48 protein-coding genes, 3 tRNA genes and 2 pseudogenes are annotated in these 53,682 nt (G+C 36.5%); 23 read left to right on the top strand and 30 right to left on the bottom strand.

Annotated features, from left to right (window positions below):
- Nucleotides 1–432: 432 nt before the first annotated feature.
- The 8 genes from cbpD to HT671_RS01030 all read right to left on the bottom strand — a co-directional run bounded on the left by cbpD (nucleotide 433) and on the right by HT671_RS01030 (nucleotide 8,447).
- Nucleotides 433–1,551 (bottom strand): choline binding-anchored murein hydrolase CbpD, encoded by a 1,119-nt coding sequence (gene cbpD / locus HT671_RS01065; protein WP_000698583.1) that lies wholly within the window; start codon nucleotides 1,549–1,551, stop codon nucleotides 433–435.
- 88 nt (nucleotides 1,552–1,639) lie between these two features.
- Nucleotides 1,640–1,906: a Veg family protein gene (locus HT671_RS01060; protein ID WP_001278160.1), complete on the bottom strand. Its 267-nt coding sequence runs from the start codon at nucleotides 1,904–1,906 to the stop codon at nucleotides 1,640–1,642.
- 1 nt (nucleotide 1,907) lies between these two features.
- Nucleotides 1,908–3,260, bottom strand: a complete 1,353-nt coding sequence (dnaB, locus tag HT671_RS01055; RefSeq protein WP_000852490.1) for a replicative DNA helicase — start codon at nucleotides 3,258–3,260, stop codon at nucleotides 1,908–1,910.
- A gap of 43 nt (nucleotides 3,261–3,303) precedes the next feature.
- The gene (gene rplI, locus HT671_RS01050) at nucleotides 3,304–3,756 is read right to left on the bottom strand and encodes a 50S ribosomal protein L9 (RefSeq protein ID WP_000864214.1); all 453 of its coding nucleotides are present in this window, start codon (nucleotides 3,754–3,756) and stop codon (nucleotides 3,304–3,306) included.
- Nucleotides 3,753–5,726, bottom strand: a complete 1,974-nt coding sequence (locus tag HT671_RS01045) for a DHH family phosphoesterase (RefSeq protein ID WP_119941818.1) — start codon at nucleotides 5,724–5,726, stop codon at nucleotides 3,753–3,755. The genes rplI and HT671_RS01045 overlap by 4 nt, the downstream gene beginning before the upstream one ends.
- Nucleotides 5,727–5,861: 135 nt before the next feature.
- Nucleotides 5,862–6,410 carry a ribosome-associated translation inhibitor RaiA gene (gene raiA / locus HT671_RS01040; RefSeq protein ID WP_000599099.1) on the bottom strand — a complete coding sequence of 183 codons (549 nt, stop codon included), beginning with the start codon at nucleotides 6,408–6,410 and terminating at the stop codon, nucleotides 5,862–5,864.
- A 79-nt stretch (nucleotides 6,411–6,489) separates the two neighbouring features.
- Nucleotides 6,490–7,152 carry a ComF family protein gene (locus HT671_RS01035; RefSeq protein WP_023936284.1) on the bottom strand — a complete coding sequence of 221 codons (663 nt, stop codon included), beginning with the start codon at nucleotides 7,150–7,152 and terminating at the stop codon, nucleotides 6,490–6,492.
- Nucleotides 7,149–8,447 (bottom strand): DEAD/DEAH box helicase, encoded by a 1,299-nt coding sequence (locus HT671_RS01030; RefSeq protein ID WP_054392554.1) that lies wholly within the window; start codon nucleotides 8,445–8,447, stop codon nucleotides 7,149–7,151. The genes HT671_RS01035 and HT671_RS01030 overlap by 4 nt, the downstream gene beginning before the upstream one ends.
- 55 nt (nucleotides 8,448–8,502) lie before the next feature.
- Here HT671_RS01030 and HT671_RS01025 point away from each other — a divergent pair, with 55 nt between their 5' ends.
- The 3 genes and pseudogenes from HT671_RS01025 (at nucleotide 8,503) to cysK (ending at nucleotide 10,349) form a co-directional block, all read left to right on the top strand.
- Nucleotides 8,503–9,138: a YigZ family protein gene (locus tag HT671_RS01025; RefSeq protein ID WP_000395743.1), complete on the top strand. Its 636-nt coding sequence runs from the start codon at nucleotides 8,503–8,505 to the stop codon at nucleotides 9,136–9,138.
- A 104-nt stretch (nucleotides 9,139–9,242) separates the two neighbouring features.
- Nucleotides 9,243–9,326: pseudogene (locus HT671_RS11470) on the top strand (PH domain-containing protein); the annotation flags it as partial.
- 96 nt (nucleotides 9,327–9,422) lie between these two features.
- Nucleotides 9,423–10,349 carry a cysteine synthase A gene (cysK, locus tag HT671_RS01020; protein WP_023936280.1) on the top strand — a complete coding sequence of 309 codons (927 nt, stop codon included), beginning with the start codon at nucleotides 9,423–9,425 and terminating at the stop codon, nucleotides 10,347–10,349.
- A 121-nt stretch (nucleotides 10,350–10,470) separates the two neighbouring features.
- Here cysK and tsf read toward each other — a convergent pair whose 3' ends face one another.
- From tsf to HT671_RS00960, 12 genes are all read right to left on the bottom strand, one after another.
- Nucleotides 10,471–11,511 (bottom strand): translation elongation factor Ts, encoded by a 1,041-nt coding sequence (gene tsf / locus HT671_RS01015; RefSeq protein WP_023936278.1) that lies wholly within the window; start codon nucleotides 11,509–11,511, stop codon nucleotides 10,471–10,473.
- Between the two features lie 78 nt (nucleotides 11,512–11,589).
- Nucleotides 11,590–12,369 (bottom strand): 30S ribosomal protein S2, encoded by a 780-nt coding sequence (rpsB, locus tag HT671_RS01010; protein WP_000268466.1) that lies wholly within the window; start codon nucleotides 12,367–12,369, stop codon nucleotides 11,590–11,592.
- Between the two features lie 222 nt (nucleotides 12,370–12,591).
- Nucleotides 12,592–13,779, bottom strand: a complete 1,188-nt coding sequence (locus tag HT671_RS01005; protein WP_023936275.1) for a CHAP domain-containing protein — start codon at nucleotides 13,777–13,779, stop codon at nucleotides 12,592–12,594.
- Nucleotides 13,780–13,872: 93 nt separating this feature from the next.
- The gene (mreD, locus tag HT671_RS01000) at nucleotides 13,873–14,367 is read right to left on the bottom strand and encodes a rod shape-determining protein MreD (RefSeq protein WP_023933023.1); all 495 of its coding nucleotides are present in this window, start codon (nucleotides 14,365–14,367) and stop codon (nucleotides 13,873–13,875) included.
- Complete coding sequence (gene mreC / locus HT671_RS00995) at nucleotides 14,367–15,185, bottom strand: rod shape-determining protein MreC (protein ID WP_001078988.1); 819 nt, start codon at nucleotides 15,183–15,185, stop codon at nucleotides 14,367–14,369. Before mreC ends, mreD begins: the two co-directional genes overlap by 1 nt.
- Before the next feature lie 59 nt (nucleotides 15,186–15,244).
- The gene (locus HT671_RS00990; protein ID WP_050207771.1) at nucleotides 15,245–16,039 is read right to left on the bottom strand and encodes an energy-coupling factor transporter transmembrane protein EcfT; all 795 of its coding nucleotides are present in this window, start codon (nucleotides 16,037–16,039) and stop codon (nucleotides 15,245–15,247) included.
- Complete coding sequence (locus tag HT671_RS00985) at nucleotides 16,032–16,871, bottom strand: energy-coupling factor transporter ATPase (RefSeq protein ID WP_023936271.1); 840 nt, start codon at nucleotides 16,869–16,871, stop codon at nucleotides 16,032–16,034. The genes HT671_RS00990 and HT671_RS00985 overlap by 8 nt, the downstream gene beginning before the upstream one ends.
- Nucleotides 16,856–17,683: an energy-coupling factor ABC transporter ATP-binding protein gene (locus tag HT671_RS00980; RefSeq protein ID WP_138703037.1), complete on the bottom strand. Its 828-nt coding sequence runs from the start codon at nucleotides 17,681–17,683 to the stop codon at nucleotides 16,856–16,858. The genes HT671_RS00985 and HT671_RS00980 overlap by 16 nt, the downstream gene beginning before the upstream one ends.
- Nucleotides 17,680–18,225 carry a CDP-diacylglycerol--glycerol-3-phosphate 3-phosphatidyltransferase gene (gene pgsA / locus HT671_RS00975; protein WP_000712127.1) on the bottom strand — a complete coding sequence of 182 codons (546 nt, stop codon included), beginning with the start codon at nucleotides 18,223–18,225 and terminating at the stop codon, nucleotides 17,680–17,682. Before pgsA ends, HT671_RS00980 begins: the two co-directional genes overlap by 4 nt.
- A 10-nt stretch (nucleotides 18,226–18,235) precedes the next feature.
- Nucleotides 18,236–19,078 carry a cytoskeleton protein RodZ gene (gene rodZ / locus HT671_RS00970; RefSeq protein WP_023936269.1) on the bottom strand — a complete coding sequence of 281 codons (843 nt, stop codon included), beginning with the start codon at nucleotides 19,076–19,078 and terminating at the stop codon, nucleotides 18,236–18,238.
- A gap of 41 nt (nucleotides 19,079–19,119) precedes the next feature.
- Nucleotides 19,120–20,403: a pitrilysin family protein gene (locus HT671_RS00965; protein WP_000170199.1), complete on the bottom strand. Its 1,284-nt coding sequence runs from the start codon at nucleotides 20,401–20,403 to the stop codon at nucleotides 19,120–19,122.
- On the bottom strand, nucleotides 20,400–21,650 hold the full coding sequence (locus HT671_RS00960; RefSeq protein ID WP_000424266.1) for a pitrilysin family protein: 1,251 nt from the start codon (nucleotides 21,648–21,650) through the stop codon (nucleotides 20,400–20,402). The genes HT671_RS00965 and HT671_RS00960 overlap by 4 nt, the downstream gene beginning before the upstream one ends.
- A gap of 158 nt (nucleotides 21,651–21,808) precedes the next feature.
- On the opposite strand from HT671_RS00960, the gene yaaA reads away from it, so the two are divergent.
- Together yaaA and recF are read left to right on the top strand one after the other, a co-directional pair.
- Complete coding sequence (gene yaaA / locus HT671_RS00955) at nucleotides 21,809–22,177, top strand: S4 domain-containing protein YaaA (protein ID WP_172923006.1); 369 nt, start codon at nucleotides 21,809–21,811, stop codon at nucleotides 22,175–22,177.
- 2 nt (nucleotides 22,178–22,179) lie between these two features.
- Nucleotides 22,180–23,271, top strand: a complete 1,092-nt coding sequence (recF, locus tag HT671_RS00950; RefSeq protein ID WP_172923005.1) for a DNA replication/repair protein RecF — start codon at nucleotides 22,180–22,182, stop codon at nucleotides 23,269–23,271.
- A gap of 57 nt (nucleotides 23,272–23,328) precedes the next feature.
- On the opposite strand, the gene guaB is transcribed toward recF, so the two are convergent.
- Together guaB and trpS are read right to left on the bottom strand one after the other, a co-directional pair.
- Nucleotides 23,329–24,807: an IMP dehydrogenase gene (gene guaB / locus HT671_RS00945; protein ID WP_000073402.1), complete on the bottom strand. Its 1,479-nt coding sequence runs from the start codon at nucleotides 24,805–24,807 to the stop codon at nucleotides 23,329–23,331.
- A gap of 151 nt (nucleotides 24,808–24,958) precedes the next feature.
- Nucleotides 24,959–25,984, bottom strand: coding sequence for a tryptophan--tRNA ligase (trpS, locus tag HT671_RS00940; RefSeq protein ID WP_057488307.1), 1,026 nt, complete (start codon nucleotides 25,982–25,984; stop codon nucleotides 24,959–24,961).
- Nucleotides 25,985–26,189: 205 nt separating this feature from the next.
- Here trpS and HT671_RS00935 point away from each other — a divergent pair, with 205 nt between their 5' ends.
- Together HT671_RS00935 and HT671_RS00930 are read left to right on the top strand one after the other, a co-directional pair.
- On the top strand, nucleotides 26,190–27,812 hold the full coding sequence (locus HT671_RS00935; RefSeq protein ID WP_119919415.1) for an ATP-binding cassette domain-containing protein: 1,623 nt from the start codon (nucleotides 26,190–26,192) through the stop codon (nucleotides 27,810–27,812).
- 61 nt (nucleotides 27,813–27,873) lie between these two features.
- Complete coding sequence (locus HT671_RS00930; RefSeq protein WP_172923004.1) at nucleotides 27,874–30,417, top strand: YfhO family protein; 2,544 nt, start codon at nucleotides 27,874–27,876, stop codon at nucleotides 30,415–30,417.
- Between the two features lie 28 nt (nucleotides 30,418–30,445).
- Here the strand turns inward: HT671_RS00930 and HT671_RS00925 are convergent.
- Nucleotides 30,446–33,088, bottom strand: a pseudogene (locus HT671_RS00925) (YhgE/Pip domain-containing protein).
- Between the two features lie 127 nt (nucleotides 33,089–33,215).
- On the opposite strand from HT671_RS00925, the gene HT671_RS00920 reads away from it, so the two are divergent.
- Entirely contained in the window at nucleotides 33,216–33,758 is a 543-nt protein-coding gene (locus HT671_RS00920) for a TetR-like C-terminal domain-containing protein (protein ID WP_119919413.1), read from the top strand.
- Between the two features lie 40 nt (nucleotides 33,759–33,798).
- On the opposite strand, the gene HT671_RS00915 is transcribed toward HT671_RS00920, so the two are convergent.
- The 7 genes from HT671_RS00915 to rlmH all read right to left on the bottom strand — a co-directional run bounded on the left by HT671_RS00915 (nucleotide 33,799) and on the right by rlmH (nucleotide 36,979).
- Nucleotides 33,799–33,872, bottom strand: a tRNA-Asn gene (locus tag HT671_RS00915).
- A gap of 5 nt (nucleotides 33,873–33,877) precedes the next feature.
- Nucleotides 33,878–33,949, bottom strand: a tRNA-Glu gene (locus tag HT671_RS00910).
- A 51-nt stretch (nucleotides 33,950–34,000) separates the two neighbouring features.
- Nucleotides 34,001–34,753, bottom strand: a complete 753-nt coding sequence (comE, locus tag HT671_RS00905) for a competence system response regulator transcription factor ComE (protein WP_000866065.1) — start codon at nucleotides 34,751–34,753, stop codon at nucleotides 34,001–34,003.
- Complete coding sequence (gene comD / locus HT671_RS00900) at nucleotides 34,750–36,075, bottom strand: competence system sensor histidine kinase ComD (protein ID WP_001048117.1); 1,326 nt, start codon at nucleotides 36,073–36,075, stop codon at nucleotides 34,750–34,752. Before comD ends, comE begins: the two co-directional genes overlap by 4 nt.
- 20 nt (nucleotides 36,076–36,095) lie before the next feature.
- The gene (comC, locus tag HT671_RS00895; RefSeq protein WP_000799687.1) at nucleotides 36,096–36,221 is read right to left on the bottom strand and encodes a competence-stimulating peptide ComC; all 126 of its coding nucleotides are present in this window, start codon (nucleotides 36,219–36,221) and stop codon (nucleotides 36,096–36,098) included.
- Between the two features lie 164 nt (nucleotides 36,222–36,385).
- Nucleotides 36,386–36,459 (bottom strand) — tRNA-Arg (locus HT671_RS00890).
- 40 nt (nucleotides 36,460–36,499) lie between these two features.
- Nucleotides 36,500–36,979, bottom strand: coding sequence for a 23S rRNA (pseudouridine(1915)-N(3))-methyltransferase RlmH (rlmH, locus tag HT671_RS00885; protein ID WP_000695932.1), 480 nt, complete (start codon nucleotides 36,977–36,979; stop codon nucleotides 36,500–36,502).
- A gap of 182 nt (nucleotides 36,980–37,161) precedes the next feature.
- Here rlmH and HT671_RS00880 point away from each other — a divergent pair, with 182 nt between their 5' ends.
- The 15 genes from HT671_RS00880 (at nucleotide 37,162) to ftsH (ending at nucleotide 53,505) form a co-directional block, all read left to right on the top strand.
- The gene (locus HT671_RS00880) at nucleotides 37,162–38,343 is read left to right on the top strand and encodes a S1C family serine protease (protein ID WP_000681604.1); all 1,182 of its coding nucleotides are present in this window, start codon (nucleotides 37,162–37,164) and stop codon (nucleotides 38,341–38,343) included.
- Nucleotides 38,344–38,400: 57 nt separating this feature from the next.
- Nucleotides 38,401–39,159 (top strand): ParB/RepB/Spo0J family partition protein, encoded by a 759-nt coding sequence (locus tag HT671_RS00875; RefSeq protein ID WP_000410378.1) that lies wholly within the window; start codon nucleotides 38,401–38,403, stop codon nucleotides 39,157–39,159.
- Nucleotides 39,160–39,371: 212 nt separating this feature from the next.
- Nucleotides 39,372–40,733: a chromosomal replication initiator protein DnaA gene (gene dnaA, locus HT671_RS00870; RefSeq protein WP_023936251.1), complete on the top strand. Its 1,362-nt coding sequence runs from the start codon at nucleotides 39,372–39,374 to the stop codon at nucleotides 40,731–40,733.
- Between the two features lie 158 nt (nucleotides 40,734–40,891).
- Nucleotides 40,892–42,028, top strand: a complete 1,137-nt coding sequence (dnaN, locus tag HT671_RS00865) for a DNA polymerase III subunit beta (protein WP_023940601.1) — start codon at nucleotides 40,892–40,894, stop codon at nucleotides 42,026–42,028.
- A 64-nt stretch (nucleotides 42,029–42,092) separates the two neighbouring features.
- Nucleotides 42,093–42,287 (top strand): DUF951 family protein, encoded by a 195-nt coding sequence (locus HT671_RS00860; protein WP_000285186.1) that lies wholly within the window; start codon nucleotides 42,093–42,095, stop codon nucleotides 42,285–42,287.
- 83 nt (nucleotides 42,288–42,370) lie between these two features.
- Complete coding sequence (gene ychF / locus HT671_RS00855; protein WP_172923007.1) at nucleotides 42,371–43,486, top strand: redox-regulated ATPase YchF; 1,116 nt, start codon at nucleotides 42,371–42,373, stop codon at nucleotides 43,484–43,486.
- Between the two features lie 71 nt (nucleotides 43,487–43,557).
- The gene (gene pth / locus HT671_RS00850; protein ID WP_172923003.1) at nucleotides 43,558–44,127 is read left to right on the top strand and encodes an aminoacyl-tRNA hydrolase; all 570 of its coding nucleotides are present in this window, start codon (nucleotides 43,558–43,560) and stop codon (nucleotides 44,125–44,127) included.
- Entirely contained in the window at nucleotides 44,128–47,637 is a 3,510-nt protein-coding gene (gene mfd / locus HT671_RS00845; RefSeq protein ID WP_172923002.1) for a transcription-repair coupling factor, read from the top strand.
- 57 nt (nucleotides 47,638–47,694) lie between these two features.
- Nucleotides 47,695–47,961 (top strand): RNA-binding S4 domain-containing protein, encoded by a 267-nt coding sequence (locus HT671_RS00840; protein WP_001234978.1) that lies wholly within the window; start codon nucleotides 47,695–47,697, stop codon nucleotides 47,959–47,961.
- Complete coding sequence (locus HT671_RS00835) at nucleotides 47,954–48,322, top strand: septum formation initiator family protein (RefSeq protein ID WP_000041914.1); 369 nt, start codon at nucleotides 47,954–47,956, stop codon at nucleotides 48,320–48,322. The genes HT671_RS00840 and HT671_RS00835 overlap by 8 nt, the downstream gene beginning before the upstream one ends.
- 4 nt (nucleotides 48,323–48,326) lie before the next feature.
- Nucleotides 48,327–48,449, top strand: a complete 123-nt coding sequence (locus HT671_RS11855) for an SP_0009 family protein (RefSeq protein WP_000429334.1) — start codon at nucleotides 48,327–48,329, stop codon at nucleotides 48,447–48,449.
- On the top strand, nucleotides 48,442–49,710 hold the full coding sequence (locus tag HT671_RS00830; protein WP_138700408.1) for a serine hydrolase: 1,269 nt from the start codon (nucleotides 48,442–48,444) through the stop codon (nucleotides 49,708–49,710). Before HT671_RS11855 ends, HT671_RS00830 begins: the two co-directional genes overlap by 8 nt.
- Nucleotides 49,707–50,984 (top strand): tRNA lysidine(34) synthetase TilS, encoded by a 1,278-nt coding sequence (gene tilS / locus HT671_RS00825; RefSeq protein ID WP_172923001.1) that lies wholly within the window; start codon nucleotides 49,707–49,709, stop codon nucleotides 50,982–50,984. Before HT671_RS00830 ends, tilS begins: the two co-directional genes overlap by 4 nt.
- 4 nt (nucleotides 50,985–50,988) lie before the next feature.
- Nucleotides 50,989–51,531, top strand: coding sequence for a hypoxanthine phosphoribosyltransferase (gene hpt, locus HT671_RS00820; RefSeq protein WP_000892174.1), 543 nt, complete (start codon nucleotides 50,989–50,991; stop codon nucleotides 51,529–51,531).
- A gap of 15 nt (nucleotides 51,532–51,546) precedes the next feature.
- On the top strand, nucleotides 51,547–53,505 hold the full coding sequence (gene ftsH, locus HT671_RS00815; protein ID WP_000744568.1) for an ATP-dependent zinc metalloprotease FtsH: 1,959 nt from the start codon (nucleotides 51,547–51,549) through the stop codon (nucleotides 53,503–53,505).
- The last annotated feature ends 177 nt before the right edge of the window (nucleotides 53,506–53,682 follow it).

The raw sequence follows: 53,682 nt of genomic DNA, 5'->3' as shown, positions 1-53,682 counted from the left end.
TGAGGACGTTAAAAGGTTAGAGTGAAAATAGAAAATCTGACGCAGAGTCTTTAGACTCTAGAAAGATTTATCTTTTTCACACAAACCTTAGTCCGAATTCAATTACTCTCGTGATTTACGCATATGGGTTACGACTACCTTTTTGGACTTTAGAGTTTCTGGCCCCCTTATCCGCTATATACGCCTTACTATCACCTTCCTGTTCGTAGAGCCACGATTTCGCTATCCCTTCCTCTGACGATTCTTATTTCCAGTGTCAGACTTAAAACGGTCTATCCCCAGACCGTTTTAATCCGCTACCTCACGATAGTCAGGCTTGGGAATCGCTATTGGGTTCACCGGTAGCAGGTGCCCACCGAGGACTTACACCTCAGATGCACGACATGCCCGTCGTACCAGAAAAGAGCAGGAAAAATTTCCTACTCCAATTTTCTACACTCGTTCTCCATCACTGTTTACTCTGTAGCCATCCACCGTCGTATTAACAGCTAGGGCACCTGAAGAGTAAGAATAATACCACTTACCAGAAACTTGATACCAGCCTGTTTTCATTGCCCCTGAACTATCCAGATAATACCACGAGCCATTTTCCTTTAACCATCCTGTCTGCATTTCACCAGATAATTTCAAATAATACCAGCTAGAACCGTCTTTCAGCCAGCCTGTTGATTTAGAACCATTTGATTTGAAATGATACCAACTACCATTTATTTTCTTCCAACCGACAGTTGGACTACTATTGGATCTATAGCTAGAGCTATTTCCTGATTGATTCTGATAATTTTGTGAAGAAGTCACTCCCTCTAGCTGTATATAGCGACGACTTCCGTTATAAGCCGTATAACTCAACCACTTGTAGCCATCTTTTTCGAGAATTTGATCATAATGAACCTTCTCCCCAGGATAATAGTAATCAATCACAGTTGCGCTAGCTAGAGGTTGATTTTTGATAGCTGACTTAGTCTTAAAATAATGTGTGCCCCCTGTTGAAGCTAAGGATTGACTAGTCCCAACACTGCCACCAGCCAAATCTTTAAAATGAATAAATCCTGTCATCGTATTTGCTTTTATACTTCGTTTATTATAGGCTTCTGTATAACCATAGTTATATTCCTCGATCTCAATCTGATCTCCCATTACATTTGACACCCAGGCAACATGCCCATAAGTTCCTGCAGTAGACCAAGCAATGGAGCCAATCGTCGGTGTATTATCTACACGATAGCCTTCACGACGAGCACGATGCCCCCATTCATTCGCATTTCCATAAGCCCTTGGAATCTCAAAACCATTGACATTACTCAAACGAAAGGCTGCGAAAGAAGTACACTGACGAGAATACATGCGCCACTGATCAATCTCCTGGCTCCCATTTTTATAATAAGCAGGATAATCATCTCCACGCGCAATCGATCCATTCCCTCCAGAGTAGGCATAGACACTATCACCCGCTGCTAGCATCAATCCTACTACTAAAAAAGAAACAAGCTTTTTAACTGACATCTTCAAGTAATAACTTGTCCCTCTTGCTATAAACGGTAAAATTTTCATTCTTCCTCCTTGAAAAATAATATAAATCGAAGATTGCCTTCACTTAAACTATTCGGAGAAAAAAGAAAAAGTGAGAAAATCTCTCACTTTAGTCCAGATAATGAATCAAATTCTTTTCTGTAAGGATATCTGAGTAGGTAAAGGATTCAACGTAAACATTAGCTTGTTTATCTCCTTCAACGTTCCCAAATTCCACAATAAATAGGGATGGATAAACTTCAATTAACTTACCCAATCTATTTTTTTGGCGCTTGCGCCCATTTTCCAAAGTCATTTCAATTACATGACCCTCATGCGCCTTGATTTCCTCTTTGATTTTTTTCATCTTGGCTACATCTGTAAATGCATCTGACATCTTATGCCTCCCTCTTTGAGATACTTGAAAATTTATTGTATTCTTTTTGGAAAATCAATTCCACAGTTCCACGAGCTCCACTACGGTTTTTCTCGATAATAACTTCCACCTTATTATTTGGTATGCCTTCCTCTTCTTCACCACCACGCTCATAGTAATCGTCGCGATAAAGAAAGGCTACGATATCAGCGTCCTGCTCGATAGACCCAGATTCACGAATATCAGACAAGACTGGTCTTTTATCCTGACGTTGTTCTACACCACGAGACAACTGACTCAGAGCGATTACTGGAACCTTCAGTTCCTTGGCTAGGATTTTCAACTGACGTGAAATTTCTGAAACTTCTTGTTGGCGGTTTTCTCGCCCAGTTCCCGTGATAAGCTGCAAGTAATCTATCAAAATCAAACCTAGATTGCCCGTTTCTTGAGCCAGTTTACGAGAACGAGAACGAATCTCTGTAATTCGAATCCCTGGCGTATCATCGATATAGATACTTGCGTTTGCTAGGTTCCCTTGAGCAATGGTATATTTTTGCCACTCCTCATCGGTCAATTGACCTGTACGGATAGAATGCGACTCAACCAACCCTTCTGCCGCTAACATACGATCGACTAGACTTTCCGCACCCATTTCCAGCGAAAAGATAGCAACCGTTTTGTCCAACTTAGTCCCAATATTCTGAGCGATATTCAAGGCAAAAGCTGTCTTACCAACCGCCGGACGAGCTGCTAAGATAATCAACTCCTCTTCATGCAGACCAGTCGTCATATGATCTAAATCACGATAGCCTGTCGCAATACCTGTAATATCGGTCGTTTGTTGCGAGCGAGCTTCCAGATTTCCAAAGTTGACATTCAACACATCTCGAATGTTCTTAAACCCGCTTCGATTAGCATTTTCACTGACATCAATCAGGCCTTTTTCTGCCTGAGCAATGATTTCATCAGCTGGTTGCGACGCTTCGTAAGCTTGATTGACAGACTCTGTCAACTTGGCGATTAATCGCCGTAACATAGCCTTTTCTGCAACGATTTTAGCATAATACTCCGCATTAGCAGAAGTTGGCACAGAATTGACAATCTCAACCAAGTAAGACAAGCCACCAATATTCTGCAAATCGCCTTGATTATCAAGAATGGTACGAACCGTTGTTGCATCTATGGCATCGCCACGATCGGATAAATCGACCATAGCTTGGAAAATCAAACGATGGGCATACTTAAAAAAGTCCCGAGACTCAATATATTCTCGCACAAAAACAAGCTTACTCTCATCAATAAAGATAGCCCCCAAAACGGATTGTTCAGCTAAGATATCTTGAGGTTGTACTCGTAACTCTTCTACTTCTGCCATCAGATTTCCCTTCCTTTTACAATCTTGTCAAGAAGGTGTAAACTTATCCTTCTTTCACACGAAGATTGATTACACTTGTGATATCTTGATAGATTTTCACTGGCACATCAATCAAACCAACTGCTCGAATCGGAGCTTGTACTTGAATATGACGTTTATCAATCTTAATTCCAAATTGCTTTTGCAATTCTTCTGCAATCTTCTTATTGGTAATAGAACCAAAGGTACGACCATCTGGACCAACTTTTTCAACAAATTCTACAACTGTTTCTTCTGCTTCCAGCTGGGCTTTAATTGCTTTTGCTTCTGCAATCATCTCAGCGTGAGCTTTCTCTTCAGATTTTTGTTTACCACGAAGTTCACCTACAGCTTGAGCAGTCGCTTCTTTTGCTAGGTTCTTTTTGATAAGAAAGTTTTGCGCATACCCTGTTGGTACTTCCTTAATTTCGCCTTTTTTACCTTTTCCTTTAACATCTGCTAAAAAGATTACTTTCATTCTTCTTTCTCCTTTTCCTTTATTTCATTTAATACAATTTCTGTCAGTTTTTCACCTGCTTCTGACAAGGTTAAATCTTTAATTTGAGCTGCTGCCAAATTAAAGTGACCTCCACCGCCTAACTCTTCCATAATCCGTTGCACATTCAGTTTACTACGACTCCGAGCTGAGATGGATATAAAGCCTTGTGTATTTTTCGCAAGAACAAAACTCGCTTCAATACCTGACATAGCTAACATGGCATCTGCTGCCTTACTAATAACAACTGTATCATAGCATTTCGTGTCCTTAGCCTCTGCTATTAGTACATCTGAACCTAATTTACGCCCCTGTAAAATCAGTTCATTGACCTCACGATATTCTTCAAAATCTGTCGCAGCGATTTCTTGGATAGCAATACTATCACTTCCGCGCGTTCTGAGATAGCTAGCAACATCAAATGTCCGACTAGTCACTCGTGAGGTGAAATTTTTAGTATCCAACATCATACCAGCCATCAAGACACTTGCTTGCATACGACTCAAACGATTTTTCTTAGAATTTTGGAACTGAATCAACTCCGTTATCAACTCACTGGCACTACTTGCACCACTTTCGATATAAGTGATAACTGCATTATCTGGAAAATCCTGATCCCTTCTGTGGTGGTCAATAACAATAGTTTGGGTAAATAAATCATAAAATTCTTTTGATAATGTTAAGGCTGTCTTTGAATGGTCTACAAGAATCAACAAAGAACGATTGGTCACCATCCCCATTGCATCCTTAACAGACAACAACTTCGTAACTCCTTCTTTTTCTAAGAATGAAACAGCTCGTTCAATATCTGGAGACATTTGTTCTTCGTCATAAAGAGCATAGCTATTTTCAATCACATTGCTGGCGAACAACTGCATACCTACAGCAGAGCCCAAAGCATCCATATCTAAATTTCTATGCCCAACTACAAACACTTGATCCACACTACGAATCTTATCAGATATGGCTGTCATCATTGATCGAGTACGGGTACGAGTGCGCTTGATGGACGCAGCCGACCCACCGCCAAAGTAGACTGGATTTTTCGTTTCATCATTCTCCTTGACAACCACCTGGTCGCCACCACGTACTTCAGCCAAGTTCAAGTTGAGCAAAGCAACTTTCCCTATTTCATCATGATTTCCATCGCCATAAGAAAATCCCATACTTAAGGTCAAGGGCAACTGCCTCTGTTTCGACTCTGCTCTGAAAGCATCAATAACAGAAAATTTATCATTCATCAAGCCCTCAAGCACCGTATAGTCAGTAAATAGATAAAATCGATCCATACTTACCCGACGAGAAAACATCATGTATTTTTCTGAAAACTCTGATATAAAATTAGCTACAAAACTATTGATTTGACTAATATCTGACTCAGAAGTTGCATCCTCCAAATCATCATAATTATCCACAGACACAACTCCAATCACTGGTCGACTCGTTACTAATTCATCTGTTATGGCTTGCTCCCTGGATACATCTACAAAATACAAAACACCGGAAGAAGAATCCATATGAACAGCATAACGCTTCTCACCCAGCTTAGCATAAGTAGACGGATTTCCTACTGAAGCCTTGATAATCGTTTGAACAGCTTCTAAATCAAAATCGCCATCTTCCTTGGTCAAAATCAATTCAGCATAGGGATTAAACCACTCAACCTCTCCAGAAGATAAATTCAATTTCATAACACCTACAGGCATCTGTTCCAATAGAGATGTCAAACTTTCTTCCGCTTGGTGGTTTACATACTGTATCTGTTCTACATCACTCCTTGTATAATGCACTCTCAGTTTCTTAAATAAAAAAACATAGCCTCCTACAAAAAGAAACAAAATGAAAACCGTCAACAGATTATTATTAACAAAAATAATGAAAGTGGATAAGACTCCAAACGCAATCAATCCTACTAGAATAGGAAAAATTGGACTTACATAAAATTTTTTCATTCAAAACCTCTTGGCACCCATTATACCATAATACCCCTCAAAAAGCGACTTTTTAAAAGTGTAATCAGTAATTCTATCAATTATAAGAAAAAGGTAGTTTACAATTCAGTAAACCTACCTTTACACATATTGAAATTAAGATTCTTTAACCTCTAACAAACCAATTTCGCCATCCTCACGACGATAAATCACATTGGTTGTCTGATCTTCAACATCCACATAGATAAAGAAATCATGCCCCAATAAATCCATTTGTAGAATTGCTTCTTCCAAATCCATTGGTTTTAAATCAATTTGTTTTGAACGAACAACTTTAGACTGGACAACATTTGAATCTTCCACCAAAGCATCTGTAAATAATTGACCAGTTGCTACCTTATTTTTATTTTTACGCTCGATTTTTGTTTTATTTTTACGAATCTGACGTTCAATTTTATCAGTTACAAGGTCAATTGAACCATACATATCTTGAGATACATCTTCTGCACGAAGAGTAATAGAGCCAAGCGGAATCGTTACTTCCACTTTAGCAGTTTTTTCACGATACACCTTCAAGTTAACTCGAGCATCCAACTCTTGTTCAGCTTGAAAATACTTTTCGATCTTTTCGAGTTTAGAAACTACATAATCACGAATTGCTTCTGTTACTTCTAGGTTTTCACCACGTATACTATATTTAATCATATGAGTACCTTCTTTCTAAACATTTTTGTTTTTATGATTTTATTATAACGCTTTCATTCTATTTTTGCAAATTTTTTCCTCATCTTACAAGGGAAAATGTTTTTACATCCTTAGCACCAGCTTCTTCCAACAGTTTCTTGACACGATTTATAGTTGCTCCTGTAGTATAGATATCATCTATAAGTAGGATTTTTTTAGGAATAGTGACTCCACTTTTTATAAAGAAAGGAAGTTCTGTCCCCAAGCGTTCTGAACGATTTTTAGAAGAACTGGCTCTCTCTTCTCTTTTCCCTAGTAAATCCAGATACGAAAAACCTGCTGCCTCTACCAAGCCCTCAACCTGATTAAATCCTCTGTTAACATATCTATCAGGACTTAGGGGAATGACTACAAATTGATACTCTTTGTACTTTTTTAACTCCTCACTTAAAACTGAAGCAAACACTTTTCTTAAAAGGAAGTCTCCATCAAACTTATACCGACTGAAAAAATCCTTCATAGCTTGATTGTAAGTAAAAATCGCTCTATGACTGACTTCAACTCCTTCTTTACACCAAAATTGACAACCTTGACACTTTGTTGACAATCCTATTTTCATACAGTTTGGACAGTGCTCTTCTCCAATCCTCTCAAAAGTAGAATCACAATCTAAACAAAGACAGGAGGCATCATTCTTCAGAAGTAAGAGACTACTAAAAGTTAAAACAGTCTTCATAGTCTGCTCACATAACAAGCACTTCATAGACCAGCCTCCTTATTCATCATCTGAATTTCCTTAATCGCCTTCTTAATTGAAGCATTTAACCCATCATGGAAGAAAAGCAAATCTCCTGTCGGTCTATCCATACTTCGTCCAACTCGTCCACCAATTTGAATCAAACTAGACTTGGTAAACAAACGATGATTGGCCTCTACTACGAAAACATCCACACAAGGGAATGTAACTCCACGCTCCAAGATTGTCGTACTGATAAGTATTGTCAGCTCCCCATCTCGAAAAGCTTGTACTTGCTCTAATCGATCCTCTGTTACAGAAGATACAAAGCCAATTTTCTCATTTGGAAATTGCTCCTGTAAGATTTCTTTTAACTGCTCCCCTTTCTTAATTTCTGAAGCAAAAATAAGTAACGGATAACCTGTCTTTCTCTGCTTATCAATATAGGACTTTAACTTTGGCGACAAACACTTCTTATCTAAGTAGCGATTAAAATCCGATAACCAAATTGGTTTTGGAATAATCAACGGATTTCCATGAAACCGTCTCGGTAAGCTCAATCTTTTTAGTTCTCCTAAACGGACTTTCCTATCTAACTCATCTGTCGAAGTCGCTGTTAAAAAGATTCTCAATCCATTCTCCTTTACACTATTCTTGACAGCATGGTAAAGCGTGGGATTGTCAACATAAGGAAAGGCATCTACTTCATCCACTATCAGCAAATCAAAAGCTTGATAAAACTTCAATAACTGATGGGTCGTCGCAACAACTAGTGGTGTTCGAAAATACGGCTCTGATTCTCCGTGTAGTAAAGATATCTCGCAAGCAAAATCATCTTGCAGGCGCTTGTATAGCTCCAAACAAACATCTATGCGAGGACTGGCCAAACATACTGCACCACCTTCATCAATCACTTTGGCCACTACTTGATAAATCATTTCTGTCTTTCCAGCTCCTGTTACAGCGTGAACCAAGGTTGGCTCCTGCTTGTCTACTGCTCGAATCAGTCCCTGTGATACCTTCTCTTGAAAAGGAGTTAATTGACCACTCCATTTAAGAACATCTTGCTTCGGAAAATCCTCCTGCGGAAAATAGTATAAAGCTTGATCACTCCTGACTCGCTTCATCAGTAAACACTCCCTACAATAGTAAGCACCGATGGGCAAATACCATTCATCTAAAATAGCACTATCACAACGTTGACAGAAAAGTTTCCCTTTCTCCTTTCTCATTGCTGGAAGTTTCTCCGCCAACTGACGTTCCTCTTTAGTTAATTCATTCTCAGTAAACAAACGACCGAGATAATTTGGATTTACTTTCATACTTCTTTATTCGTAAAAACTAGCACTTTAGATGATTTTTTAGTACAATTAAATCATGGAATTTAGAACAATTAAAGAGGACGGTCAAGTCCAAGAAGAAATCAAAAAATCTCGCTTTATCTGCCATGCCAAGCGTGTTTATAGCGAAGAAGAGGCTCGTGACTTCATTACTGCCATCAAAAAAGAACACTACAAAGCGACACATAACTGCTCTGCCTTTATTATTGGAGAACGTAGTGAAATTAAACGTACAAGTGATGATGGTGAGCCTAGTGGTACTGCTGGTGTTCCCATGCTTGGGGTACTAGAAAATCACAATCTCACCAATGTCTGTGTGGTTGTGACACGCTACTTTGGTGGTATTAAACTAGGCGCTGGAGGACTAATTCGTGCCTACGCCGGCAGTGTCGCCTTAGCTGTCAAAGAAATTGGCATCATTGAAATAAAGGAACAGGCGGGCATTGCTATTCAAATGTCTTATGCTCAGTACCAAGAGTACAGTAACTTTCTTAAAGAACATAATCTCATGGAGCTGGATACAAACTTTACAGATCAAGTCGATACGATGATTTATGTTGATAAAGAAGAAAAAGAAACTATTAAAGCTGCACTGGTAGAATTTTTTAATGGAAAAGTCACTTTAACTGATCAAGGTTTACGCGAAGTTGAGGTTCCTGTAAACCTAGTGTAAACAATAGATAATACAGTGTTTCACTGATATTTCCACCGCTACTTTAATTAGCAAAATAAAAAGATGCGTACCAAAATATACTAGAAAATGAAGCAATTCAAACGAAACCTGATATCGTTTTCCTTTACACCTATTTACTAGAATTAGCTGAACACAATCGCTTAAAAATTAATGGCTTAGACCTGTGATATAAAAAAATCCTATCACTTCGATAGGATTTCTATATTTTACAAATGGTATAGATAGCGTTATACTAGAAATATCTTATACAAAGAGGTATTCATATGTCTATTTATAACAACATTACTGAACTAGTCGGTCAAACACCGATTGTTAGACTCAACAACATTGTGCCAGAAGGTGCTGCAGATGTCTATGTAAAACTTGAAGCATTTAATCCTGGTTCATCTGTAAAAGACCGTATTGCCCTTAGCATGATTGAAAAAGCTGAACAAGATGGTATTCTGAAACCTGGTTCTACTATTGTTGAAGCAACAAGTGGAAACACTGGTATTGGACTTTCATGGGTAGGGGCTGCTAAAGGGTATAAAGTTGTCATCGTTATGCCTGAAACTATGAGTGTAGAACGCCGTAAGATTATCCAAGCCTATGGTGCTGAACTCGTCCTTACGCCTGGTAGCGAAGGAATGAAGGGTGCTATTGCTAAGGCTCAAGAAATCGCTGCTGAACGTGATGGCTTCCTTCCTCTTCAATTTGACAATCCAGCTAATCCAGAAGTACACGAAAGAACAACAGGAGCTGAAATACTAGCTGCTTTCGGTAAAGATGGACTAGATGCCTTTGTTGCTGGAGTGGGTACCGGTGGAACGATTTCTGGTGTTTCTCATGCACTCAAATCAGCAAATTCAAACATTCAAGTTTATGCAGTGGAAGCTGATGAATCTGCTATTCTATCTGGTGAAAAACCTGGTCCTCACAAAATTCAAGGTATCTCAGCTGGATTTATTCCTGATACACTTGATACTAAAGCCTATGATGGTATCGTTCGTGTAACATCAGATGATGCTCTTGCACTCGGACGTGAAATTGGTGGAAAAGAAGGCTTCCTTGTAGGGATTTCCTCAGCTGCAGCTATCTACGGAGCCATCGAGATTGCCAAAAAATTAGGTACAGGTAAAAAAATCCTTGCTCTAGCACCAGATAACGGTGAACGTTATCTCTCTACAGCACTCTATGAATTTGAAGTTTAGTCTCCTAAATACAATTGGCCCTTATTATAGGGCTTTTTATTTTTACCTTGAAAATAGGAAGCTCTCCCTATAAGGATCGACTGCATAGAAAAAAGGAAGCAAATTTACTTCCTTTCTATAATTAGTTATTCAAGGCTGCTGCCATTGTAGCTGCAACTTCAGCTTCAAAGTCGTTTGCAGCTTTCTCAATACCTTCACCAACTTCAAAGCGAGCGAACTCAACTACTGAAGCGTTAACTGATTCAAGGTATGCTTCAACTGTCTTGCTGTCATCCATGATGTAAACTTGTGCAAGAAGTGTATAAGCTTGGTCAACTTTAGTGTTGTCAAGCATGAAGCGATCCATTTTACCTGGGATAATTTTGTCCCAGATTTTTTCTGGTTTGCCTTCTGCAGCCAACTCAGCTTTGATGTCAGCTTCAGCTTGAGCAATCACTTCATCAGTCAATTGTGCTTTTGATCCATACTTCAAGTGTGGAAGAGCTGGTTTGTTAACCATTGCACGACTTTCGTTATCTTGGTCGATAACGTGGTTCAATTGTGCCAACTCATCTTTAACAAATTGCTCATCCAATTCTTTGTATGAAAGAACTGTTGGTTTCATCGCTGCGATGTGCATTGAAATTTGTTTAGCAAGTGCTTCGTCTCCACCTTCGATTACAGAGATAACACCGATACGTCCACCGTTATGTTGGTAAGCTCCAAAGTGTTGTGCGTCTGTTTTTTCAATCAATGCAAAGCGACGGAATGAGATTTTTTCTCCGATAGTTGCTGTTGCAGATACGTATGCAGCTTCAAGAGTTTCACCTGAAGGCATTGTCAAAGCAAGAGCTTCTTCGTTGTTAGCTGGTTTTCCTTCAACGATTGCTTTAGCTGTTGCGTTTACTAACTCAACAAATTGAGCGTTTTTCGCAACGAAGTCAGTTTCAGCATTTACTTCAACAACTGCTGCAATGTTACCGTCAACATAAACACCAGTCAAACCTTCTGCAGCAACACGGTCAGCTTTCTTAGCTGCCTTAGCCATACCTTTTTCACGAAGCAATTCAATCGCTTTTTCGATGTCACCGTCTGTTTCTACAAGCGCTTTTTTAGCGTCCATAACACCGGCACCAGATTTTTCACGCAACTCTTTTACAAGTTTAGCTGTAATTTCTGCCATTTTGATTCTCCTATATTTTTTAAAAATAGGAGAGCCGGGCTAAGCCCCGCCCTCCTAGGTAATTACTATTTATATAAATTAAGCGTTGTCGCCTTCTACAACTTCAACGATTTCTTCAATTGAATCTGCTTGAGTTTCTGAAGCTGCAAATTCTGCTTCAACTGCTACTGCATCCTCACCTTGACGTCCTTCGATGATAGCGTCAGCCAATTTAGCTGTGATCAATTTAACAGCACGGATAGCGTCATCGTTAGCTGGGATGATTACATCAATATCATCTGGATCAGTATTTGTGTCAACCATCGCTACAACTGGGATTCCCAATTTTTTAGCTTCTTTAACAGCGATTTGCTCTTTATGTGGGTCAACTACGTACATCACATCTGGGATACGAGGCATATCTTCGATACCACCCAAGAATTTTTCAAGACGCGCACGTTGTTTGTTAAGAAGTGCAACTTCTTTCTTAGGAAGAACTTCGAAAGTTCCATCTTCTTCCATACGTTTGATTTCTTTCAAACGAGCGATACGTTTTTGGATTGTTCCCCAGTTTGTAAGAGTTCCACCCAACCAACGGTGGTTGATGAAGTATTGACCTGAACGTACTGCTTCTTCAGCAACTGCATCAGCTGCTTGTTTCTTAGTACCAACGAACAATACAACTGCATCGTTAGCTGCTGCATCACGCATGAAGTCGTATGCTTGGTCAGCATATTTTACAGTTTGTTGCAAGTCGATAACGTGGATTCCGTTACGTTCAGTAAAGATGTACTTAGCCATCTTAGGGTTCCAGCGACGAGTTTGGTGACCAAAGTGTACACCAGCCTCAAGAAGTTGTTTCATTGAAATTACTGCCATGAGTATTTCTCCTTTTTGTTTTTTCCTCTTCTTGACTTCAACTCGCAAAACGACCCAAGGGCAACTGCTTCACAATTCATCAAGAATGAGTATTATCGTTCATACGACAATTTTTATTCTACCATACTTTTTCAATATTTTCAAGCTATTTTGATGGGATTTTTAATAGTTATTGTCTCTGGTAAAATCTGAAAAGAGGGCTCTATTCGAGTCCCTCTATAATTAGTCTGCATAAATATATGTTACAAAACCTTCAGAAGTCGTTGTTGGATTGAACCATCCACGGTGATTTCCAATTGTACGATTCCCAGCATAATTTGATTCTGATACTTGGATACGTGTTGTTGATTCAACAGCTGTAACAACCGCTACGTGACCATATCCACCATCGTTCCAACATGCAATTGCTCCAACTTGAGGTGTTGAACCTGTACGGAAACCTGCTGCTGCTGCACTTGTGGCCCACTGTGCTCCATTACCCCAATAGTCTCCAGCCCAAGGTGCTAATGTTTTAACTCCCCATGTACATTCACCAATTGGATAAGTTGAAGCATTTGTACTGTATGTTGGGCGTTGTTTGACTGCCACAGGAGTATATGTTGTTGATTCCGAAGAAGCTACAGCTTGAACCTGTGCTGCAAAAGTCGTATTTCCAGAAGCAACAACTGTTTGTTGTTGACTTACTTGTTTTGCCTTATAAGCTGCTTCTGCTGCCGCAGCTGCACGAGCCTCTGCCTCAGCTGCTGCTTTTTGCTCTAATAGACTTGCTTTTTCCCCTTCAGCTGTCGCTTTCTCAGCAGCAAGACTCAATTCAGCAGCCTTTAGTTCTGCCTGTTTCGTAGTCAATGCTTGAGCATCATCAGCTAATTTTTGTTGATTAGCAATTACAGTATTGATAGCATCATTATTTGCTACTTGTTTTTCAGAAATAGCTTTTTTATCTGCCTTTTGTTGTTCTAACATTTTGTTGTTCGCAGATACGATTTCACTCATTGCAGTAACACGTGAAATAGCTTCTGTAATTGATTTTGAGTTTACAATGGTATTGATATAGCTAGTTGCAGCTCCATTTGTTTGAGCACTACGAGCTTGTTTTTCCAAAGATTGGTTACGAGAAACAATGTTTTTGGAAAGTTCTGTAATCTCACCCTCGAGTTTCTTAGATTCTGCTTGTAATCTATCATTTTCAGATTGCAAGTTAGATTGCTCTGCTTGAATCGCAGATACTTGCTCCTGAATTTGATCAACTTGTTTTTGTGCTTCTTCTTGTTGTGCTGTTAAATTACTAATTTTATTATCTTGAGCAGCAATTTTGTCATCAGTCGTTTCTGCATGGGCAGTCGTCAATACTGCTGCCTGGGAAACCATTACTGTACTTAATAAAAGCGAGGCTAAGATTTTTTTCTTCATGGCTAATAAATACTCCTTCTGTTTAAGACAATACTAGTATACCAAAAAAAATTCCAATAAACATTACGCCTTTGTTACATTTATATGTCGTTCTTATAGATAATATTTTTCAAAAATAAATTGAAAAACAGTAATCCATAAAAAATTTAAAATCATCGTCGGTACCAAGCTATAGACTATAAAAATCGACATGCTATCTACTGTCAACCCTACCATAAAAGCCAAAAGATAACTACCCATTTCAAACAGGAATGTCAGCACAATCATAGCTAGCATTCTTGTCCAACGATTCAACAAAATAACACTATTCAATTTATGAAGGAAGGCTCCCAATAAGATAAATAAGAGAGTTGCAATCCCTATTAGATGGAAAAAGTAAACATCATAAACCAAGCCTATAACAAAACAATAGACTAGATAGAGATACTCTGATACTTCTATCGTCTCAAATAAGAGAAATAGAAACAGAAAATGACTAGCCAAATGTACATGGGGGAAAAATGAGCCCAGAAGCTGGCTAATATGGGCGTCAATTAGAACAAAGAAAGGAAGCAATAAAAATACTCCAACCTGCTTCAACTGTCTCATTATGAATTCCCCACTAATTCTATCACATCCACATTATGAGTATCTGCACTCAATTTAACAGTTACTTCTCGTGTCAAATAGTCTGTACTATGCGTTGTGGCAACCACTTCACCAACAGGAATATCCGCAACATTAAAGTTTCCTAATCCACCCGTTGTCACCTTATCGCCTGAACTAATATCGCTATTACTATTTAATTGGCTAATTTTAAGAACTTCATTTTCCTTGTCGTAGCCAACAATAATACCATAAATTGTGGTAGTGCCGTGTTGAATTTTAACAGAAATCTTATCAGCATTTTCCGTATTTGTCAGAAGGTTGACCATAGTAGAGTTGTCCTCCACTTTTGAAACACTCCCAATCAAACCACCGTTTGCAATTACTAACATATTCTCAGAAGCACCTTTTGATCTACCTGCATCCAAGGTCAACTCCTGCTTCCAAGATACCGGAGAACGCATAATAACATCTGCTGCCAAAGTCTTTGTGGCTTGCAATTTAGACTTCATATCAAGCAATTGACGCAGTTGTTCATTTTCCGTCTTTAAACTTTCCGCCTCATTTGATTTGACTTCTAACTGGTAAAGCTGTTTCTTCAAACTTTCATTTTCATTATATGCTCGTGTCAAATGAGCCAAATCTGATTTGACAGAATCAAACCACCGAAAAGGTTTTTGCACAACCCTATCAACCAATGAGATTCCATCTCCTAATTTTGTCACAATTGTACTTGAATAAGTCGTCGCTAAGAGAGCTGAGACAAGCAGAACAGTGACAAAAACAATAATGACATATTTTGATTTTTTAAAACGGTTCATATCCCTACCTTTATATCAAGAACTGTTACAGTAACTTTTTTATCAATTCCTGAAAGCTACTAAGATTTTAAGAAAAATAAGCAACAACCAAGTACGATAATAACAAGAATGGTCAGCGTATCCTTTAGAGTCCATTTCAATTGTCGGTATTGACTTCTGCCTTTTCCACCCTGATAACCACGCGCTTCCATAGCGATAGCCAAGGAATCCGCACGTTTTAAACTTGTTGCAAAAAGAGGAATCAAAATGGGAATCATCGCCTTTACTTTTTGAACAATGCTTCCTTCACCAAAATCCACTCCACGCGCTTTCTGCGCATTCATAATCCGCGTCGTATCATCCATTAATGTTGGGACAAAACGTAGACTCATGGACAGCATCAATCCAATTTCATGAACTGGAACTTTCACACGCTTTAAAGGCGCTAACAAAGCTTCGACAGCTGATGCTAAACTTAAGGGCATGGTCGTTAAGGTTAACAAAGTTGAAAAGAAAATAATCAATACAAAACGACAAAAAATAATTCCAGCTTGTTGCAAAGAATAATCCGTGATTCTCACAAACGAAAACTCAAATAAAACATTCCCATTAGAAATGAAAAATAGTTGAAAAATAGTTGTGAAGGCAATCAAGAAAAACATAGACTTCAAGCCCTGAATAAAAAATGAAAGAGATACTCCTGACAAGGCAATAAATATCCCTGTCGCTATAAAAAGAATCAGATTCGTCAAGGGGTTATTAGCCCAAAACACAATCAAAATCAGTAGCATCATAGCAAGCAATTTGCTACGTGGATCCAATCGGTGAACAATCGAATCCCCTGGGATATAACGCCCTAAAATCATACTATCCATTTAGCGACTCCTTGAACTCCTCTATCTTAATCGGTAATCGTTTAAATGACACGCCTCTATCAGCCAATCGTTTACAAAAGGCCGTAATTTTAGGTACTCCCAACTGCACTTCTTCCATAAAGACAACATCTTGAAAGACATCACTTGGCTTACCACCCTTAACTAGACGTCCCTTTTCCATCACATAGACTTGATTCGCATGTTCAGCAACATCATCCATCAAATGTGTTACCAAGACGATGGTCATCCCTGACTGGTGGAGTTTTCTGAACAGGGTCATCAACTCTTTTCTCCCTAGAGGATCTAGACCAGCTGTTGGCTCATCTAAGACTAATATAGCTGGTTCCATGGCAAGTATGCCTGCAATGGCGACACGTCTCATTTGTCCACCAGACAACTCAAACGGACTACGATTAAAAAGTGATTCATCAATTCCAACCAAAGCCAGTTTCTCACGCGCAATCTGCTCCGCATCTTCCTCAGAAACTCCAAAATTTTGCGGTCCAAAAGCAACGTCTTTCAAAACCGTTTCTTCAAAAATCTGATTTTCAGCAAACTGAAATACCAAGCCAACCTGTTTTCTAATTTGACGAATATCTTTATTTTTAGAAGTCGAGGTGATTAAGGTATCAAAAACCCTCACACTCCCTTGACTTGGCACCAATAAACCATTTAAGAGTTGTAAAATAGTTGATTTACCACTACCTGTGTGCCCAATTAAAGCCGTATAAGAACCATCTTCAATCGTCAAAGAAACATCCGACAAAGCTGTTGAAGCTAAGGGAGTCCCTTCTTGATATGTAAAACTCACATTTTCTAGAGCAATTCCCATAATTTATCCTCTAGCTCACTTTCTGTCAAATAATTTTCAGGTAAATCATAGCCATTCTGGCTCAAAGAATATTTTACTTGATTGGCAAAAGGATCGTCTAATCCAATTTGATCTAAATCATTTCGAGAGAAAAGTTCTCTTGGGCTACTAGTTGATTCAATTTCCCCTTTTTTCATGACCAATACGCGGTCACTCATGGCAACTTCTTCCAAATCATGGGTAATAGAAATGACCGTCATATCATAGTCTTTCCGAATTCCCTGTACTGTCTCAATCAGTTCTCTACGCCCCTCAGGGTCCAACATACTCGTTGCTTCATCTAAGATTAAAATAGCTGGTCTTAGGGCTACAACACCTGCAATGGCCACACGTTGTTTTTGGCCACCTGATAGACGCGCCGGCTCTCTCTTTTTAAAGTCCAACATGCCAACCAAATCTAGAGCTTCTTCCACTCTCTTTTTCATTTCTTGACGAGAAAGTCCCTGATTTTCCAAACCAAAGGCAACATCATCCTCAACAGTCGCTCCAACAAATTGATTGTCTGGATTTTGAAAAACCATACCGATTTGACGACGTATATTCCAAACATTTTCCTCAGTCAGCCTTTGACCATCAATTACAATCTCGCCAGATTCTGCTTCCAGTAAGCCATCAATCAATCGAACCGTCGTTGATTTACCACTACCATTATGCCCTACAATCGAAAGCCATTCTCCGCGTTTCACGTGAAACGTAATACCCTTCACATCATAATATTCCTGACTTTCCTTATAGCGAAAAGAAAGATTTTTTACATCAATTATTGATTTCATTTCGAACCAAATGTCCCTTTAAATACATAGGCACTACCCTTGAAGTAATCATAGCCAGAGTAGATAGTGAAAAACAAGGCTACATAAAGTAGAACTTGACCAAGCAAAGTCCAATGTAATAGCAAGAAAATAATGGCAAACATCTGACTAAAAGTTTTAATTTTTCCAGGCATTGCTGCTGCTAAAACTGTTCCACCAGTTTCAACCAATAAAAGCCTTAAACCTGTCACAGCCAACTCACGACAGATGATCACTGCAACAATCCAAGCTGGAGCCATACCTAACTCAATCAGCATAATAAAAGCCGACATAACTAGTAACTTATCCGCCATAGGATCTGCAAATTTACCAAAATTACTGACCACATTCCATTTACGAGCTAAATATCCATCTAAATAATCTGTAATACTAGCAATAGCAAAGATAATAGCTGCCACTATATGACTCTCTATCGAATTTCCTATCGTTAAAATAAAGATAAAAATAGGTATAAAGAGAATTCGACCTATTGTTAAAAGATTGGGAATTTGTTCTTTTTTCATTCGTTTTTCCTTAATTTTTAGTAAAGGTTACAGTGATTTGTCCAGTCTGAGCTGTTAATTTCGATAAATCAACAGTCTGATTATCTACTGTCAAAGCAACACCTTTTACAACACCTAAGGTAATTGTTACAGGACTTTTAGTTGCAACTGTTGCTTCTGCACTTTTCTTCTCTGGCGATAAGGTTACACCGCCCTCAAGTTCGCTTTCTGAAACGCTGACCCAACTTGTAACATCTGAAACTGCCAATTGCAATTTAACTGTTTCCTTACTTGTCTTATAAGCGATTTCTACATGATTTCCTTCACCTGATACACTTATAGCTGATTCTATACTAGAAGAACTGCTAGATGAACTACTACTTGAGGAGTGGGGAACAGAGCTAGTTGAACTTATTGAACTTGTTGATTGAACCACACTGTAATTAGAAAGAGAAGGCCCCTCTGGTTGAGTTTGAATATAGTTCCAAACATAATAGGTCACAAAAATTAAAATAGATAAGGCAAAAAGGATAAAATAAAATAAAGGTAAAAAGGATGGTTTTTTCTTATTTTTCTTACTTGAACGTCTGCGCCCTGTCAACTCGTCTTCATCAACATCTACTTCCTCATAAGTAATCATACTCCCAGAATCATAAGCATCCAAGACAATTTGGTCATCTAACTCAACAGCCCATGCATATTTTCTCAAGAAAGAACGCGTGTAAAAAGGACTTGGAAGTTGATCGAAATCGTCTGCTTCCATTGCTTCCAACATATCTAACTGGATTTCTGTCTTTTTCTGCAATTCATCTAAACTCAATCCCTGATTGATTCTAGCTAATCGTAAAACCTCACCAATTGTTTTTTTTCTCATACTTGTCATCCCTTCTTTCTAGTGTCTATTATGATAGGTTACTACGATGGGAATATTGTGAAATCAACTATATCCCCTTCATCTATTAAGTGATGCCCTGCTTCAAGGACATCCTCTAAAGTAATTTCCTGTAAAATTTTCGGCAAATCAAAAATTGTCTCACCATGTTCAAAAGCATCATATTGCGTTGCAAGCAATTCAAGAGAGTTCATGCTACTGAAAAATTCTCCAAACATCTCTCTTTTGATAATATCTAAATGATCCTCTGTAATATCTAAATCCTTTGTAAAATTACGAATGGCCTTCCTAAATTGATGGGATAAAGCAACTGGCTCTTTCGTATCCATTGTCAACATAACAAAATGAAAACGACTTGTTACTTCAATTTCAAGAGATAAGGAAGCATCTATTTTACCTGATTCATAACATTTTTGAAAACGATCCGAAGTCCAACCAAACATCATTGCAAACAATAATTTTAATAAAATATGATGTCGATAGCAATCCGCCTCAGCAACTTCTCGCTTACCTCTAACTCCAATCGCTAGTTTGGGAGAAGATACTTCCATTCTCATACTGTCTGTTTGCTTTACAGCCTGTAAAAGAAACTTTTCTCTTGCTAGTTCCTGAACATCTAAATCTTTCAGTTTTTTTCTTTCAAAATAGTCCTGTACTTTCTCTACATCAAAATCACCAACTAAAAACAGAGACATGTTTACAGGTTTGTAAAATCTTGCAAAATTTTCTTGCAAATTAGTTAGATTTATTTGGGAAATGGACTCCTCACTTCCAACTATATCCGTCGCTAAAGGTGTACCTGGATACAAATTCGCTAAGGTTGAAAAGAATAAACACGAATCTGGATCATCTTGATACATTTCTCGTTCTTGCTGAATAATATCCTGCTCTCTTAAAATGGAATCTTCAGTAAAATGTGCTGATGTTACCAATTCATCAAGTAAATCTAAATTTTCTAAAAAATGATCCGTTGCTGAAAAAAGATAGCTTGTTTTTGTAAAGCTTGTAAAGGCATTACTATCTGCACCTAGACTCGTAAAAGCAGACATCAAATCGCTAGAATCTTCTCTCTCAAATAATTTATGTTCAAGAAAATGAGCAATTCCCGCAGGATATTCTTTTACATCTCCGTCAACTTCTGTGACAAGCGTATCTACCGAACCAAACTGTACAGTGACACTCCCGTAAACCTCTTTAAATTCCTTTTTAGGCAAAAGAACAACTGTTAATCCATTTGACAAACGAGTTCGATAAATCATTTCTTTTACAGCTGGATAGTATTTTTCTTCAAAAACAACCTTTGTCATTCTATTCCTTCCATAAAGTAAATCGCCTGTAGTTTCACATTATTAGCTGCTCTACAAATAGCATCTTTGTCAACTTGCTCGAGTTTTGCAATCCAACCTTTAAAGTCTGCTGAAGATTTTCCAAGTAAGGCATTTTGATAAGCACGTTCAATCAATGAACCTTGATTATCTTGAGAAAGCAACAAAGACCGACGAATCATTTCCTTGGTCTGCTCTAGCTCAAGCTCTGTAAAATAACCTTTTTTTAAATCAAGTAATTGATTATTCATCATTTTTCGAGCCTGATTCCTATTTTCTCGATTGATACCAGCATACATTCTCAAGAATCCACTAAATAAATCAAGCTGACTTGAAATGGTATAAGCTAATCCAGCATTTTCACGGACATTTGTAAAGAGCTTAGAATGAGCAAATCCACCAAGTAAACCATTCATTACAATCATGGGTAAATGTTGCTCATCGCCATATTCAGCAGAGCAATAATATCCCAACTCTAAAATAGACTGTCCCACATTTTTCCGAACCATACCTTCCTGAAGGATATTGGAATAAGGTTGACAATACTGAACCTTCATATCTCCTTTTCGAGCTTTAAAGCCAAATGATTCTAATACATTTTGAATTTCAACCTCATTAAAATCACCTAGGAAAAAGAAATCTATTCGATCATTGGCCAAAAATTCTTGGAAACAAGAATAAGAACTTTGTGGAGTTTCAGCTAAAATACGATTTCGTAAATCACTATATTCCAATTGAAGACGTTCATCATGAAAAAACAATTTATCCAATTCTTTATGTGCAAAATAAAAAGAATCATCCATATCAGCTGCTAAACTTGCTAGCAATTGTTTTTTCTCAATTTCAAATAAGGCCGGATCAAACCCATTATCAACTACTACGGGTGAAAAAAGAGTTTCTTTTACAAGTTCCAAAATCTGAGAAGTTAGCACGTTTTTCCTACTTAAAAACTCATCACGAACATAGGTAAATGTCAATTCTATAATGTGGCTTTGCCCTCTTCTGAAACAATTGGTTGACATATCTGTACCGTATAGACTGGCCAAGTGTCTCCTCAAATCTTGAGAAGTGGGGTACATCTGATTAGCAGTCTCTAGCATACTTGCACTCAACATGTGACCTGCAATCGTATCAAGGGATAATGGAGCGGTAAAACGCACGGTAATTTTGTTTGTTTTAAACTTTTTTGATTGGATAAAATGTGTTGAAATTCCATGCACTAACTCCATGATTTACCTCCTTATATACAGACTTCTATTATATCACGAAAACCTGAAATTTTCTTGTTCTCTGTAACACTTTTGAAATAAAAATCGCTTACATTTCTCCCTGTTTCTCTCACTATTTTTAGGAAAATATGGTATAATACCAAAGATTGAGGTGAATTATGGAATACAAATTATTTGAAGAATTTATTACCCTCCAAGCACTACTCAAAGAACTTGGAATCACACATAGCGGAGGAGCTATCAAATCCTTTCTCTCTGAACATTCTGTTTACTTTAATGGGGAATTAGAGAGTCGTCGCGGTAAAAAACTTCGTATTGGCGATAAAATTGACATCCCTGACATGAATATTGACATTTTGTTGACACAACCTACTTCTGAGGAGCAAGATGAATACCATGCTGATAAAGTTGAAAAAGAACGGATCGCTAAACTTGTCAAAAAGATGAATAAGGGAGTTAAAAAAGACAAATCGAAACCTGCTTCATCACCAAAAAGCAAACAAGCTCCACGATTCCCTGGTAGATAATCATGTGGCTACAACACCTATCTCTCAAAACTTTTCGTAACTACAAAGAGACGAAAATAGACTTTAATCCTAAATTAAATGTCTTTTTAGGACGTAATGCACAAGGTAAAACAAATATGTTAGAGGCTATCTATTTTTTAGCCTTAACACGTAGCCATCGAACTCGAACAGATAAAAATCTCATTCATTTTGATGAGGAACAACTTCATCTTTCAGGTCTCGTTCAGAAAAAAACGGGATCTATTCCTCTCGAAATTGAACTAACACAAAAAGGACGTGTTACAAAAGTTAATCACTTAAAACAGGCACGACTTTCAGACTATGTAGGACACATGAATGTTGTCTTATTTGCTCCTGAAGATTTACAACTAATTAAAGGGGCACCTTCAGTTCGACGAAAATTCATTGATATGGAACTTGGACAAATCAAGCCCATCTATCTATCAGACTTAACCAATTATAACCACATCCTAAAACAAAGAAACACTTATCTAAAATCAGCTCAAAAAATAGATGAAACCTTCCTTTCAGTGTTGGATGATCAGTTAGTTGATTATGGATGTCGTGTGATGAATCACCGCTTAGATTTCATAAAAAAACTAGAGCATTTTGGTCGTAAGAAACATTTTGAACTTTCTAATCAGATTGAAGAGTTGTCAATATCCTATCAATCTTCTGTCAATATAACTGACAAACAAAACTTATCCGAATCTTTCAAAATTGCTTTAGAAAAAAGTAGATTCAGAGATTTATTTAAAAAGAATACTGGTGTCGGTCCTCATCGAGATGACATTTCTTTTTATATAAATGGGATGGATGCTAGTTTCGGAAGTCAAGGTCAACATCGTAGTCTCGTCCTTTCTATAAAATTAGCAGAAATCGAATTAATGGAAAGCATTACTACAGAATCTCCAATATTACTGCTTGACGATGTTATGAGCGAACTTGACAACACTAGACAACTAAAATTATTGGAAACGATTTCTCATTCAATCCAAACCTTTATCACAACAACAAGCTTAGACCATCTTCAAAATCTACCAGAAAATATAAGTATCTTCACTATTCAGGATGGTAAAGTTTTTGTAAATTAAAATTGACAACATTGTAAAAGAACTCCTGTTTCCACGGGAGTTCTTTTCATTGTTTTTTTACATAGAATAATTTGGTGCCTCATTAGTAATTTGTACATCATGAGGATGGCTTTCTTTCAAACCAGCACCAGACATTTCAATAAATTGAGCATTATCGTGTAGTTCTTTAAGGTTAGCTGCACCACAGTAACCCATACCAGAGCGAATACCACCAATCATTTGGAAGACAATATCAGCTGCAGCACCTTTATAAGCAACACGACCTTCAATTCCTTCTGGAACAAGTTTGTTTGCTTCATTGACAGAACCTTGGAAGTAACGATCGCTTGAACCTTTCTTCATAGCAGCAATTGATCCCATACCACGGTAAGTCTTAAACTTACGTCCTTGGAAGATTTCAGTTTCGCCTGGAGCTTCATCAGTTCCAGCAAACATTGATCCAAGCATAACTGCATTTCCACCTGCAGCAAGGGCTTTTACAATATCTCCAGAATACTTGATTCCACCGTCAGCAATAATCGTTTTTCCATATTCACGCGCAACAGCTGCAGCATCGTAGATCGCTGTTACTTGCGGAACACCAACACCAGCAATCACACGAGTAGTACAGATAGAACCTGGTCCAATCCCAACCTTGACAACATCTACACCTGCTTCGTAAAGGGCACGTGCACCTTCAGCAGTTGCAATATTTCCAGCAATCAAAGTACGATCTGGGAAGTGAGCACGAATCTCAGCAATTTTACGCAAGACACCTGCAGAATGACCATGTGCAGTATCAATAACAATCGCATCCGCTCCTGCTTCAAAAAGAGCCTCTGCACGTTCAAATGTATCTGAAGTAACACCTACTGCACCTGCAACTAGTAGACGACCAAACTCATCTTTAGCAGCATTTGGAAACTCAATAACTTTTTCAATATCTTTGATAGTAATCAAACCAGAAAGACGACCTTCTTCATCTACCAACGGAAGCTTTTCAATACGGTGTTCTTGAAGAATGCTCTCAGCTATTGCAAGATCTGTACCCACAGGAGCAGTCACAAGATTTTCACTAGTCATATGGTTTGAAATTGGTTGGTTATAATCTGAAATAAAACGAAGATCTCGGTTTGTCAAAATACCAACCAATTTACGATTTTCAAGTGTTTCAACAACTGGAACACCACTGATGCGGTAACGTCCCATAAGCTCATCTGCTTCAGCAATTGTATGTTCAGGCGTCAAGAAGAAGGGATCAATAATAACTCCATTTTCAGAACGTTTTACCTTACGAACCTCGTCTGCTTGTTGAGCAATTGACATGTTTTTATGGATAACTCCGAGACCACCTGCACGAGCAATAGCAATGGCCATTTGACTCTCTGTAACTGTGTCCATGGCAGCGGTAATAATTGGGATATTTAAAGTCAAATTATCTGCCAATTTAGTTGTTAAATCTGCATCGTTAGGCAACACATGACTTTCAGCTGGAATAAGCAATACATCATCAAAGGTAAAACCTTTTTTCAAAAATTTAGTGTCCCAATTAGACATTCGAAGTTTCCTCTTTTCTTTATTTTTGAGCTTGACTCTTTTTATATTGTATCTATCATACCATTCTATAAAAATTTGTCAAATGTTACAGGGGTAAATAAAAAACTATCTTTTCTTCGAGATAGAAATGATAGTTTCTTGTAAAATAAACTTAGTTAAAGTAATGAAGTCCCATTGCTCCTTTAACCTCAGATAGGGTTTGACCTGCAACTTCACGCGCTCTTTCACTACCTTTTTGAAGCATATTATAAACTTCTCCCATATCCTTAGCAAATTCGATACGGCGCTCACGAATAGGACCAAGTTCACGTTCTAATATTTCAAGTAGATAACGCTTGGTCTTCACATCACCAAGACCACCTCGTTGATAATGTTCTTTCATGTCAGCAATTTCTTGAGCATCTTCTGGGCGACCAAAAACATCTAGATAATGGAAAACCATATTTCCCTCAATCTTACCTGGATCTTCCACTCGAATATGATCTGGATCTGTATACATACTCATCACTTTTTTACGCAAAGTATCCGCATCATCAGCTAAATAAATACCATTATTGAGTGATTTAGACATTTTAGCATTTCCATCTAAACCAGGCAAACGCCCTGCTCTCTCATTTTCTGGATAAATACCTTCCGGCTCTATCAAGACATCACATTTATATGCATTGTTAAAAGAACGAACAATTTCACGAGTTTGCTCAATCATTGGTTTCTGATCTGTCCCAACAGGAACATAATTAGCCTTGAAAGCTGTGATGTCAGCTGCTTGAGCGATTGGATAGACTAAGAAGCCTGTCGGAATACTTTCTCCAAAGCCTTTCTGAGCAATTTCTGTCTTGACAGTTGGATTACGCTCCAAACGTGCTAATGAAACTAAATTCATATAATACATAGACAACTCAGCTAATTCTGGAATTTGGCTTTGAATAAAGATAGTTGACTTACTTGGATCCAATCCAACTGCAAGGTAATCCAAAGCCACATTTCCGATAGACTCTACAATGGTTTGAGGATCTTTGGCATGATCTGTCAAGGCTTGTTGGTCAGCCAAGAACACAAACATATCATACTTATCCTCTTCCTGTAATAATACTCGATTTTTGAGACTTCCAACATAATGTCCAATATGCAATTTTCCTGTTGGACGGTCTCCTGTTAAAATAATGGGTTTAGTCATTTTGTTCTCCTTCGATATAGTCCCTTCAATTATAGCATTTTTTTAATGAAATAACCGCAATTTATCAAAATAAATCAACCTTACTATTCACGGATTTGTGTAAAGTATAATGTAAATATAATTTACACAAAATTGACAGATAAAAATTTGAATATTTCCGTATTTTCTAGTAGAATAAATATATTACACATATAGGAGAAAAACATTGCTTACAGTATCTGATGTTTCACTACGTTTTAGTGATCGCAAACTTTTTGATGATGTCAATATCAAATTTACAGAAGGAAATACTTATGGATTAATCGGTGCTAATGGTGCCGGAAAATCAACCTTTTTAAAAATTTTAGCTGGAGATATCGAACCTACTACTGGTCACATCTCTCTTGGTCCAGATGAACGTCTCTCTGTTCTCCGTCAAAATCACTTTGACTATGAAGATGAACGTGCCATTGATGTTGTTATCATGGGAAATGAAAAACTTTATAGCATCATGAAAGAGAAAGATGCCATCTACATGAAGGAAGATTTCTCAGACGAGGACGGGGTTCGTGCTGCCGAACTCGAAGGAGAGTTTGCCGAACTTGGAGGTTGGGAAGCAGAGAGTGAAGCCTCTCAACTCCTTCAAAACCTAAATATCCCAGAAGAATTACACTACCAAAACATGAGCGAATTGGCCAACGGTGAGAAAGTAAAGGTTCTCCTTGCCAAAGCACTTTTTGGTAAACCTGATGTTCTTCTTTTGGACGAGCCTACCAACGGTTTGGATATCCAATCGATTACTTGGTTAGAAGACTTCTTGATTGACTTTGATAACACAGTTATCGTAGTATCCCACGACCGTCACTTCTTAAACAAAGTATGTACTCACATGGCCGACCTTGACTTCGGAAAAATCAAACTCTATGTCGGAAACTATGACTTCTGGAAGGAATCTTCTGAACTCGCTGCTAAATTGCTAGCAGACCGTAATGCCAAAGCAGAAGAAAAAATTAAACAATTGCAAGAGTTCGTTGCTCGTTTCTCTGCTAATGCTTCTAAATCAAGACAAGCAACATCACGTAAGAAAATGCTTGATAAGATTGAACTTGAAGAAATTGTACCATCTAGTCGTAAATATCCATTTATCAACTTTAAAGCGGAGCGTGAGATTGGTAATGATCTCTTGACAGTAGAAAATCTAACTGTAAAGATTGAGGGTGAGACTATTTTAGATAATATCAGCTTTATTTTGCGTCCAGGTGATAAAACAGCACTTATTGGACAAAATGACATCCAAACGACTGCATTAATTCGTGCAATCATGGGGGACATTGACTATGAAGGAACTGTCAAGTGGGGAGTAACTACTAGCCGTTCTTACTTGCCAAAAGATAACTCGGCAGATTTTGCAGGAGGAGAGTCAATCCTTGACTGGTTGCGTCAATTCGCAAGTAAAGAAGAAGATGATAATACTTTCCTACGTGGCTTCCTCGGCCGCATGCTCTTCTCTGGTGATGAGGTTAACAAACCTGTCAACGTCTTGTCAGGGGGAGAAAAAGTTCGTGTCATGCTTTCAAAACTTATGCTCTTAAAATCAAATGTCCTTGTCCTCGATGATCCAACCAATCACTTGGACTTGGAATCTATCTCAAGCTTGAACGATGGATTGAAAAACTTTAAAGAATCAATCATCTTTGCCAGCCATGACCACGAGTTTATTCAAACTCTAGCTAACCATATCATTGTCTTGTCTAAAAATGGCGTCATTGACCGTATCGATGAAACCTATGATGAATTCCTAGAAAATGCAGAAGTACAAGCAAAAGTTAAAGAACTTTGGAAAGACTAAATAAAACTTCAAAACTCAGTTGGGTTAACCAGCTGAGTTTTCTAACATTTTATGAGGTAACATGAAATTATTTTTTAAAACATATTGGACCTATTTTGTTTCCTTCATCATTCCCATAATCATTATGACAGGAGTATACCTATCTCAAGGTATCTACTGGAATAGCGACAACTCTCCTCTATTAGGAGATGGTTTTCATCAATACGTTATTTTTGATGTAGCTTTACGAAATATCCTACATGGAAATGGTAGTCTGTTTTACACCTTTACAAGTGGCCTCGGATTAAATTTCTATGCCCTATCTAGTTATTACTTAGGAAGTTTCCTTTCACCTCTAGTTTACTTTTTTAATCTGTCGAATATGCCAGATGCTGTCTATCTGACCACTCTCTTAAAATTTGGATTGATTGGTTTGTCAACTTACTTTAGTTTAAATAAATTATTTCAATCGATTCCTAAGCCTTTAAAACTAGCTTTATCTACTTCCTATGTTCTGATGAGTTTCACTGTCAGTCAATTAGAGATAAAAACCTGGCTAGATGTTTTTATCTTGATTCCTTTAATTATAACTGGTTTACACCTACTTATAACTGAAAAGAAACTCCTTTTGTACTTTACAAGTCTGTCAATATTATTTATTCAAAATTATTATTTTGGCTATATGACAGCATTGTTTCTTATTTTCTGGTATCTCTGCCAAATTTCTTGGGACTTTAAAACTCGAAAATCATCTTTTCTTGATTTCATAGTTATCTCCTTTTTAGCTGGTATGGCTAGTTTGATTATGACTCTTCCCACTCTGTTTGATTTACAGACACATGGGGAAAAATTGACTGAAGTTACAAAGTTTCAAACTGAAAGTAGCTGGTATCTTGATCTCTTTGCTAAGCAATTCATCGGTTCCTTTGATACAACAAAGTATGGGGCTATCCCAATGATTTTTGTTGGACTACTTCCCTTTATTTTGACCATTTTATTTTTTACACTGACATCCATTAAGTTTCACGTGAAACTTATCTATGCAATCTTCTTTGCATTTCTAATTGCAAGCTTTTATATTGAAGCTCTTGATTTATTTTGGCAAGGCATGCATACTCCAAACATGTTTTTACATCGCTATGCTTGGATTTTCTCTACCTTGTTAATTTACACAGCAGCGGAAGTCTTAAATCGTCTGAAAGAACTTAAAATCTGGAATTTTTTAGTTTCGCTTTTTCTTATAGTAACAGGATTTTTAGCTACCATCTATCTAAAATCACATTATTCTTTTTTAACAGATTTGAATATTCTGCTTACTCTTGAATTTTTGGTTGTCTATTCGCTTTTACTCCTTGCAGTTATCAAAAAGTTTATATCTGTGAATCTATTTGCCATTCTAATCTCTTTATTTATAATAGTTGAAATAAGTTTAAATGCTTCATCTCAAATGGACGGAATTGCTAAAGAATGGGGCTTTGCTTCTCGAAGTTCATATCATCGAGAGATCCCAGCTATGGAATCTTTCTCAACATATATTGGAAATCAATTTACTCGTACTGAGAAACTAGAGACTCAGACAGGAAATGACAGTATGAAATTCAACTACAATGGAATCTCTCAATTTTCATCTGTTCGAAATCGTTCAGCAAGCTCTACTTTGGATAAACTTGGGTTTAAATCCTCTGGGACTAATCTCAATCTCCGCTATGCCAATAATAGTATTTTGGCTGATAGTTTATTTGGCATCCAGTATAATATCTCAGAAAACCCTATTGATAAGTATGGTTTCCAAGATGTATATCAAAAAGATAATCTTACCCTATATGAAAATCAATTCTCTCTTCCGATTGCCTTTGCTAGTCAATCTGTTTACAATGATGTCAATTTCACTGAACATACTCTAGATAATCAGGCCTCGTTTTTAAATCAACTTGCTAACGTCAATTTTGATTATTTTTCTCCAATACCTTATGAAAAAACTGAATATACTGATGATTTGATTAGTGTTACAAGCTCTTCAAATGAAGATGCATCAATCCAGTATCAAATTGAAGTTCCAGAAAACAGCCAAGTTTATCTTTCTTTCACAAACCTTCACTTTTCTAATGACAAACAAAAAAAGGTTGACATCCTTGTCAATAGGAAAAAGAAAACTTTTACAACTGATAATGCATTCTCCTTCTTTAATCTAGGCTATACAAAAGAGAAAAAGACTTTCAATATCAATGTTAGTTTCCCTGGAAATTCACAAGTATCATTTGAATCTCCTACCTTCTATCGTTTAGATACCAAAACTTTCACCGAGGCAATTCAAAAAATTAAAGAACAGCCTGTAACAGTATCAACTTCTAAAAACAAGGTTTTTGCTACATATGATGTTCAACAAGATACATCTATTTTCTTCACCATTCCTTATGACAAAGGTTGGTCTGCCTACCAAAATGGTAAGAAAATAGAAATTAAACAAGCTCAAACTGGCTTTATGAAAGTTGACGTTCCTAAGGGAAAAGGAACTATTACACTTTCCTTTATTCCCAATGGTTTTATTACTGGAACAATCTGTTCCTTTACTTCTCTCTTACTATTTGGAATCTATAATCGCAGACGAAAATTATCTAAGGCTTAAAAAATCGACCAGTTGCTTGGTCGATTTTTTAATCTTCCTCCATTTTCTTAGGTTGATAGGCTAGCATACCTAAACCAGTAAATAGAGCTAGTATCACTACAAGTAAGATGACTTGATGATGAATATTTCCTGTCATAGAGATTGTTTGTCGTAATCCCGAAACTGAATAACTCATTGGTAACCAAGGATTAATGGCTCTAAAGAAATCATTTGTCAAGGCAAGTGGATAAGTACCTGCACTTGATGCTAACTGTAATAAAAGCAAAATAAGAGAAAAGAAAGCTCCTATACGGCTATTCCATGTTGTTAAAGCGGTCACTATGGACATGAATACTAAACTTGTTAGGATAATGAGAATAAATGTTCTCATCTCATGATTAGCCGTTAGACCAATAAGATGAACTCCTCCATATACCAAAATTCCTGCCAAAACAGCTATAATACCATTTATTTCAGCTCGAGATTTCAACCAAGCCCAACGGCTCTCTGGATGACGTCCTGAAGGCAGCTTCACAAAGATCATATTCGTTGATATTGCTGCAACAAAGAGAGCAACTGATATCATATAAGGAGCCATTGCAATTCCATTTACAGGAACTTGGTCATTGTCAGTTTTGGAAAGATTGAGTGGATTTGACAAAATCTCTGCATTTTTAGATTCCGTTGATGCTGACTTGAGTTGATCACTAGCATTACCTAATCCTTGTCCCAAAGAAGCAACTCCTGTCTGTAAACCTTCCAATCCAGAAGTTAACTTTGTTACACCTTCTGCTAGCTTCCCAGCTCCATCTGCCAATTTATTAGCTCCACTTTCTAATTGAGAAGCACCTGAAATTAACTGACTGGATTTGTTAGCTAGTTGGCTAGAGCCTGATTGTAATTTATCAACTCCTGCCATTAATTCTTGACTCTTTTGATTCAATTGGTTAGAGCCAGTTGATAATTTTTCAATACCAGATACTAATTCTGGAGTTTTTTCAACTAATTGACCAACTCCTGCTGTCAAGATAGAAGATTTTTGTGTCAAGGTGTTTGAGCCTGAAACTAGTTGATCCAAACTACCTGTCAAGGTGGAATTCTTTTCACTTAGTTGACTTGCACCTTGAGAAACTTTATCAACACCTGCAGTATATGCGTTTACACCTGATGCAATCGACTGACTAGCAGGAACTAATTTACTCGTCACTGCTCCCTGTATTTCTGTTAATCCACTTGACAATCCTGTCAAAGAAGTAGAAGCAAGCGGTAATACTTGATTAGCTTAATTTTTTAATGTCGAAAGATTTGAAGATTGATTTTGTAAGTTTTCCAAACTTCCCTGTAAACCTTGTACTAAAGCTATTATTGACTGAGCCGATTGAATACTATCAGTCGAATTTTGAGATACAGAAGAACTTATCTCAGCTTGTTGCTCACTTGTCAATGATTGATAAGCTCCTGTCGATTGAATATTAGCTAATGTAGTCGCTTTATCAGACTGAGCACTTGCTAACATTTGATTAGAAAGAGATACTATACTTGATAAAACAGAATCTAATTGTTTTGTATCTCCAACATCAATATTTTGAATAGCTTGATTTAACTGATTCAGACCCGAGGATAATTGATTAATTCGATCTTTTTGCTCGGACGAATCATCTAACTTGCTAGAAAGTTGTTGAATTCCTTCACTTAATTGCTCCACACCTATTCGAAGTGTAGCTGATTGATTGGATAACTGATTAGCACCTGTGGCAAGACTTCCCACTCCATTTGTATAGGCACTAACACCAGATGAGAATTGATTAAGACCAGTATTGAGCTGATAAACACCGCCAGTATAAGATTCTACACCAATATATAATTGATTAATTCCCCTCACTAATTCAGGATTTTTAGAAGCTAATTGACCTAATCCGCTATCTAATTGACTCACTGCACCAGTATATGTCACTAAACCACTATTAAAATTTCCTAAGCCAAGATGAAGTTGTTCAACACCAGAGATATAAGAGGATAATCCTTTAGTAAACTGCTCCGTTCCATTTGAAAATGTTAAACTTGAAGCTGCTAAAGAGTGTAGGTTAGTAGTTAATGTTTGACTTCCTGTCACTAACTGATTCGCTCCATCAGTTAATTTTTCAATACCAGAAACTGCTTGACTCATGCCATCCTTTAAATCGACCATTTTGTTAAATAAAGCTTTAGTATAGGTCTTGGTTACATTGGTAGAAACATTCTGCTTTAATTGTGTCATAGCAGAATCACTCATCTTGCTGGCAATAAAGCTATGACCACTTGAAGTCTGATAATCAATTTGCATTTGCTCTGGATGGTCCGTTAAAATAGAAGCTGCTTTTTCAGATAAATCACTTGGTAAAGTCACTACCATATAGTAATCGCCATCTTCCAATCCCTTCTTTCCTTCCTCTTCATTTACAAAATGAAAATCCAAGGTTTTATTTTCTTTTAAATTGGACACCATGTCTTTTTCTATTGCCATAGTATTACCATTATAGGAAGCCTCTTTATCATTATTTACAACTGCCACGGGTAAGTCAGACAATTGCTCATATGGGTCCCACATTGATGACAAAAATATGATATTGTACAGAGCTGGAATAAGAGAAATCCCGATTATGACAATAATAAAGGTTGGTTTTTTAAAAATTGATTTCCATTCTTTAAACATAGTTTCTCCTTTTTTAAACATATTGTCTAAAATTTTGATATAATAGATTATACATTAAAAAATCTAAATTACAAGATAAAAAATCTATTTTTAGACATATAGTCTAATTTGTTTATAAGGAGGAAATATGAAAGAAAGTAACAAACGCTTAAAAACAAAGCGAACTATTGAAAATGCTATGGTACAATTACTGATGGAACAGCCATTTGATCAAATTTCTACTGTCAAGTTAGTAGAAAAAGCCAGAATTAGCCGTTCCAGCTTCTATACGCACTATAAGGATAAGTATGATATGATTGAGCACTATCAAAGCAAGCTATTTCATACATTTGAATATATTTTTCAAAAACATGCTCATCACAAAAGAGACGCTATTTTAGAAGTTTTTGAATATCTAGAGTCAGAACCACTTCTGGCTGCCCTTCTTTCTGAAAATGGGACTAAAGAAATCCAAAATTTCTTACGAAATAAACTTCATATCATGCTCAGTACAGATTTACAAAAGCGATTTATGCAACTGAATCTAAATACCACTGAATTAGAATATAGTAGCATCTATCTAACTCATGCACTTTTTGGTGTCTGCCAAACTTGGATTGCACATGGAAAAAAAGAAAGTTCTCAAGAAATAACAAACTTCCTTATGAAAATGCTTGGTGATACAAATTGATACAAAAAGAGGAACACAGCTGTGTTCCCTTTTATCTATACTCCGCCAGTAGGACTCGAACCTACGACATCATGATTAACAGTCATGCGCTACTACCAACTGAGCTATGGCGGATAAAATAGTCCGTACGGGATTCGAACCCGTGTTACCGCCGTGAAAAGGCGGTGTCTTAACCCCTTGACCAACGGACCTTCTATCTGTAGCAGATATAACCATTATATCAATTTCTTGCTAATTGTCAATCACTTTTGAGATTTTTTCTCTAAAATATCTTTTAATTTTCTAATTTTTAATCTTGAAATAGGACAACGATGATCTTCATAGAAAACAATTTCTAGATTTTTTCGATCAATCTCTCTAATATTGCCTATATTTACCAAAAATGACTTATGAGGAGAATAAAATCGCTGAGTATGTTTGTCCTTTTCCTGAATATCTGTCATAGTACCGTAAAACTCTTTGGCAAAATTCTTACCAATAATACGTAATTTATGAGAGACTCCTGTCGTTTCAATATACAAAATATCATGGTAAGGGATTTTTAAATCATTTCCCTTGTAATTGTAGTCAAAATAATCCACCACATCTTCATTTTCAAGTAACATACTCTTCGTGTAAAAGATATTTTGCTCAATTCTCTTCTTAAACATCTCATCGTTGATATCCTTATCAACAAAATCTAGGGCTGATACCTGGTATTTATAGGTTAGAGTCGCAAACTCTGATCGACTGGTGATAAAGACGATAATAGCGTAAGGATTGTAATGACGAATGAGCTGAGCCACTTCAAATCCCTTTTTCTCAATTCCATGAATATCAATATCTAGGAAATAAAGCTGATTTACTTCATCGTTTTCAATGTATTCTTCAAATTCACGGACTTTTCCCGTTGTCTTGTATGATATTGGAATATTCGATTCTTTCGAAATTTCATCCAATATTCTCTCTAGTCTCACTTGATGTTCAATAACATCTTCTAAAATTAAAACTTTCATTCAAATTCCCTCTTACATCTAATGATTTGTCTAAATGTACTGCCTTCCATCTCTGTTTCTAAAATAATATTGTTGTACTTATCTAGTAGTTCCTTCACATTATTTAATCCGACTCCGCGATTTCTTCCCTTAGTGGAGAATCCTAAGGCAAATAGATTTCCTGAAGGAGTCATCGTCATTTTACATGAATTCTGAATCACAATCACTGTTTCAGTTTCCATCTTAATAACTGCTACTTCCATCTGCTTTTTATAACTATCAGCCGATCCTTCGACAGCATTGTTCAATAAAACACTCATAATACGAACCAAATCCAATAGTTCAATTGGGAGCTTGGTAATCGTATCTTTTACTTCCAGTGTAAACTCTACACCATTATTTCGAGCATAGACAATGGACTGAGCAACCAAACTTCGTAAAGCTGAATCTTCTATGTTGTTCAAATCAAAGTAAGTGTACTTATCTGAACGCAGTTTGTGATTAGCTTTGACCAAAACTTCATTGTAAACTCTGTCAATTTCTTGTAAATCACCACTGTCAATTGCCATCTGCATGCTGACAAGCATTCCAGCATAGTCATGTCGAAAACCACGGATTTCATTATACAGTCCGACAATTTCGTCTGTATAGTTTTGTAAATGTTTCTGTTCAAATTTCTTCTGCTTCAAAGCAATCTCTTTTTCCATTTGTTCTTTATGCGAATTCATTGCAAAGAAGGTCAAAAGTAACGAGATAAAAACAATAGATGACAAAATACTTCCAAAACTATTCAAATGTTTAACCGTACTTACCATATCTGAAACGAAAGATACAATATGGAGCAGTAGTAAGGCAAAAAATACTTTTTTCAAGAAAGGATAGAGGTAGTCTTTGTCAAAATAGGCTAGTTCCAAATGGAAATAATGAATGATTTTTAAGACAACAAAATAGGTCAACACCGTTACAACGAAAAAGAATGGGGCATGATATTGTGAAACAAAATTGTCTCCTGTTATAGAAGAGAAAGTTACGGACAGAAAGTTATGAGTGCTCTCATATAAAAGAGATAGTAGTAAACTTAGGAATAGTCCTCTATCCCTCTCATACTGTTTAATCCATCGAAAATAGGAATATAGGCCCAAAGGAAATAAAAATCTTTCAATCACTATTTCATCTAAATATAGAAGATAAAAGGAAAGTTCAAGTACTGCTTCTACTAGTAATGTATAGAGACCAAAAAAATATAGTTCCTTTGATTTTATTTGACCTTTACAAATTAAACGGTAACTGTGACTAATAATTAAAAAATGACCAATAACTGTCCCAAATCCAAATAAATTCATTACTCTTTCCCCTTATTTTATTACTTTTTTCTTGGGAAAATAAAATCACGGAGGATTTTTGGAAGTCTCATTTCCCCACCTTTAATCTTTTGCAAGTCTTTTTCCTTCAAGGCTACAAACTGTTCCAATTTAACTGTGTTTTTCATAATAAAATCTCCTAAAATGTTTTTTCTTGTAAGCTAACTTACAAAAACCATTATACAAAATGGAATTTCGTTTTAGATAAAATTCTCTCAACTGTCATTTTTTTCTCCCAAAGTGTACTTTTTTAAGAAAAAAGCCGGGAAAATTCCCAGCTTTGCTATTATATTGATCCCAGCAGGATTCGAACCTGCGACCGTTCGCTTAGAAGGCGAATGCTCTATCCAGCTGAGCTATGAGACCTAACACAATTATTCTACCAAAAATTCAATTAAAAGTCAATTTATTTATGATAGGGTGATCCCTGCTGAATCGTAAAAGCGCGATAGATTTGTTCAACAAGAACTAGTCTCATTAACTGATGGGGCAAGGTTAGGCGACCAAAACTGACAGAAAGATTGGCTCTATTTTTTACAGCTGATGACAATCCTAAACTTCCCCCAATAATAAAGGTAAGAGTAGAAAATCCTTTTATAGAAGCTTCTTCTAACTGCTTACTAAATTCTTCTGAAGAGAACATTTTCCCTTCAATAGCTAATGCAATAACAAAATCACGGTCAGCAACTTTTGATAAAATTCTCTGACCTTCTATTTCTAAAATCTTTTGATTTTCTGATTCACTGGCCTTATCTGGTGTTTTTTCATCTGATAACTCAATCATTTCAAACTTAGCAAATCTAGAAATTCGTTTTGAATACTCTGCGATACCATCTTTTAAATACTTTTCTTTCAGTTTCCCAACTGTTACAACTTTAATTTTCATGACTCTATTCTAACATATTCTCTATTTTTTCACATCTTATTCACAAAATAAAAAATAGATTTCAATTAAGAAAATCACAGCTTCAAAAGAGTTATCCACAGTTTGTGTAAAACTTTTGTGTTTAAGTTATAATTAAGCTAGTCAGTTTATACTTTCAGTAATTCAAACATATGGAGGCAAATATGAAACATCTAAAAACATTTTACAAAAAATGGTTTCAATTATTAGTCGTTATCGTCATTAGCTTTTTTAGTGGAGCCTTGGGTAGTTTTTCAATAACTCAACTAACTCAAAAAAGTAGTGTAAACAACTCTAACAACAATAGTACTATTACACAAACTGCCTATAAGAACGAAAATTCAACAACACAGGCTGTTAATAAAGTAAAAGATGCCGTTGTATCCGTTATTACTTATTCAGCAAATAGACAAAATAGCGTATTTGGCAATGATGAGACTGATACAGATTCTCAGCAAATCTCTAGTGAGGGATCTGGCGTTATTTATAAAAAGAATGATAAAGAAGCTTACATCGTCACCAACAATCACGTTATAAATGGCGCTAGCAAAGTAGATATTCGATTATCAGATGGGACTAAAGTACCTGGAGAAATTGTCGGAGCGGATACTTTCTCTGATATTGCTGTCGTCAAAATCTCTTCAGAAAAAGTGACAACAGTAGCTGAGTTTGGTGATTCTAGCAAGTTAACCGTAGGAGAAACTGCTATTGCCATTGGTAGTCCGTTAGGTTCTGAATATGCAAATACTGTCACTCAAGGTATCGTATCTAGTCTTAATCGAAATGTATCTTTAAAATCTGAAGATGGACAAGCCATTTCTACAAAAGCCATCCAAACTGATACTGCTATTAATCCAGGTAACTCTGGTGGCCCACTGATCAATATCCAAGGACAGGTTATCGGAATTACCTCAAGTAAAATTGCCACAAATGGAGGAACATCTGTAGAAGGTCTTGGTTTTGCAATCCCTGCAAATGATGCTATCAATATTATTGAACAGTTAGAAAAAAACGGAAAAGTGACGCGTCCAGCTTTGGGAATCCAGATGGTTAATTTATCTAATGTGAGTACAAGCGACATCAGAAGACTCAATATTCCAAGTAATGTTACATCTGGTGTAGTTGTTCGTTCGATACAAAGTAATATGCCTGCCAATGGTCACCTTGAAAAATACGATGTAATTACAAAAGTAGATGACAAAGAGATTGCTTCATCAACAGACTTACAAAGTGCTCTTTACAATCATTCTATCGGAGACACCATTAAGATCACTTACTATCGCAACGGTAAAGAAGAAACTACATCTATTAAACTTGACAAGAGTTCAGGTGATTTAGAATCTTAATTGACATCTATGTAAAGAAAGCTTTACATAAGAGAAAAGATGTGTTAGTGTAGAATCATGGAAAAATTTGAAATGATTTCTATCACAGATATACAAAAAAATCCCTATCAACCCCGAAAAGAATTTGATAGAGAAAAACTAGATGAACTAGCACAGTCTATCAAAGAAAATGGGGTCATTCAACCGATTATTGTTCGTCAATCTCCTGTTATTGGTTATGAAATCCTTGCAGGAGAGAGACGCTATCGGGCTTCACTTTTAGCTGGTCTACGGTCTATCCCAGCTGTTGTTAAACAGATTTCAGACCAAGAGATGATGGTTCAGTCCATTATTGAAAATTTACAGAGAGAAAATTTAAACCCAATAGAAGAAGCACGCGCCTATGAATCTCTCGTAGAGAAAGGATTCACCCATGCTGAAATTGCAGATAAAATGGGCAAGTCTCGTCCATATATCAGCAACTCCATTCGTTTACTTTCCTTGCCAGAACAGATTCTCTCAGAAGTAGAAAATGGCAAACTATCACAAGCCCATGCGCGTTCCCTAGTTGGGTTAAATAAGGAACAACAAGACTATTTCTTTCAACGGATTATAGAAGAAGATATTTCTGTAAGGAAGTTAGAAGCTCTTCTGACAGAGAAAAAACAAAAGAAACAGCAAAAAACGAATCATTTCATACAAAATGAAGAAAAACAGTTAAGAAAACTACTCGGATTAGATGTAGAAATTAAACTATCTAAAAAAGACAGTGGAAAAATCATTATTTCTTTTTCAAATCAAGAAGAATATAGTAGAATTATCAACAGCCTGAAATAAGGCTGTTCTTTTATTTTTTTATCTCACAAGGTTATCCACTATGTTTTTCGATAAAAAGCTTAATAAATCAATAATTTCTTCTTTTATCCCCAACCTGTGGATAAAGTTTGGTAACATTGTGGATTATTTTTCACAGCTTATGGAAAATTCTTGCTATCTATGGTAAAATATCTCTAGTATTAAACTTTTAAATAGTAAAGGAGGAGAAAAGATTGAAAGAAAAACAATTTTGGAATCGTATATTAGAATTTGCACAAGAAAGACTGACTCGATCCATGTATGATTTCTATGCTATTCAAGCTGAACTCATCAAGGTAGAGGAAAATGTTGCCACTATATTTCTACCTCGCTCTGAAATGGAAATGGTCTGGGAAAAACAACTAAAAGATATTATTGTAGTAGCTGGTTTTGAAATTTATGACGCTGAAATAACTCCCCACTATATTTTCACCAAACCTCAAGATACGACTAGCTCACAAGTTGAAGAAGCTACAAATTTAACTCTTTATGACTATAGTCCAAAGTTAGTATCTATTCCTTATTCAGATACGGGATTAAAAGAAAAGTATACCTTTGATAACTTTATTCAAGGGGATGGAAATGTTTGGGCTGTATCAGCCGCTTTAGCTGTCTCTGAAGATTTGGCTCTGACCTATAACCCTCTTTTTATCTATGGAGGACCAGGCCTTGGTAAGACTCACTTATTAAACGCTATTGGAAATGAAATTCTAAAAAATATTCCAAATGCACGTGTCAAATACATACCTGCTGAAAGCTTTATTAATGACTTTCTTGATCACCTAAGACTTGGGGAAATGGAAAAATTTAAAAAAACCTATCGTAGTCTTGATCTTTTGTTAATCGATGATATCCAGTCACTCAGCGGAAAAAAAGTCGCAACTCAGGAAGAATTTTTCAATACCTTTAACGCCCTTCATGACAAGCAAAAACAGATTGTCCTAACCAGTGATCGTAGTCCAAAACATTTAGAAGGGCTCGAGGAGAGGCTTGTCACGCGCTTTAGTTGGGGATTGACACAAACTATCACACCCCCTGACTTTGAAACACGCATTGCCATTTTACAAAGTAAAACGGAACATTTAGGCTACAATTTCCAAAGTGATACTCTAGAATACCTAGCTGGGCAATTTGATTCAAATGTTCGAGATCTTGAGGGAGCCATAAACGACATCACTTTAATTGCCAGAGTAAAAAATATCAAGGATATCACTATTGATATTGCTGCAGAAGCTATTAGAGCTCGAAAACAAGATGTTAGCCAAATGCTCGTCATCCCAATTGACAAAATCCAAAATGAAGTTGGTAACTTCTATGGAGTTAGTGTCAAAGAAATGAAGGGAAGCAGACGCCTTCAAAACATTGTGTTAGCCCGTCAAGTAGCCATGTATTTATCTAGAGAACTAACAGATAATAGTCTTCCAAAAATTGGGAAGGAATTTGGTGGAAAAGATCATACAACAGTTATTCATGCCCATGCTAAAATTAAATCTTTGATTGATGAAGACGATAATTTACGCTTAGAAATTGAATCAATCAAAAAGAAAATCAAATAAGTTGTGGATAACTTTTACTTTATTATCTTTTTTATCCACATTTTTTAAACAAGCCAAAAAACTTGATATGACTTGTTTAAAGTCTGTTTTCCACAGATTTCACAGACTCTATTATTACTATTATCCTTCTAATACTAAAAATAAATAAAGGAGAATCCATGATTCATTTTTCAATTAATAAAAATTTATTTCTACAAGCCTTAAATACAACTAAAAGAGCTATTAGTTCTAAAAATGCCATTCCTATTTTATCAACTGTCAAAATTGACGTGACCAATGAAGGTGTTACTTTAATTGGTTCAAATGGTCAAATTTCAATTGAAAATTTTATTTCTCAAAAAAATGAAGATGCTGGTCTATTAATTACTTCTTTAGGTTCGATCCTTCTTGAAGCTTCTTTCTTTATCAATGTGGTATCTAGCCTACCTGATGTAACTCTTGATTTTAAAGAAATTGAACAAAATCAAATTGTTTTAACCAGCGGCAAATCAGAAATTACCTTAAAAGGAAAAGATAGTGAACAGTATCCACGAATCCAAGAAATTTCAGCAAGCACTCCTTTGGTTCTTGAAACAAAATTGCTCAAGAAAATTATCAATGAAACAGCTTTTGCTGCAAGTACACAAGAAAGTCGTCCAATTTTAACAGGTGTTCATTTTGTATTGAGTCAGCATAAGGAGCTAAAAACAGTGGCAACAGACTCTCATCGTCTAAGCCAGAAAAAATTAATGCTTGAGAAAAATAGTGATGATTTTGATGTCGTGATTCCTAGCCGTTCTCTACGCGAATTTTCAGTGGTATTTACAGATGATATCGAAACTGTAGAGATTTTCTTTGCCAATAACCAAATCCTCTTTAGAAGCGAAAATATTAGCTTCTATACTCGTCTCCTAGAAGGAAACTATCCTGATACAGATCGCTTGATTCCAACAGACTTTAACACTACTATTACTTTTGATGTGGTAAACTTACGCCAGTCAATGGAGCGTGCTCGTCTTTTATCAAGTGCGACTCAAAATGGTACTGTGAAACTTGAAATTAAAGGTGGTATTGTTAGCGCCCATGTTCACTCTCCAGAAGTTGGTAAAGTAAACGAAGAAATCGATACTGATCAGGTTACTGGTGAAGATTTGACCATTAGTTTCAACCCAACTTACTTAATTGATTCTCTTAAAGCTTTAAATAGCGAAAAGGTTACCATTAGCTTTATCTCAGCTGTTCGTCCATTTACTCTTGTGCCAGCAGATACTGACGAAGACTTCATGCAGCTCATTACACCAGTTCGTACAAATTAAGTGAAAGAGGTTGAGCTTAGCTCGCCTCTTTTATGATATAATCGAAAAAGAAAAGGAGAATAGTATGTATCAAGTTGGAAATTTTGTTGAAATGAAAAAACCACATGCTTGCACCATCAAGTCAACAGGTAAAAAGGCCAATCGTTGGGAAATTACACGTGTAGGAGCAGATATCAAAATAAAATGCAGTAATTGTGACCATGTTGTCATGATGGGACGCTATGATTTTGATCGAAAAATGAATAAAATTATTGACTGAGAACCCTTAGTTAGAGGGTTAGCACTTTATCCCTTTTTGTGTTATAATATTAGGGATTGAAATGAAAACGGAGAATGAGAAATATGGCTTTGACAGCAGGTATCGTTGGTTTGCCAAACGTTGGTAAATCAACACTATTTAATGCAATTACAAAAGCAGGAGCAGAGGCAGCAAACTACCCATTTGCGACGATTGATCCAAACGTTGGAATGGTTGAAGTTCCAGATGAACGCCTACAAAAACTAACTGAAATGATTACTCCTAAAAAGACAGTGCCAACAACATTTGAATTTACAGATATTGCAGGGATTGTAAAAGGAGCTTCAAAAGGAGAAGGGCTAGGGAATAAATTCTTAGCCAATATTCGTGAAGTAGATGCGATTGTTCACGTAGTTCGTGCTTTTGATGATGAAAATGTGATGCGCGAGCAAGGACGTGAAGACGCCTTTGTGGATTCACTTGCAGATATTGACACCATTAACCTGGAATTGATTCTTGCAGACTTAGAATCAGTCAATAAGCGTTATGCGCGTGTAGAAAAGATGGCACGCACGCAAAAAGATAAAGAATCAGTAGCAGAATTCAATGTTCTTCAAAAGATTAAACCAGTCCTTGAAGATGGAAAATCAGCTCGCACCATCGAATTTACAGATGAGGAACAAAAGGTTGTAAAAGGTCTTTTCCTTTTGACGACAAAACCAGTTCTTTATGTTGCTAATGTTGACGAGGATGTGGTTTCAGAACCTGACTCTATCGACTATGTCAAACAAATTCGTGAATTTGCAGCGACCGAAAATGCTGAAGTAGTCGTTATTTCTGCGCGTGCTGAGGAAGAAATTTCTGAGTTAGACGATGATGATAAAAAAGAGTTTCTTGAAGCCATTGGTTTGACAGAATCAGGTGTAGATAAGTTGACGCGTGCAGCTTACCACTTACTTGGATTGGGAACTTACTTCACAGCTGGTGAAAAAGAGGTTCGCGCTTGGACTTTCAAACGTGGTATGAAGGCTCCTCAAGCAGCTGGGATTATCCACTCAGACTTTGAAAAAGGCTTTATTCGTGCAGTAACCATGTCATATGAGGATCTAGTGAAATACGGATCTGAAAAAGCGGTAAAAGAAGCTGGACGCTTGCGTGAAGAAGGAAAAGAATATATCGTTCAAGATGGCGATATCATGGAATTTCGCTTTAATGTCTAAAAAATTAATAAATGGTGTCAATTAGGTTGGAAAAAAATTCCAACCCTTTTGGCTTTTGAAAGGAAAAATAAATGACCAAATTACTTGTAGGCTTGGGAAATCCAGGGGATAAATATTTTGAAACAAAACACAATGTTGGATTTATGTTGATTGACCAACTAGCGAAGAAACAGAATGTCACTTTTACACATGATAAGATATTTCAAGCTGACCTAGCATCCTTTTTCCTAAATGGAGAAAAAATTTATCTTGTCAAACCAACGACCTTTATGAATGAAAGTGGAAAAGCGGTTCATGCTTTATTGACTTACTATGGTTTGAATATTGAAGATTTACTCATCATTTACGATGATCTTGACATGGAAGTTGGAAAGATTCGTTTAAGAGCAAAGGGCTCAGCAGGTGGTCACAATGGTATTAAGTCTATTATTCAACATATTGGAACTCAGGTCTTTAATCGTGTTAAGATTGGAATCGGAAGACCTAAAAATGGTATGTCAGTTGTTCACCATGTTTTGAGTAAGTTTGACAAGGATGATTATATTGATATTTTACAGTCTATTGACAAGGTTGACGATTCTGTAAACTACTATTTACAAGAGAAAAATTTTGAGAAAACAATGCAGAGGTATAATGGATAAATGGTGACCTTATTAGACTTATTCTCAGAAAATGATCAGATTAAAAAATGGCATCAAAATCTGACAGATAAGAAAAGACAACTAATACTTGGTTTATCAACGTCTACTAAGGCTCTTGCAATTGCAAGCAGTTTAGAAAAAGAAGATAAGATTGTGTTACTGACGTCCACTTATGGAGAGGCAGAAGGACTGGTTAGTGATCTTATTTCTATCTTGGGTGAGGAATTTGTCTATCCATTTTTGGTAGATGACTCCCCTATGGTCGAGTTTTTGATGTCTTCACAAGAAAAAATCATTTCACGGGTTGAAGCCTTGCGTTTTTTGACTGCTTCATTTAAGAGAGGGATTTTAGTTTGTAATATCGCAGCAAGTCGATTGATTTTACCGTCTCCAAATGTATTCAAGGATAGTATTGTAAAAATCTCAGTTGGTGAAGAATATGACCAACATGCGTTTATCCATCAGTTAAAGGAAAATGGCTATCGAAAAGTCACTCAAGTACAAACTCAGGGCGAATTTAGTTTGCGAGGAGATATTTTAGATATTTTTGAAATATCCCAGTTAGAACCTTGCCGAATTGAGTTTTTTGGTGATGAAATTGATAGTATTAGGTCATTTGAAGTAGAAACACAATTATCGAAAGAAAATAAGACAGAACTCACCATCTTTCCAGCTAGTGATATGCTTTTGAGAGAAAAGGATTATCAACGAGGTCAGTCAGCTTTAGAAAAACAAATTTCAAAAACGTTATCACCTATTTTAAAATCATACTTAGAAGAAATTCTTTCAAGTTTTCACCAAAAACAAATTCATTCTGATTCACGGAAATTTTTATCTTTATGCTATGATAAGACATGGACTGTATTTGACTATATTGAAAAAGATACTCCAATATTCTTTGATGATTACCAAAAATTAATGAATCAGTATGAAGTCTTTGAAAGAGAATTAGCGCAGTACTTTACAGAAGAATTACAGAATAGTAAAGCATTTTCTGATATGCAGTATTTTGCTGATATTGAACAAATCTATAAAAAACAAAGTCCAGTGACCTTTTTCTCTAATCTTCAAAAAGGTTTAGGAAATCTCAAATTTGACAAAATTTATCAATTCAATCAATATCCTATGCAGGAATTTTTCAATCAGTTTTCTTTTCTAAAAGAAGAAATTGAACGATACAAAAAAATGAATTATACTATTATCCTGCAGTCTAGCAATTTAATGGGAAGTAAAGCATTGGAGGATGTTTTAGAGGAATACCAGATTAAATTGGATTCTAGAGATAAGTCAAGAATCTGTCAACAATCTGTAAACTTAATTGAGGGTAACCTCAGACATGGTTTTCATTTTGTAGATGAAAAAATTCTGGTGATTACTGAACATGAGATTTTTCAAAAGAAATTAAAACGTCGTTTTAGAAGACAACATGTTTCAAATGCAGAGCGCTTAAAAGATTATAATGAACTTGAAAAAGGGGATTACGTTGTTCACCATATTCATGGGATTGGTCAATATCTAGGAATTGAAACCATTGAAATTAAGGGGATTCACCGTGATTATGTCAGTGTCCAGTATCAAAATGGGGATCAAATCTCCATACCAGTGGAACAGATTCATCTACTGTCCAAATATATTTCAAGTGATGGGAAAGCTCCTAAACTCAATAAATTAAATGACGGTCATTTTAAAAAGGCCAAGCAAAAAGTTAAGAACCAGGTAGAGGATATAGCTGATGATTTAATCAAACTCTATTCTGAACGCAGTCAGTTGAAGGGCTTTGCTTTCTCAGCCGATGATGAAGAGCAAGATGCTTTTGATGATGCTTTCCCTTATGTTGAAACGGATGATCAACTTCGTAGTATTGAGGAAATCAAGAGAGATATGCAAGCTTCTCAGCCAATGGATCGACTTTTAGTTGGGGATGTTGGTTTTGGAAAGACTGAAGTTGCAATGCGTGCAGCTTTTAAGGCAGTCAATGATCACAAACAAGTTGTCGTTCTAGTTCCGACGACGGTTTTAGCGCAACAGCACTATACGAATTTTAAGGAACGGTTCCAAAATTTTGCAGTTAATATTGATGTGTTGAGTCGCTTTAGAAGTAAAAAAGAGCAGACTGCAACACTTGAAAAATTGAAAAAGGGTCAAGTTGATATTTTGATTGGAACCCATCGTGTTTTGTCAAAAGATGTTGTGTTTGCTGATTTGGGCTTGATGATTATTGATGAGGAACAGCGATTTGGTGTCAAGCATAAGGAAACCTTGAAAGAACTGAAGAAACAAGTGGATGTCCTAACCTTGACAGCTACTCCAATCCCTCGTACCCTTCATATGTCTATGCTGGGAATCAGAGATTTGTCTGTTATTGAAACTCCGCCGACTAATCGTTATCCAGTGCAAACCTATGTTTTAGAAAAGAATGATAGTGTCATTCGTGATGCTGTCTTACGTGAAATGGAGCGTGGAGGTCAAGTTTACTACCTTTACAACAAAGTTGACACGATTGACCAGAAGGTTTCAGAATTACAGGAGTTGATTCCAGAGGCTTCGATTGGTTACGTTCATGGTCGAATGAGTGAAATACAGTTGGAAAATACTCTACTAGACTTTATTGAGGGACAATACGATATTTTGGTGACGACTACCATTATTGAGACAGGGGTGGACATTCCAAATGCTAATACTTTATTTATTGAAAATGCGGACCATATGGGCTTGTCAACCTTGTATCAGTTAAGAGGAAGAGTCGGTCGTAGTAATCGTATTGCTTATGCCTACCTCATGTATCGTCCAGAAAAATCAATCAGTGAAGTCTCTGAAAAGAGATTAGAGGCAATCAAAGGATTTACAGAATTGGGATCCGGATTTAAGATTGCTATGCGAGATCTTTCGATTCGTGGAGCAGGAAATCTCCTAGGAAAATCCCAGTCTGGTTTCATTGATTCTGTTGGTTTTGAATTGTATTCGCAGTTACTAGAGGAAGCTATTGCTAAACGAAACGGTAATGCTAACACTAACACAAGAACCAAAGGGAATGCTGAGTTGATTTTGCAAATTGATGCCTATCTTCCTGATACTTATATTTCTGATCAACGACATAAGATTGAAATTTACAAGAAAATTCGTCAAATTGACAACCGTGTCAATTATGAGGAGTTACAAGAAGAGCTGATGGACCGTTTTGGAGAATACCCAGATGTAGTAGCCTATCTTTTAGAGATTGGTTTGGTTAAGTCTTATCTTGACAAGGTCTTTGTTCAACGTGTGGAAAGAAAAGATAATAAAATTACAGTTCAATTTGAAAAAGTCACTCAACGACTGTTTTTGGCTCAAGATTATTTTAAAGCTTTATCCGCAACGAACTTAAAAGCAGGCATCGCTGAGAATAAGGGATTAATGGAGCTTGTATTTGATGTCCAAAATAAGAAAGATTATGAAATTTTAGAAGGTCTGCTGATTTTTGGAGAAAGTTTATTAAAGATAAAAGAGTCTAAGAAAGAAAATTCCATTTGATATTTTTCTTCTATAAAATAGATAAAAATGGTACAATAATAAGTTGAGGTAATAAGGATGAGATTAGACAAATATTTAAAAGTATCGCGAATTATCAAGCGTCGTACAGTCGCAAAGGAAGTAGCAGATAAAGGTAGAATCAAGGTGAATGGAATCTTGGCCAAAAGTTCAACGGACTTGAAAGTTAATGACCAAGTTGAAATTCGCTTTGGCAATAAGTTGCTACTTGTCAAAGTACTAGAGATGAAAGATAGTACAAAAAAAGAAGATGCAGCAGGCATGTATGAAATTATCAGTGAAACACGGGTAGAAGAAAATGTCTAAAAATATCGTACAATTGAATAATTCTTTTATCCAAAATGAATATCAACGTCGTCGCTACCTGATGAAAGAACGACAAAAACGGAATCGTTTTATGGGGTGGGTATTGATTTTGATTATGCTATTATTTATCTTGCCAACTTTTAATTTAGCGCAGAGTTATCAGCAATTACTCCAACGACGTCAGCAACTATCAGAATTGCAAACTCAGTATCAAACTTTGAGTGATGAAAAGGATAAGGAGACAGCATTTGCTACCAAGTTGAAAGATGAGGATTATGCTGCCAAATATACACGAGCGAAGTACTATTATTCTAAGTCGAGGGAAATAGTTTATACGATTCCTGACTTGCTTCAAAGGTGATAAAATGGAAAATTTACTAGACGTAATAGAGCAATTTTTGAGTTTGTCAGATGAAAAGCTGGAAGAATTGGCTGATAAAAATCAATTATTGCGTTTACAAGAAGAAAAGGAAAGGAAGAATGCGTAAATTCTTAATTATTTTGTTGCTACCAAGTTTTTTGACCATTTCAAAAGTTGTTAGCACAGAAAAAGAAGTCGTCTATACTTCGAAAGAAATTTATTACCTTTCACAATCTGACTTTGGTATTTATTTTAGAGAAAAATTAAGTTCTCCTATGGTTTATGGAGAGGTTCCTGTTTATGCGAATGAAGATTTAGTAGTGGAATCTGGAAAATTAACTCCCAAAACAAGTTTTCAAATAACCGAGTGGCGTTTAAATAAACAAGGAATTCCGGTATTTAAGCTATCCAACCATCAATTTATTGCTGCAGACAAACGATTTTTATATGATCAGTCAGAGGTGACTCCAACAATAAAACAAGTATGGTTAGAATCTGACTTTAAACTGTATAATAGCCCTTATGATTTAAAAGAAGTGAAATCATCCTCATCAGCTTATTCGCAAGTATCAATCGATAAGACCATGTTTGTAGAAGGAAAAGAATTTCTACATATTGATCAGGCTGGATGGGTAGATAAGGAATCAACTTCTGAAGAAGATAATCGGATGAGTAAAGTTCAAGAAATGTTATCTGAAAAATATCAGAAGAATTCATTCTCTATTTATGTTAAGCAACTGACTAATGGAAAAGAAGCTGGTATCAATCAAGATGAAAAGATGTATGCAGCTAGTATTTTGAAACTCCCTTATCTCTATTATGCGCAAGAAAAAATAAATGAGGGTCTTTATCAGTTAGATACGACTGTAAAATACGTATCAGCAGTCAATGATTTTCCAGGTTCTTATAAACCAGAAGGAAGTGGTAGTCTTCCTAAAAAAGAGGATAATAAAGAGTATTCTCTCAAGGACTTAATCACAAAAGTATCTAAAGAATCTGATAATGTAGCTCATAATCTATTGGGTTATTACATTTCAAACCAATCTGATGCCACATTCAAATCCAAGATGTCTGCCATTATGGGAGATGATTGGGATCTAAAAGAAAAATTGATTTCTTCCAAGATGGCCGGGAAGGTCATGGAAGCTATTTATAACCAAAATGGATTTGTGCTAGAGTCTTTGACTAAAACAGATTTTGATAATCAGCGAATTGCCAAAGGTGTTTCTGTGAAGGTAGCTCATAAAATTGGGGATGCGGACGAATTTAAGCATGATACGGGTGTTGTCTACGCAGATTCTCCATTTATTCTTTCTATTTTCACTAAGAATTCTGATTATGATACGATTTCTCAGATAGCCAAGGATGTTTATGAGGTTCTAAAATGAGGGAACAAGATTTTTTAAATCATTTTCTTAAGAAGGGATATTTCAAAAAGCATGCTAAGGCGGTTCTAGCTCTTTCTGGTGGATTAGATTCTATGTTTCTATTTAAGGTATTGTCTACTTATCAAAAAGAGTTAGAGATTGAATTGATTCTGGCTCATGTGAATCATAAGCAGAGAATTGAATCAGATTGGGAAGAAAAGGAATTAAGGAAGTTGGCTGCTGAAGCAGAGCTTCCTATTTATATCAGCAATTTTTCAGGAGAATTTTCAGAAGCGCGTGCACGAAATTTTCGTTATGATTTTTTTCAAGAGGTTATGAAAAAGACAGGTGCGACAGCTTTAGTCACTGCCCACCATGCGGATGATCAGGTGGAAACGATTTTGATGCGCTTGATTCGAGGAACTCGCTTGCGCTATCTATCAGGAATTAAGGAGAAGCAAGTAGTCGGAGAGATAGAACTTATTCGGCCCTTCTTGCATTTCCAGAAAAAAGACTTTCCACCAATTTTTCACTTTGAAGATACATCAAATCAGGAGAATCATTATTTTCGAAATCGTATTCGAAACTCTTACTTACCAGAATTGGAAAAAGAAAATCCTCGATTTAGGGATGCAATCTTAGGCATTGGCAATGAAATTTTAGATTATGATTTGGCAATAGCTGAATTATCTAACAATATTAATGTGGAAGATTTACAGCAGTTATTTTCTTACTCTGAGTCTACACAAAGAGTTTTACTTCAAACTTATCTGAATCGTTTTCCAGATTTGAATCTTACAAAAGCTCAGTTTGCTGAAGTTCAGCAGATTTTAAAATCTAAAAGCCAGTATCGTCATCCGATTAAAAATGGCTATGAATTGATAAAAGAGTACCAACAGTTTCAGATTTGTAAAATCAGTCCGCAGGCTGATGAAAAGGAAGATGAACTTGTGTTACACTATCAAAATCAGGTAGCTTATCAAGGATATTTATTTTCTTTTGGACTTCCATTAGAAGGTGAATCAATTCAACAAATACCTGTTTCACGTGAAACATCCATACACATTCGTCATCGAAAAACAGGAGATGTTTTGATTCAAAATGGGCATAGAAAAAAACTCAGACGTTTATTTATTGATTTGAAAATCCCTATGGAAAAGCGAAAATCTGCTCTGATTATTGAGCAATTTGGTGAAATTGTCTCAATTTTGGGAATTGCGACCAGTAATTTGAGTAAAAACACGAAAAATGATATAATGAACACTGTACTTTATATAGAAAAAATAGATAGGTAAAAAAATGTTAGAAAACGATATTAAAAAAATTCTCGTTTCACACGATGAAATTACAGAAGCTGCTAAAAAATTAGGTGCTCAACTCACTAAAGACTATGCAGGAAAAAATCCAATCTTAGTCGGGATTTTAAAAGGATCTATTCCTTTTATGGCTGAATTGGTTAAACATATTGATACACATATTGAAATGGACTTCATGATGGTTTCTAGCTACCATGGTGGAACAGCAAGTAGTGGTGTTATCAATATTAAACAAGATGTGACTCAAGATATCAAAGGAAGACATGTTCTATTTGTAGAAGATATCATTGATACAGGTCAAACTTTGAAGAATTTGCGAGATATGTTTATTGCAAGAGAAGCAGCTTCTGTTAAGATTGCAACCTTGTTGGATAAACCAGAAGGACGTGTTGTAGAAATTGAGGCAGACTATACCTGCTTTACTATCCCAAATGAGTTTGTAGTAGGTTATGGTTTAGACTACAAAGAAAATTATCGTAATCTTCCTTATGTTGGAGTATTGAAAGAAGACGTGTATTCAAATTAGAAAGAATAATTTTTAATGAAAAAACAAAATAATGGTTTAATTAAAAATCCATTTCTATGGTTATTACTTATTTTTTTCCTAGTTACAGCTTACCAGTATTTTAGTACAGGTAGTGTTGCAGGGAAAAGTGAGCAAATTAATTATACAGAATTGGTAAAAGAAATTACCGATGACAATGTAAAAGAATTAACCTACCAACCAAATGGCAGTGTTATCGAAGTTTCGGGTGTTTATAAAAATCCTAAAACAAGTAGAGAAGAAACAGGCATTCAGTTTTTCACGCCATCTGTTACTAAGGTAGAGAAATTTACCAGCACTATTCTTCCTGCAGATACTACCGTATCAGAATTGCAAAAACTTGCTACTGACCATAAAGCAGAAGTAACTGTTAAGCATGAAAGTTCAAGTGGTATGTGGATTAATCTACTCGTATCCATTGTGCCATTTGGAATTTTATTCTTCTTCCTATTCTCTATGATGGGAAATATGGGAGGAGGAAATGGCCGTAATCCAATGAGTTTTGGACGTAGTAAGGCTAAAGCTGCAAATAAAGAAGATATTAAAGTAAGATTTTCAGATGTTGCTGGAGCTGAGGAAGAAAAACAAGAACTAGTTGAAGTTGTTGAATTCTTAAAAGATCCAAAACGATTTACAAAACTTGGGGCTCGTATTCCAGCAGGTGTCCTTCTGGAGGGACCTCCGGGAACAGGTAAAACTTTGCTTGCTAAAGCAGTCGCCGGAGAAGCAGGTGTTCCATTCTTGAGTATCTCAGGTTCTGATTTTGTAGAAATGTTTGTCGGAGTTGGAGCTAGTCGTGTTCGTTCTCTTTTTGAAGATGCCAAAAAAGCAGCGCCAGCTATTATCTTTATCGATGAAATTGATGCTGTTGGTCGCCAACGTGGTGTCGGCCTCGGTGGAGGAAATGATGAACGTGAGCAAACCTTGAACCAACTATTGATTGAGATGGATGGTTTTGAGGGAAATGAAGGGATTATCGTCATTGCTGCGACAAACCGTTCAGATGTACTAGACCCGGCCCTTTTACGTCCAGGACGTTTTGATAGAAAAGTATTGGTTGGTCGCCCTGATGTTAAAGGTCGTGAAGCAATCTTGAAAGTTCATGCTAAGAACAAGCCTTTAGCAGAAGATGTTGATTTGAAATTAGTGGCTCAACAAACTCCAGGCTTTGTTGGTGCTGATTTAGAGAATGTCTTGAATGAAGCAGCCTTGGTTGCTGCTCGTCGCAATAAATCGATAATTGATGCTTCAGATATTGATGAAGCAGAAGATAGAGTGATTGCTGGACCTTCTAAGAAAGATAAGACAGTTTCACAAAAAGAACGTGAATTGGTTGCCTACCATGAGGCAGGACATACCATTGTTGGCCTAGTCTTATCGAATGCCCGCGTTGTTCATAAGGTTACAATTGTACCAAGAGGTCGTGCAGGGGGTTACATGATTGCACTTCCTAAGGAAGATCAAATGCTTCTATCTAAAGAAGATATGAAAGAGCAATTGGCTGGTTTAATGGGTGGACGTGTAGCTGAAGAAATTATCTTTAATGTCCAAACTACAGGAGCTTCAAACGACTTTGAACAGGCGACACAAATGGCGCGTGCAATGGTTACAGAGTACGGTATGAGTGAAAAACTTGGTCCAGTTCAATATGAAGGAAATCATGCTATGTTTGGTGCACAAAGCCCTCAAAAATCAATTTCAGAACAAACAGCTTATGAAATTGACGAAGAGGTTCGTTTATTATTGAATGAAGCACGAAATAAAGCTGCTGAAATTATTCAGTCAAATCGTGAAACTCACAAGTTGATTGCAGAAGCACTATTGAAATACGAAACATTGGATAGTACACAAATTAAATCTCTCTATGAAACAGGAAAGATGCCTGAAGCAGTAGAAGAGGAATCTCATGCATTATCTTATGATGAAGTAAAGTCAAAAATGAATGATGAAAAATAACCCAAAGAGAGGCAAGACCTCTCTTTTTTGTGCAGTTGAGGAGCTAAAGGGTGCAGAATGGATGAAATGTACCAAAAGTGTTTCTAATCTGTTAGACTGTATCTAGAAAGGGGAAAATTATGATTAAAGAATTGTATGAAGAAGTCCAAGGGACTGTGTATAAGTGTAGAAATGAAT

It is taken from the genome of Streptococcus sp. 2741, from assembly GCF_013276315.1.
Classification (GTDB): Bacteria; Bacillota; Bacilli; order Lactobacillales; family Streptococcaceae; genus Streptococcus; species Streptococcus pseudopneumoniae.
This window is presented reverse-complemented; position numbering and strand designations above follow the sequence as displayed.

Excerpts from the sequence above, each read along its gene's own strand:
- rodZ (WP_023936269.1), bottom strand. The coding sequence starts at position 19,078 with ATGAGAAAAAAAACAATTGGTGAGGTTTTACGATTAGCTAGAATCAAT.
- HT671_RS00965 (WP_000170199.1), bottom strand. The coding sequence starts at position 20,403 with ATGACAAAGGTTGTTTTTGAAGAAAAATACTATCCAGCTGTAAAAGAA.
- HT671_RS00960 (WP_000424266.1), bottom strand. The coding sequence starts at position 21,650 with ATGGAGTTAGTGCATGGAATTTCAACACATTTTATCCAATCAAAAAAG.
- HT671_RS00990 (WP_050207771.1), bottom strand. The coding sequence starts at position 16,039 with ATGGATAGTATGATTTTAGGGCGTTATATCCCAGGGGATTCGATTGTT.
- pth (WP_172923003.1), top strand. The coding sequence starts at position 43,558 with ATGACCAAATTACTTGTAGGCTTGGGAAATCCAGGGGATAAATATTTT.
- tilS (WP_172923001.1), top strand. The coding sequence starts at position 49,707 with ATGAGGGAACAAGATTTTTTAAATCATTTTCTTAAGAAGGGATATTTC.
- HT671_RS01005 (WP_023936275.1), bottom strand. The coding sequence starts at position 13,779 with ATGAAGAAAAAAATCTTAGCCTCGCTTTTATTAAGTACAGTAATGGTT.
- tsf (WP_023936278.1), bottom strand. The coding sequence starts at position 11,511 with ATGGCAGAAATTACAGCTAAACTTGTAAAAGAGTTGCGTGAAAAATCT.
- recF (WP_172923005.1), top strand. The coding sequence starts at position 22,180 with ATGTGGCTACAACACCTATCTCTCAAAACTTTTCGTAACTACAAAGAG.
- rplI (WP_000864214.1), bottom strand. The coding sequence starts at position 3,756 with ATGAAAGTAATCTTTTTAGCAGATGTTAAAGGAAAAGGTAAAAAAGGC.
- cysK (WP_023936280.1), top strand. The coding sequence starts at position 9,423 with ATGTCTATTTATAACAACATTACTGAACTAGTCGGTCAAACACCGATT.
- rpsB (WP_000268466.1), bottom strand. The coding sequence starts at position 12,369 with ATGGCAGTAATTTCAATGAAACAACTTCTTGAGGCTGGTGTACACTTT.
- HT671_RS00875 (WP_000410378.1), top strand. The coding sequence starts at position 38,401 with ATGGAAAAATTTGAAATGATTTCTATCACAGATATACAAAAAAATCCC.
- comE (WP_000866065.1), bottom strand. The coding sequence starts at position 34,753 with ATGAAAGTTTTAATTTTAGAAGATGTTATTGAACATCAAGTGAGACTA.
- dnaN (WP_023940601.1), top strand. The coding sequence starts at position 40,892 with ATGATTCATTTTTCAATTAATAAAAATTTATTTCTACAAGCCTTAAAT.
- HT671_RS01030 (WP_054392554.1), bottom strand. The coding sequence starts at position 8,447 with ATGAAAGTAAATCCAAATTATCTCGGTCGTTTGTTTACTGAGAATGAA.
- ftsH (WP_000744568.1), top strand. The coding sequence starts at position 51,547 with ATGAAAAAACAAAATAATGGTTTAATTAAAAATCCATTTCTATGGTTA.
- mreC (WP_001078988.1), bottom strand. The coding sequence starts at position 15,185 with ATGAACCGTTTTAAAAAATCAAAATATGTCATTATTGTTTTTGTCACT.
- dnaB (WP_000852490.1), bottom strand. The coding sequence starts at position 3,260 with ATGGCAGAAGTAGAAGAGTTACGAGTACAACCTCAAGATATCTTAGCT.
- mfd (WP_172923002.1), top strand. The coding sequence starts at position 44,128 with ATGGTGACCTTATTAGACTTATTCTCAGAAAATGATCAGATTAAAAAA.
- mreD (WP_023933023.1), bottom strand. The coding sequence starts at position 14,367 with ATGAGACAGTTGAAGCAGGTTGGAGTATTTTTATTGCTTCCTTTCTTT.
- HT671_RS00860 (WP_000285186.1), top strand. The coding sequence starts at position 42,093 with ATGTATCAAGTTGGAAATTTTGTTGAAATGAAAAAACCACATGCTTGC.
- raiA (WP_000599099.1), bottom strand. The coding sequence starts at position 6,410 with ATGATTAAATATAGTATACGTGGTGAAAACCTAGAAGTAACAGAAGCA.
- HT671_RS00985 (WP_023936271.1), bottom strand. The coding sequence starts at position 16,871 with ATGGGAATTGCTCTAGAAAATGTGAGTTTTACATATCAAGAAGGGACT.
- HT671_RS00830 (WP_138700408.1), top strand. The coding sequence starts at position 48,442 with ATGCGTAAATTCTTAATTATTTTGTTGCTACCAAGTTTTTTGACCATT.
- HT671_RS01025 (WP_000395743.1), top strand. The coding sequence starts at position 8,503 with ATGGAATTTAGAACAATTAAAGAGGACGGTCAAGTCCAAGAAGAAATC.
- rlmH (WP_000695932.1), bottom strand. The coding sequence starts at position 36,979 with ATGAAAATTAAAGTTGTAACAGTTGGGAAACTGAAAGAAAAGTATTTA.
- hpt (WP_000892174.1), top strand. The coding sequence starts at position 50,989 with ATGTTAGAAAACGATATTAAAAAAATTCTCGTTTCACACGATGAAATT.
- HT671_RS01060 (WP_001278160.1), bottom strand. The coding sequence starts at position 1,906 with ATGTCAGATGCATTTACAGATGTAGCCAAGATGAAAAAAATCAAAGAG.
- HT671_RS00840 (WP_001234978.1), top strand. The coding sequence starts at position 47,695 with ATGAGATTAGACAAATATTTAAAAGTATCGCGAATTATCAAGCGTCGT.
- comD (WP_001048117.1), bottom strand. The coding sequence starts at position 36,075 with ATGAATTTATTTGGATTTGGGACAGTTATTGGTCATTTTTTAATTATT.
- ychF (WP_172923007.1), top strand. The coding sequence starts at position 42,371 with ATGGCTTTGACAGCAGGTATCGTTGGTTTGCCAAACGTTGGTAAATCA.
- HT671_RS00930 (WP_172923004.1), top strand. The coding sequence starts at position 27,874 with ATGAAATTATTTTTTAAAACATATTGGACCTATTTTGTTTCCTTCATC.
- yaaA (WP_172923006.1), top strand. The coding sequence starts at position 21,809 with ATGGAATACAAATTATTTGAAGAATTTATTACCCTCCAAGCACTACTC.
- guaB (WP_000073402.1), bottom strand. The coding sequence starts at position 24,807 with ATGTCTAATTGGGACACTAAATTTTTGAAAAAAGGTTTTACCTTTGAT.
- comC (WP_000799687.1), bottom strand. The coding sequence starts at position 36,221 with ATGAAAAACACAGTTAAATTGGAACAGTTTGTAGCCTTGAAGGAAAAA.
- HT671_RS11855 (WP_000429334.1), top strand. The coding sequence starts at position 48,327 with ATGGAAAATTTACTAGACGTAATAGAGCAATTTTTGAGTTTGTCAGAT.
- pgsA (WP_000712127.1), bottom strand. The coding sequence starts at position 18,225 with ATGAAAAAAGAACAAATTCCCAATCTTTTAACAATAGGTCGAATTCTC.
- HT671_RS00880 (WP_000681604.1), top strand. The coding sequence starts at position 37,162 with ATGAAACATCTAAAAACATTTTACAAAAAATGGTTTCAATTATTAGTC.
- HT671_RS00980 (WP_138703037.1), bottom strand. The coding sequence starts at position 17,683 with ATGAAATCAATAATTGATGTAAAAAATCTTTCTTTTCGCTATAAGGAA.
- cbpD (WP_000698583.1), bottom strand. The coding sequence starts at position 1,551 with ATGAAAATTTTACCGTTTATAGCAAGAGGGACAAGTTATTACTTGAAG.
- HT671_RS00920 (WP_119919413.1), top strand. The coding sequence starts at position 33,216 with ATGAAAGAAAGTAACAAACGCTTAAAAACAAAGCGAACTATTGAAAAT.
- HT671_RS01035 (WP_023936284.1), bottom strand. The coding sequence starts at position 7,152 with ATGAAGTGCTTGTTATGTGAGCAGACTATGAAGACTGTTTTAACTTTT.
- HT671_RS01045 (WP_119941818.1), bottom strand. The coding sequence starts at position 5,726 with ATGAAAAAATTTTATGTAAGTCCAATTTTTCCTATTCTAGTAGGATTG.
- HT671_RS00835 (WP_000041914.1), top strand. The coding sequence starts at position 47,954 with ATGTCTAAAAATATCGTACAATTGAATAATTCTTTTATCCAAAATGAA.
- trpS (WP_057488307.1), bottom strand. The coding sequence starts at position 25,984 with ATGACTAAACCCATTATTTTAACAGGAGACCGTCCAACAGGAAAATTG.